Below are 53961 nucleotides of genomic sequence, written 5' to 3'. Positions count from 1 at the left end.
AACGTCGTCGCCATGTAGCGCCCGTCGAGGAAGCCCTCGGGCGACAGCGACGCGACCATCTTCAACTGCTCGTCGTCGATGAAATGCTGCAGTTCGCCCGCCTGCGCAAAATCGACCTGCGCGGTGAAGAACGTCGCGCTAGCCACCTTCGCGGCCTCGCCCCGCGCCGCGAGCAGCGCAAGCGTCGCCGCCAATGTCGTCCCCGCCACGCAGTACCCGATCGTGTGCACCGCCGGAACGTCGAGCGCGGCGCGAACCGTGTCGATCGCCTCGACCTGCGCACCGACATAATCGTCCCAGACCACGTCCTTCATGCTCGAATCGGCCGACTTCCACGACACCATGAACACGGTGATGCCCTGCTCGACTACCCAGCGCATGAAGCTCTTCTCGGGCGTCAGGTCGAGGATGTAGAACCGGTTGATCCACGGCGGAAAGATGACGAGCGGCGTCGCCAGCACACTCTCGGTGGTCGGACTATACTGGATCAGCTCGTAGAGCGGCGTGCGTTTCACTACCTTGCCCGGTGTCATCGCCAGGTTGCGCCCGAGTTCGAACGCACCGTCGGGCGTATGCGTCACCTGCCCGCGAGCAAGATCCGCCATCATGTTCTGCAGGCCTTTCAACAGATTCTCGCCGCGCGTCTCGATCGTCTTCTCGATCACCTGCGGGTTGGTCAGCGCGAAATTGGTCGGGCTCATCGCGTCGACGAACCCCTTGGTCGCGAACCGCAACTGCTCCTTCTGCTTGGGGTCGAGCCCGTCCACCGCCTCCACGCCGCGCAGCATGTGGTCGCCGATCAGCTCGTAACTCTGCCGGATCAGGTCGAACACCGGCTCGCGCCATTGCGGCGCCTTGAAGCGCTTGTCGGTGACGGGGGCGGGTTCGGGCGCCTTGGCGGGATCGAGAAACCGCTGCCACAACGTCAGGCTCTCGGTCCAGAAATCGCGCGCGCGCTCCAGCGTGGCGGGGTCGGTGAAGCCGGGGATCGCCGGGATTCCCTCGGGCTTGGCCTGCATCGCCGCGAGGCCCTGCTCCATCATCATCTGCTGCGCACGCCCCATCACCCACGTCCAATGCTGGAGATCGGGCAGGGTCGGCGTGGAGGCGTCGGGAGGAGTATCGGCCATGGCATCCTCTGCTTTTTCGGGAGCTTAACGCAGACACCGGCTCGGCGGAAGCATGAGGCACAAACGATCGACACGGTCGCTGCCGCCGCTCCCCGCCCCCCAATCCGTCACCCCAGCGAAAGCTGGGGTATCCCTGTTGTCGAAGCGGGCGACCCCAACGGAAATACCCCAGCTTTCGCTGGGGTGACGGAGTTTTGGCGGGGCGGATTTGGTAAGATGGCGAATTAGGCGGAAGCGCAGATAACGCAGCGAAGTCCCCACAGTCGAACCGTCCTGCCCTCCAAGCTTTAGTTGGATGACGCCCCCGCTCACCTGCGGTACAGCACCCGCTCCTCCATCTAGAGGCTGATCATGTCCGAAGACTTCTACCGCATCAAACGCTTACCCCCCTATGTCATCGCCGAAGTGAACGCGATGCGGGCGGCGGCGCGCGCGGGCGGGGAGGACATCATCGATCTCGGCATGGGCAATCCCGACCTGCCGCCCCCCGAGCACGTCATCGAGAAGCTCGTCGAAGTCGCGCGCAAACCCAGCGCGCACGGCTATTCGCAGTCGAAGGGTATCCCAGGACTCCGCAAAGCCCAGGCGAACTATTACGGCCGCCGCTTCGGGGTCGACGTCGATCCCGAGACCGAGGTCGTCGTGACGATGGGCTCGAAGGAAGGCCTCGCGAGTCTGGCCACCGCGATCACCGCGCCCGGCGACGTCGTGCTCGCGCCCAACCCGTCCTATCCGATCCACACCTTCGGCTTCATCATCGCCGGCGCGACGATCCGCGCGGTGCCCACCACGCCGGACGAGGCGTATTTCGAGAGCCTCGAGCGCGCGATGGCGTTCACCGTCCCCGCGCCGTCGGTGCTGGTGATGGGCTATCCGTCGAACCCGACCGCCGAAGTCGTCGACCTCGCCTTCTACGAGCGCGTCGTAGAATTCGCGAAGAAGCACAAGCTGTGGGTGATCTCCGACCTCGCTTATTCGGAGCTGTATTTCGACGGCAAGCCGACCCCCTCGATCCTCCAGGTGCCGGGCGCGAAGGACGTCGCGATCGAATTCACCTCGCTCAGCAAGACCTATTCGATGGCGGGCTGGCGGATGGGTTTCGGGGTCGGCAACAAGACGCTGATCGCGGCGATGACGCGCGTGAAGTCGTATCTCGATTACGGCGCGTTCACGCCGATCCAGGCCGCCGCCTGCGCCGCGCTCAACGGCCCGCAGGACATCGTCGAGCGCAACCGCCAGCTTTATCACAAGCGTCGCGACGTGCTGGTCGAGAGCTTCGGCCGCGCCGGCTGGGACATCCCGAGCCCCCGCGCGAGCATGTTCGCCTGGGCCCCACTCCCGCCCGCGCTCGCGCACTTAGGTAGCCTTGAGTTCACCAAACAATTGCTGACTCACGCGCACGTCGCGGTGGCCCCAGGGGTTGGCTACGGCGAAAACGGCGAGGGCTATGTGAGAATCGCGATGGTCGAGAACGAACAGCGGCTCCGCCAGGCGGCGCGCAACGTGAAGAAATATCTCCAGTCGATGGGCGTCAACACGCCCGCGCGTGGCGCTGGCTGACCTTAGCCAGCGTGGATATCAATCCGTTATATTCGGTGGCCGGCGTGCTCGTCGGCCTCATCGTCGGGCTGACGGGTGTCGGTGGCGGGTCGCTGATGACACCGCTTCTGGTGCTCGTCTTCGGCTTCCACCCCGCCACCGCGGTCGGCACCGACCTGCTCTACGCCTCGGCGACCAAGACGGTCGGGACGACGGTGCACGGCTGGCGCGGCACGGTCGACTGGCAGGTCGTGCGCAGGCTCGCGACCGGCAGCGTCCCCGCGGCGATCGCGACGCTGCTCGTGCTCAACCATCTCGGCGAAAAATCGTCCGATACCGGGCACGCGATCACCGCCGTGCTCGGCGTCACGCTGATCCTGTCGGCGGTCGCGACTTTCTTTCGCGGCAAGATCGTCGCGTGGCTGACCCCGCGGATCGGCACGGTCGGCGGCGAGCGGCAGGCGATGCTGACGATCCTGCTCGGCGCGGTGCTCGGCGTGCTGGTGTCGCTGACCTCGGTCGGCGCCGGCGCGCTGGGCATGACTGCGCTCTTGATCCTCTACCCGACGTTGCCGATCAACCGGCTGGTCGGGTCGGACATCGCGCACGCGGTGCCGCTGACCTTGCTCGGCGGGATCGGCCACTGGATTCTCGGCTCGGTCGACGTCGACCTGCTCGTGTCGCTGCTGATCGGGTCGATTCCCGGCATCATCGTCGGCAGCCTGATCGCGACGCGCGTCTCGGACCGCGTGCTGGTCCCGGTGCTGGCGACGGTGCTGGCGCTGGTCGGCGTGAAGCTGATCTTCTGACATGCGGCCAGGGTTCGCCTTCTCGACCAGGTTCCGCGTGCGCTACGCCGAGATCGACGGCCAGCGCATCGTCTTCAACTCGCGCTATCTCGAATATGCCGACGTCGCGGTGACCGAGTTCTGGGAATGGACCGGGATCGCCGAAGCGTTGCCGGAAATCTGGCCGACCACCGAGTTCAACGTGCGTCGGACTGAGATCGACTACCTCAAGCCGTTCCGTCTCGGGGACACGGTGGAGGCGTTCGTGCGGATCGAGAAGCTTGGGACGACCAGCCTGACGAAGCGGTTCGAGCTCGCGCATGCGGAGACGGGGGAATTGCACACCGTCATCACCATGGTCAGCGTGCACGTCGATCTTGAGACCGGCCGCCCGGTAGCTCTGCCGGACACGATCCGCACGGTGCTGGCGGAGTTGCCCAACTCCTGAACCACATGGCACCTCCCCGGCGTAGGCCGGGGCCCAGTTGGAAAGGTCGCGGTAACGACGCGCAACGCTTATCAGCGCCGTTCCCCAACTGGACCCCGGCCTCCGCCGGGGAGGTGCCTGTCGGCAAGTTAGCCGTCTCTTACTCCGCCGCCTCGGCCTCTACCCCGTTCCCGGCAACCTCGCCCGGAAGCGCCCAGATCAGGTCGCCCTTCCCCAGCACGCGCCCGTCATGCGACCGCACCGACACCGGCTGCAACGGCCGCCGATCGCGCGCGTCGACCAGGATCGGGAACGCCGGCACGCATGTCTCCCACCGCTCGCCCCATTGCCGCAGCGCAATCATCGTCGGCAGCAGCGCGAAACCCTTATCGGTCAGACCGTAGGCGATCTTGCGCCGATCCTCCGGAATGGGCTGCCGCTCCAGGATCCCGTGCTCGACCAGCCGCGCCAGCCGGTTCGCGAGGATATTGCGCGCAATCCCCAGTTCCGACTGGAACTCCTCGAAATGGTGCAGGCTATTGAACGACGCACGCAGGATCAGGAACGACCAGCGCTCGCCCATCGCCTCCAGCGCGGCGGGCAGGCTGCATTCGAGCAGGGGTTCGCGCAATTTTCCCACGGCGTCTTCCTTATTGGACAGCAACGGTACCGCATAAAAGGCCGGAGCGAAATGCCCCGATTTTCAGTTGCAACTCAAAACGTATCTAGATAAGTAGCAATTAGAAACCTTTTAGGAGTCGACCGATGTCTCGCATCACCCGCGCCCTTCTGACCGCCGTTCCCGCTCTGGCAACGGGGTTCGCCGCACTGGTCGCGACACCGGCATCGGCGCAGACCCCGATCAATTATTACGTTGCCGTCCCCGCCGCGGCGCCAACTTCCACGCGGCTGATCACCAACGGTACGCCGTGGCGCTGGGAGAATGCGGCATTCGTCTCCAGCAAGGCGCCCCAGCGCGACGTGATCCTCTGCGCCGCGGTCGCCAAGCGCGTCGGCCCGCTCGCCAGTTTCACGGTCGCGGGCAAGGCCTATGACGCCGAAGCGCTGGCCGCGTGCAACAACCACGCGAAATAACGAGGATTTTGTTGCAAAAGGGCGCGGCCCGGCCCCATCTACGGTCCGTGCTGCGCCAATATGAACTGGTCGATCGCGTCCTCGACTACGATCCCGACGCCGACGAGGCGATGCTGAACCGCGCCTATGTCTTCTCCATGCAGGCGCATGGGAGCCAGAAGCGCGCGTCCGGCGATCCGTATTTCAGCCACCCGATCGAGGTGGCCGGAATCCTCACCGACCTCCATCTCGATGCCGAGACGATCGCCACCGCGATCCTCCACGACACGATCGAGGATACGGTCGCGACGCCCGAGGAGATCGAGCGGCTGTTCGGCGCCTCGGTCGCGCGGCTGGTCGATGGCGTGACCAAGCTCAGCAAGATCGAGGCGCAGACCGAGAACGAGCGCGCCGCCGAAAATCTGCGCAAGTTCCTGCTTGCGATGTCCGACGACATCCGCGTGCTGCTGGTAAAGCTCGCCGACCGCCTCCACAACATGCGGACGCTGCATCACATCTCGAAGCCCGAGAAGCGCCGTCGCATCGCCAAGGAGACGATGGACATCTACGCGCCGCTCGCCGAGCGGATCGGCATGTACGAGTTCATGCGCGAGATGCAGTCGCTGGCGTTCGAACAGCTCGAGCCCGAAGCCTCCGAATCGATCAACCGTCGCCTCGAACAGCTCAAGCAGGGCGACGGCGACCGCATCGCCAAGATCGCGTCCGGCCTGAAGCTGGTGCTGTCGCGCGCCGGGGTCGAGGCGGAGATTTCGGGACGCGAGAAGCATCCCTATTCGATCTTCCGGAAGATGTCGGAGCGGCACATCAGCTTCGAGCAGCTGTCCGACGTCATGGCGTTCCGCGCGATCGTGCCGACCGAGGAGGATTGCTACCGGGTGCTCGGGATCATTCACCAGCGCTGGCCGATGGTCCCGGGCCGGTTCAAGGATTACATCTCGACGCCCAAGCGCAACGGATACCGCTCGCTGCACACGTCGGTGATCCACGCCGACAGCGCGCGGATCGAGATACAGATCCGCACCGCCGACATGCACGCGCAGGCCGAGTTCGGGCTGGCGGCGCACTGGGCCTACAAGCAGCAGATCAACGGCAGCGACCGCCAGGTCAGCTGGATCCGCGACCTCGTCGAGATCCTCGACACCGCCGAGAGCCCCGAAGAACTGCTCGAACACACGCGGATGGCGATGTACACCGATCGCATCTTCGCGTTCACGCCGAAGGGCGAGTTGATCCAGCTGCCCAAGGGCGCGACCTCGATCGACTTCGCGTACGCGGTGCACACCGATCTCGGCGACCAGGCGGTCGGCGCGAAGGTCAACGGCCGCGTCGTGCCGCTGTCGACGGTGATCGAGAACGGTGATCAAGTGCAGATCCTGCGCTCGAAGGGCCAGTCGCCGCAACCGCAATGGCTCAACGTCGCGACCACCGGCAAGGCGCTGGCCGCGATCCGCCGGCACCTGCGTCAGAAGGAGCGCGTCGAGCAGATCGCGCTCGGCCAGACCTTGTACGAGGATATCGTCACCCGCCTGCCCGCGCAGATCGGCACCGATGCGCTCAGCCACGCGCTGAAGCGGCTGAAGCTGCCCGACGATTCGTCGCTGATGGTGGCGATCGCGCGGCGGACGCTGTCCGATGCGGCGGTGATGGAGGCGTTGATGCCCGGCTCGGCGGGCGCGGACGTGACGCATGCGCTCGCGCCGCAATCGAGCGCGATCTCGATCAAGGGCCTGACCCCCGGTGTAGCCTACGACCTCGCTACGTGCTGTCACCCCGTGCCGGGCGACCGCATCGTCGGGTTGCGCCGACCCGATGCGGGAATCGAGGTCCACGCGATCGACTGCAAGGTCCTCGCCGAACTCGCCGAGCGATCGGAAAACGAGACCGACTGGGTCGACGTGGCATGGGGCGACGAGACCGAGGGCGCGGTCGCGCGGATATCGGTGATGGTGAAGAACGAGCCGGGCTCGCTCGGCATCGTCTCGACGATCATCGGCGGGCACAAGGCGAACATCATCAACCTGCGGCTCGATACGCGCGACAAGAGCTTCCACACCAACGAGATCGACGTCGAGGTGCATGACGTGCAGCAACTTATGCGGCTGATGGCCGGGCTGCGGGCGGCGGATGCGGTGCACACCGTGGAGCGAGTGTAGAAACATCCGACGATGACGGCGGCCGCGACGGACGCTAGACGGGACAGATGAACCGTCCGTCCCTTTCGATAGTCGTCCCCTGCTACAACGAGGCGGCGTGCCTCGACATCCTGCACGCGCGCATTTCCGGCGCGGCCAAGGTCGCGGTCGGCGACGATTACGAGATCGTCCTGATCAACGACGGCTCGCGTGACGACAGCTGGCCGGTGATGCAGCGCCTCGCCGCCGCCGATCCGCGGCTGGTCGCGATCAACCTCTCGCGCAACCACGGCCACCAGCTCGCGCTGACCGCCGGCCTGGACCTGTGCGCGGGCGAGCAGATCCTGATTATCGACGCCGATCTCCAGGACCCCCCCGAACTCCTGTCCGACATGCGCGCGGCGATGGCAGCGAGCCAAGCCGATGTCGTCTACGCGGTGCGCCGCCAGCGCGCGGGCGAAACGGTGTTCAAGAAAGCCACCGCCGCCGCCTTCTACCGCCTGCTGACGCGGATGACCGAAACCCCGATCCCGCTCGACACCGGCGACTTCCGCCTGATGAGCCGGCGCGCGCTGGATGCGTTCCTGTCGCTCCCCGAACAGGCGCGCTTCATCCGCGGGATGGTCGCCTGGATCGGCTTCAAGCAGGTGCCCTTCCCCTACGATCGCGCCGAGCGGCTCGCGGGCGAGACGAACTACCCGCTGGCGAAGATGATCCGCCTCGCGTTCGATGCCGTCACCGGCTTCTCGACCGCGCCGCTGCGGTTCGCCAGTCACGCCGGGCTCGCACTGACCGGCGTATCGCTGCTGCTGTTCGTCTATATCGCGATTGGTTGGCTATCGGGGAGCGCGGTGCAGGGCTGGACCTCGACGATGCTCGTCACCGTGTTCCTCGGCGCGGTGCAGATGTTCGTGCTGGGGATGATCGGCGAGTATCTCGGGCGGCTGTATGTCGAGTCCAAGCGCCGGCCGCTGTACATCGTCGCGGATGTCGCCGGCCCGATTCAGGGGAAGGCGACGCTCGGGTTTCGTGCGGAGCCGGTCGACGTGGTGCGGTTGCCTGAAGCGTCCCTTCCCATCCGCACCGACTGACGAACACCGCGTACCCCGATTCTGGCACCACCCCAATCCTCGAACCACCCCGGCGGAGGCCGGGGCCCAATTGGAAAGGTCGCAGTAACGAAGCGCGGGCTTCAGTGGCGACGTCTCCCAATTGGACCCCGGCCTCCGCCGGGGTGGTGGTTGGAGGGGCCCTGCCTCCTCCCTCCCGTTCGTGCTGAGCGAAGTCGAAGCACTTGCGCGCGGGGCATGTCCTTCGACTTCGCTCAGGAAGAACGGGTCACGGGCGGCGGTAACGATCCGGCGCAAGGATGTGCGGTAAGTTTACCGCGGCACCGCCAACGTCACGATCGAAACCCCCGGCGTCATCGGCACGCGCCCGACCAGATGCCGCTCCAGCCGGAAGATCTTCTCAAACAGCGCATTCACCAGCTTCGGCGGCGGTGAATCGTCGCTGTCGTCGCGTCCGGTCATCCGCCCGGCGATCCGTGCCGCCGCCGCCAGCGGGAACAGCAGCGAATTGAAATAGCCGAGCTTCTCCGGCTTCAACCCGGCGGTCTCGATCGCCGCCTGCAACGTCGCCTTCGAATAGCGCCGATGGTGATGGTTCACCACATCGTGTGCGCTCCACAGCCAGGCATGCGCCGGCACTGCGATCAAAATCTTGCCGCCCGGTGCCAGGCAATCGGCCATCGCCTTCAGCGCCGCGACGTCGTCCTCGATATGCTCGACCACGTCGAGAACGGCGATCAGGTCGTAATACTTCCGCGGCACGCCCGGCAGTTCGGGCAAAGGCGCGGCGCCGACCGGCTTCCCCAGCCGCTCGCTCGCGATCTCTCGCGCGGCGGGGTCGATCTCGATCGCGTCGATCTCGCCGAACTCGGCCAGCATCGGCAGGTTGTGCCCGGTGCCGCAGCCGATCTCGAGGATCTTCGCATCCTTCGGCAATGCGCCGTAGCGGGTCAGGTAATCGGCCAGGATGTCGCGGCGGGCGCGGTACCACCAGTGGGTGGAATCGTGGGCGGCCATCCGGTCGTAGACGATGCGGTCCATCAGTAAGTCGCCCAATTCATTGGAAGCATCAGTTGAAAACCCAGAAACGGTTGAGCACGAACGTCACGATCGCGGCAAGAAAGACGGCGGGGACCAGCGGGATCCACGGGTGCAGATGCAGCAACGCCGTGCCGATCCACGTGATGACGGCGTTGAGACTCAACCCCGCGGCCTGGACGATCACGAACTTGAAATGCCGCCCTGCCCCCGGTTCCTTCGCGTGCCCCTTGAAGCTCCAGCGGCTGTGCAGGAAGAACCCGACCACCACCGCGACCGCAAACGCGAACGGTACCGCGGCCACCGCCTGGCGTGGCGGGAAGACATACGCCGTCAGCGGCAGGTACACGAGCGAATATACTACGCTGGAAATACCGCCGGCGATGCCGAAGCGCACGAGCTGGCCGAGCACGCCGCTCGCCCGCATCTGCTCCACCTGTCGCCAAATCGCCTGCATGCCCGCCTTGTTCTTTACCCTCCGGCGATCGCGCCGGTGCCTTGTTCTTTACGGGCACCGCGATAGAGCGGCCGCGAAGACAAGCCCGCGCATCTAGAGCGCGTGCGGGCTGGAGGAAAGCGTTTTGGATCAGGCACCCCCCCCCGAGCAGTCGACGCCGCGGAACACGCTGCTCGACGAACTCGATCGGCATTGGATCAAGCTGACGCTGCTCGCCTGGGTGGCGGTGGCGGCGTGGTCGATGTTCGATCGCTGGGGCCAGATCCGCTGGCTGTCGCTCGGCGATACCGACGACAACATGCGGCTGATGCAGGTCCGCGCGCTGCTCGACGGGCAGGGCTGGTACGATCTGCGCAACTACCGGATGAACCCGCCGGTCGGTTTCGATATCCACTGGAGCCGGATCGTCGACCTGCCGATCGCCGGGCTGATCCTGTTCTTCCGCCTGTTCACCAGCAACAGCTGGGCGGAGCGGCTCGCCTGCGGGATCGCACCGTTGCTGCCGCTGTCGATCGCGATGCTCGGCATCGGCGCGACCGTGCGGCGGTTGATCAGCCCCTATGCGTGGCCGCTGGCAATCGTGTTCCTCGTCGGCGCGGTCGGCACGATGCTGATGTTCATGCCCGAGCGGATCGATCATCACGGCTGGCAGCTGGCGATGCTGAGCCTCACGGTCGCGGGGCTCTGCGATCCGAACGGCCGCCGTGGTGGCGCGATGGTCGGCATCGCGAGCGCGGTGTCGCTGTCGATCGGGCTCGAACTGCTGCCCTATGCGGCGATGGCGGGGGCGATCATCGCGCTGCGCTGGGTGTGGGACCGGTCGGAAGCCGAGCGCCTGTCGATCTATGCGTTGACGCTCGGCGGCGGCAGCACGCTCGGGTTCGCGCTGTTCGCGTCGAACGCCAACCAGGCGATGCGGTGCGATGCGCTGACGCCCGTGTGGCTGAGCGTGATGATCGCGGCGGGGATGCTGCTGTTCCTGCTCGCGCGGTTCGGGCCTTCGTCGCGCGGGATGCGGCTGGCGCTGGCGGTCGCGGCCGGGGCGGCGATCGTCGTCGGGTTCGCGCTCGTCTTCCCGCAATGCCTTGGCCGGCCCGAGGGGATTTCGCCCGAGCTGCAACGCAACTGGCTGGACAATGTCCGCGAGGCCAAGCCGATCTACAAGCACAGCTTCCGGGTCGGCTTCTCGCTGGCGACGCTACCGATCATCGGCCTGATCGGCGCGATCCTCGCGGCGTGGCGCGCGCGTCGCGACACCCGCGCGGTCGGTTGGGCGGCGGTCGCGCTGTTCACCGCGTTCGCCTGCGCGATGCTGTTGTGGCAGGTCCGTGCAGGCCCCGCCGCGCAGCTGCTGGCCGTTCCCGGCGCGACCGCGCTGGGCTGGCTGATCCTGCCACGACTGCTCGGCAACCGATCGATTGCCGTCCGCGTGCTGGGGACGGTGAGCGCGTTCCTGATCGTCTCCGGGTTGTTCGCCGGGATGGTGATCCGATACCTGCCGATCGACCGGCCGAAGCCCTATGAGAAGCGCGTCAATTCGGCGACCGGCAATTGCCTGCGCACGACCGTGCTGCTCGCTCTTAACAAATACCCCGCGCAGACCGTGTTCACCTTCGTCGACATGGGCCCCCGGCTGATCACGATCACGCATCACGACGCGATCGCGGGGCCGTACCACCGCAACGGCGATGCGATCCTCGACGTCCAGCACGCGTTCGGCGGCACCGCGGACCAGGCGCATGCGATCATCAAGCGCCACGGCGCGACGATGCTGCTGCTGTGCCCGAACGCGGCGGAATCGACCAACTACAAGGCGCGCAGCCCGAAGGGGTTCTATGCCGAGCTGGCGAAGAACGAGGTGCCGGCATGGCTGACGCCGCTACCGCTGCCCGCAAAGTCGCCGCTGCGACTGTTCAAGGTGGATTGAACCTCCGTCATCCCGGGTCGAGCCCGGGATGACGGACGGGCTTCAGCGCAGCACCACCGACAAGCCGTCGAGCACGAACTGCACCGCCAGCGCGGCCAGCAGCACGCCGAGCAGCCGCGTGATCACCGCCTCGATCTTCGCACCCAGGATCCGCATGATCGGCCCCGCCGCGAGCAGCGCGACCAGCGTCAGCAGCAGGATCGTGACCATCGCGGCCAGCACGACCGCCGAGCGCTCGATCCCGCTGTTGCGGCTCATCAACAGCATCACCGACGCGATCGAGCCCGGCCCCGCGATCATCGGCATCGCCATCGGGAAGATCGAGACGTCCTCGACTTCGGGATCGCTCGCGACCTTCGCCGCACGGTCCTCGCGGCGTTCGGTGCGCTTTTCGAACACCATTTCGAGCGCGATCAGGAACAGCATGATGCCGCCGGCGATGCGGAAGCTCGCCAGGCTGATCCCGAGGCCTTTCAGCAACGCCTCGCCGAACAGCGCGAACACGAACAGGATCGCCGCGGCGACTCCGACCGCACGCATCGCCATCGCGCGCTTCTGCAACGTCGATGCGCCCGCCGACAGCCCGGCATAGATCGGCGCGCAGCCCGGCGGATCGATCACCACGAAGAAGGTGATCAGCGACGAGATATAGAGTTCGATCACAGGCCCGTCCGATCCAGCGCAGCCTCATCGATCGCGACGCCTTCGCGGCGCCCCGCCGAGACCAGCGTGTTGCGCAGCAGGCAGGCGATCGTCATCGGCCCGACGCCCCCCGGCACCGGCGTGATCGCGCCCGCGACTTCGACCGCGCTCGCAAAATCGACGTCGCCGACGAGGCCGGCATCGGTCCGGTTGATACCGACGTCGATCACGGTCGCGCCGGGCTTCAGCCAGTCGCCCTCGATCATCTCGGGGATACCCACCGCCGCCACGACGATATCGGCGCGCCGGATATGCGCGGGGACATCCTTGGTACGGCTATGCACGACGGTCACGGTGCAGCTCTCGCGGAGCAGCAGTTGCGCCATCGGCTTGCCGACGATGTTCGAGCGCCCCACGACCACCGCCTCGAGCCCACTCAGGCTCGGCAGCACGCTCTTCAACAGCATCACGCAGCCAAGCGGCGTGCACGGCACGAACCCGGCCAAACCGGTCGCGAGTCGTCCCGCATTGATCGGATGGAAGCCATCGACGTCCTTGTCGGGATCGATCGCGGCAATGACCGCCTGCTCGTCGATATGCCTGGGCAACGGCAACTGGACGAGGATCCCGTCGATCGTCGGATCGGCGTTCAGCGTCGCGACCAGCGCGAGCAGGTCTTCGACCGGCACGTCGGCGGGCAGCCGGTGCTCGATGCTCTCCATCCCCGCCTCGCGCGTCGCCTTGCCCTTCGACCGGACATAGACGTTGGAGGCGGGATCCTCGCCGACCAGCACCACGGCAAGGCCGGGCGCACGGCCCGCCTCGGCGCGAAAGGCGGTGACGCCGTCTGCGATACGGGCCCGGAGGCCGGCGGCGAAGGCCTTGCCGTCGATGATGGTCGCGCTCATGCCCGCGGCCATAGAGCGCGGACGCGATTTCCGCCAGCACAGCGACGTCGCTCGCGACTCGACGATGATCGACCGCCTACACCCCCATCGACATCCCCGACAGGTACGCTGCCGGTCCTAGCGCTGGGCCGGCCCTAGCGCTGGGCAGTGACGATCGCCTTCTGCGTGGACGCGAGCGGCACGGGGTCACCGCCACGATCGTAGAACGCCATCATCAGAACCCCTGCTGCGAGGATCACGCCGGTGATCGCGTAGATCAGGGGCTTACGGTCCCTGGTATGATCCCTGGGCGCAACATCGATGCGGTTTGCCATTCATCACTCTCCGAAGTCCGGCAGGTCGTCCTGCTCTGATGTGGAGGCTAACAGCTTTCATCGCACTGCATAGGGGCTATCGCGATCCGACCGTCACCCACGGATCCGTCGACGATACGCCACCGTTGGACGGGTAGCGTCTGGCCGCCGCGCCTGCTTTTCCGTTAGCATCGCCGCATGATCTTGATCGCAATCGCGTTGGCGCAGGCTTCGGCACCGTTCGGTGGCGAATTTCCTGTGGAAGCTCTCGATATCTGCGCGGCCAACCGTGCGTTGAGCGGCAAGGAGCTGGACAAGGCGCTGCGCGACGCCGCCAGGCAACGCGGATGGACCGATGTCGAGACGGCCATGCTGATCCAGGGATGCGCCTCCTATGCTGAAGGCATGGAGGAGGGGCGCAAGAGCGTCGAGGCACGGATCAAGGCCGAACAACGCCAGAAGCAGATGGCCCGGCAGCAGCAGCTGAACCAGCAGCAATGACATAGCCGCGACCTGCGGCTCCCCGTTCTCCGATGATGCGTTCTCGCACCCCGCGTTCTCCCAACACGCGACGGCAAGACGTCAGCCCTTCCACTCCTCCAGCGCATCGTCGTAGCGCTGCTTCTCGTCTTCTACCGCCGCCCGCGCCTTTTCCACGGCCTTGTCCCGCGATCGCTCCAGCTCGCGGCGTTCGCGCGCCAACGCCGCCTCGCGCTCGGTGATCTTCCGCAACGTGCGGCGAAACTCGGATTCGCATGCCTCGAATGCTTCCTCAGCGGCCTCCAGCGCACGACGGCTCGGTTTGGGCTTGGGTTTGGGCTTGGGTTTGGGTTTGGGTTTAGGAGCCGCCACTGGAGTTGGCGTTGGAGCCACCTTCGCCCGCGAGCGCCGCGGTCCACCCTCATCCTCGTCAGGCGCATCGACCTTGCGCGACGTCGCCGGAGCACGCGCCGGCAGTGCCGCGATCTGTTCGGCGGTCGTGCCGCGCGATCGCTTGATCACCACGCCAGGCGACGCCAGCGGTTCGGCTGACAGATCCGGATCGGTCACCAGTTCGGCGATCCCGCGCGCGAACAGGTCGTGGTCGCTGCCCCACGCCGCCAGCGCCGCCTTCTGGCTCGGCGCCGCGACATAGGCGTCGTGGAAGCCCGCCGCCGTCCGATATACCTTCAGCTTGCCCGCGCGTGCCATGCATCATGGCTAGCGTGGCCATTTCCGTGGCGCCACCCCATTACGTCGCACGGCAAACCCCCCTATACGCGCCTCATGTGGCTTGCGATCCTAATGTCCGCGCTGGCGATGACCGCGATCGTCGGCGTCCGCTATCTCATCGTCTCGGGCGCGTTCGCCGCCGCGACGCGCGCGCGGCATCCCGGCCTGTACCGCGGGCTCGACAGCCAGATGCGGCGAGAGATCGGCTGGAGCATCGCCTCGGCCGCGATCTACGGCGTGCCCGCGGGCATCCTCGCCTGGGGCTGGCAGAATCGCGGCTGGACCAAGGTCTATGCCGACGTCCACGCCTACCCGCTCTGGTACCTGCCGGTCTCGGTGGTGCTCTATCTCTTCGCGCACGATACCTGGTTTTACTGGACGCATCGCTGGATGCATTGGCCGCGGCCGTTCAAGCTCGCGCACGCGGTCCATCACGCCAGCCGCCCGCCGACGGCTTGGGCGGCGATGGCGTTCCACCCGATCGAGGCGATCACCGGCGCTGTGATAATTCCGCTACTGGTGCTCCTGATTCCGATCCATGTCGGCGCACTCGGTTTGGTCCTGACCATCATGACGGTTATGGGAGTGACCAATCACATGGGATGGGAGATATTCCCCAGGTTCATGTGGCGGGGAGCATTGGGGGGATGGCTGATAACGGCCAGCCACCATCAGCGACATCATGAACAATACGGATGCAATTATGGGCTATATTTCCGAGTCTGGGACCGGCTCTGCGGCACCGACCGAGGCCTTGGCGATTTCGCCAAATCGCATGCCAAGGCGCGCGCGAAAGCCGCGGCTGGTGGCGGCGGCCGCGATCGCGTGGGCGATGCTGGCAGCGACGGCGCCGGTCACGCGGCTTGACGTAGAGGTCGACAATCTCCGCTCGGCTAAGGGCATGATCCGGATCTGCCTGACCGCCGATCCCGACAATTTCCCCGCCTGCGTCGACGATGCCAACGCGCTGACGCGTTCGATCCCGGCCAGCGTCCACACCACCAGCTTCCCCGGCCTGCCGCAGCGCGGCTATGCGCTCGCGATCATCCACGACGAGAACAGCAACGCGAAGCTCGATACGATCGCGGGCATCCCGCGCGAGGGCTATGGCTTCTCGCGCAATGCCGCGGTGCGGTTCGGTCCGCCGCGCTTTTCCGCCGCCCGGTTCATGCTGGCGGGTGATGCCGAATTGCAACAGGTGAAAATGCGTTACATCTTCTGACCGATCGTGACGGACCGAAAACGGTTTTACCGCGTTTGGCCGTGGAACCTTTTTGTCCGGAGCATTTCCTTGCGCGCATTCACTCTCTTCACGTCTGCCGCAACCGCGGCGCTTGCCATCGCCACGCCGGCTTTTGCCCAGACCGATCCCAACCCGTCGCCGACGATCACCGACCCTCGCGACAACAACCGTATCACCATTGCGCTCGGTGCGGTGTCGATGCCCGATTACGAGGGTGCGGACAGCAATTCCTTCACTCCCGCCGGCGCCATCGTCGGCTCGGTGCGCGGGCATGACTTCTTCCTCCGCGGCACGCAGCTCTACTTCAACCTGATCCCGAACACGGGCGAAGTCGGCATCAACTACGAAGTCGGTGTCATCGGTGGCGTCCGTCGCGATCGCACCGGCGACATCGACAACCGCCAGGTCCGCGCACTCGGCAAGATCGATACCGCGTACGAGCTCGGCGGCTATGTCGGCATCGGCAAGACCGGCGTCATCACCAGCGACTACGACACGATCACCGCGCGCGTCGCGTACGTCCACGACGTGTCGGGCACCTACGACAGCTACGTCATCACCCCGCAGGTAAACTACACCACGCCGCTGTCGGTCCGTACGCTCGTCTCGCTCGGCGTGTCGGCGGATTATGCCGGCAAGGGCTTCGGTCGCACCTATGCGGCCGTGACGCCGATCGGCTCGCTGAACAGCGGCCTGCGCACCTACGACGTCAACGACAGCGGCTTCCGTCGCGCGAACGCCTCGCTGTTCGTCGTGCAGAGCCTGTCGGGCGATCTTCGCCACGGCTTCGGCGTCGGTGCCGGCGTGCTCTACGGTCGCATGCTCGGCAAGTACAAGAATACCCCGATCGTCGCCGATGTCGGCGATGCGGACCAGTGGCTCTATGCCCTTGGATTGACCTACACTTTCTGATCTGAATTATTTTTTCTGCAGGTCTTGAAACCCTGCATCCAAAAGCCGTCTGCAGTCGTTACTCGACGCGGACGGCTTTTTTTATGTCCGTAACAGAGCGGGTTACGAATGAGTTCCGGTAAACGGGACCGGTCGGAGACTGGAATGTTGCGCCATCGCCGCAGACGATTTCGACGTCCGAAACAACAAGGGGAGGACCCTGAATATGACCGAGAGCGTGCACCTGATCGAAGCCCTCGATGCCCGCGTGGAGCGGCGCAACGACCGACGTGATTTCTTCAAGAACGCGCTGGGCGCAGCCGCCATCACCGCCGCCGGTGCGACCGCGCTGTCGATGTCCAGCGCCGCCGCCGCGCAGTCGGTCAGCGAAGCCGACATCCTGAACTTCGCGCTCAACCTCGAATATCTCGAGGCGCAGTTCTACTCCTACGCCGCCTACGGCACCGGCCTCGACAACGCGCTGCTCACCGGCACCGGCCAGCAGGGCGCGGTTCGTGGTGGCCGTCGCGTCAACTTCACCGATCCGATCGTCGCACAATATGCGCGTGAGATCGCCCAGGACGAGATCGCGCACGTTCGCTTCCTGCGCACCGCGCTCGGCACCTCCGCCGTCTCGCAGCCGGTGATCGACGTCAGCGTCTCGCCGACCAGCGCCTTCTCGGTCGCCGCACAGGCTGCAGGGCTTGTCCCCGCCGGCACCGCGTTCGATCCCTATGCCACCGACGAGGCATTCCTGCTCGGCGCGTTCATCTTCGAAGACGTCGGCGTGACCGCGTACAAGGGCGCAGCGCGCTTCCTCAGCACGCCTGCGACGCTCGAGGCCGCTGCCGGCCTGCTCGCGGTCGAGGCGTATCACGCCGCGATCGTCCGCACGACGCTGTACGGCAAGGGTATCGACACCCCGTCGCTGCGCACGTCCGCCGATGCCATTTCGCGTGCGCGCGACAGCCTCGACGGCGGTGGTGCCAACACGACGATCTTCGGTGCGAACGATATCGATCAGGGCATCTCGTCGTACCAGGCAACGCCGATCAACCTCTCGGCTACGCAGGCGGCCGTCACCGTGTCGAACATCGTCCCGCTCGACGCGGACGGTGTCGCCTACAGCCGCTCGGCCAGCCAGGTGCTCAACATCGTGTACCTCAACGGCGGCGCCGCATCGGCAGGCGGTTTCTACCCGTCGGGCATGAACGGCAACATCAGGACGAGCGTGGCGGCAGGCTGATCCGCCAGCCCTACCCACAGCCCGACCTTACGCCTTCATCGATATTCAGGGGATTCACCCAATGACCGATATCAATACCAAGCTGGAAGTATTCGACGCGATCGCCAGCCGTCGCAACGAACGTCGTAGCTTCCTCCGCTTCGCCGGCGGTTCCGCGCTCGCCATCGGTGGCGCCTCGCTGCTGTCGGCATGCGGCAGCGACGACGAGGATCTGGCCCCGACGCCGACCCCCGGCCCGACGCCGACCCCGGCGCTGAACGACGCCGACGTGCTCAACTTCGCGCTCAACCTCGAATATCTCGAAGCGCAGTTCTACGCGTTCGCGGCATTCGGCGTCGGCCTCAATGCCAGCCTGCTGACCGGTACCGGTACGCAGGGCGCGGTCACCGGCGGCGCGCAGGTGCCGTTCCAGGATGCCGTGGTGCGTGAATATGCCCGCGAGATCGCGATCGACGAAGTCGCACACGTCGCGTTCCTGCGTCGCGCGCTCGGCAACGCCGCCGTCGCGCAGCCCGCGATCAACATCTCGGGCGGTACCGCAGCAGCCCCAGGCGCCTTCACCGCGGCGGCGCGTGCGGCCGGCGTCATCCCGGCAACCGGCGTGTTCAATCCCTATGCGGACGACAACAGCTTCCTGCTCGGTGCGTTCATCTTCGAGGACGTCGGCGTCTCGGCCTACAAGGGCGCAGCACCGCTGATCTCGAACCCGACCTATCTCGAGGCGGCAGCGGGCATCCTCGCGGCAGAGGCCTACCATGCCGGTCTCGTCCGCACGGTCCTCTACCGCAAGGGTCTCGACGTCCGGAACCCGACCCCGGCGCTGATCACCGGTGCGAACCAGATCAGCAACGCCCGCGACAGCCTCGATGGCGCAAGCGACATCGATCAGGGCATCACCGGTACCGATGCGACGGTCTCGAACATCGTGCCGACCGATGCCAACGGCCTCGCCTACAGCCGCTCGACCGGCCAGGTGCTCAACATCGTCTATCTCAACAGCGCAGCCGTCGCGATGGGCGGGTTCTTCCCGGCCGGCGTCAACGGCAACATCCGGACCAGCGCCGCGCGCGCATGAGGCCCATCGCCGATTGAACATGAAACCTTGGCCGCGGCGAATACAGGGATCGCCGCGGCCCTTGTTTGGGGAATGACCATGACCAACTTCACGAAGCTCACCATGCTCGCCGGCCTCGCCGCTGCGGGCATTTTTGCCGTTCCCGCCGCCGCGCAGGACATGACCACCGACGAAGACCGTAATCCGTTCTCGGGCGTCTATATCGGTGCGGCCGGCGGCTACGACGTCCAGCCCAACGACATCGGCTCGTCGATCCTGTTCGACCGCAACGGCGACGGCAATTTCAACGACAGCGTCAACACGATCCGCGGCGCCAACGCATTCTCGCCGGGCTTCTGCAACGGTTCCGCTCGCACTGCGGTGCCCGCCTATGGCTGCCGCAACGATGACGACGGCTGGTCGTATTACGGCCGCGCAGGCTTCGACGTGCAGCGCGGTCCGTTCGTGGTCGGCATCGTCGGCGAATTCGGCAAGTCCGAGATCACCGACAGCGTCGCCGCCTTCTCGACCACGCCCGCCAGCTACACGATGGCGCGCAAGCTGAAGTGGGAAGGATCGGCCCGCCTCCGCGCCGGTCTCGCCGCCAACAAGACCTTGTTCTACGCCACCGGCGGCGCCGGCTATGCCAAGATCGACAATCTGTTCTTCACCACCAACACCGCCAACGCGTTCGCAGCCACCGGCTCGGACAAGCGCTGGGGCTATGTCGGCGGCGGCGGCATCGAGCAGAAGCTGACCAAGAACATCTCGATCGGGATGGAATACACCTATCACCAGTACAAGGACGACGACGCCCGCGTCCTGGTCACCGCCGGCACCGCGCTCGCCGGCAGCCCGGTCCTCCTGGCGAACAACCCGTTCGTCCTCGCCCCCAACACCGCGGGCACCACCTTCCGCCGCAGCGACGAGAACTTCCGCTGGCACAGCCTCCGCGGCACGGTGAACTTCCGGTTCTAAGGCGAAGGGCGGCCTGCACCACCCTGGTGCAGGACTCGCCCAAGCCCGGCCAGCGCAGCAAAGCACGCCACAAGGCGTAGCTTTGCTACGACTGACGGCGCGCGGAGTAAGGAAAAGGCCGCTGCCCCAAACCGGGCAGCGGCCTTTTCTCGGTTCAGCAAGCGTGCGCTCGCCGTCAAAAAACCAACATCCACATTGCCACCACCCCGGCGAAGGCCGGGGCCCAGTTGGAAGGGCGGATATAACGAAGCACCGCCGATCGTTACCGCCGTCCCCCAACTGGACCCCGGCCTCCGCCGGGGTGGTGAACCTTCGATCGGCAGGATGCCCAGCCGAAGCCCATGCACTTTCCCCGCACACCCCAAGCCCCCAAATTCCCCATTGCACCCCACCCCAAGCCCCCTATGCTTACCCCACCCCGGGGGAGCGCTTTATCCGCGCTTGAGAGGAAGGCAGGAGCCTTCGACCCGCTGAACCTGATCCGGTTGATACCGGCGGAGGGAGGGAGCGGTCGCCACAGAACCGCAATCCTTGCTCCGAGACCCGTAGGAGCAAGCGCATGGCCATCGATACGCAATCCAAGACCGCAGACATCGGCGTTACCACCGGCCCGATCCGAGGCTCCCGGAAAATCCACGTAGCGGTCCCGACCAGCCCAGACGTCCGCGTCGCCATGCGCGAGATCGTCCTGGACCCAAGCTGCAGCGAGCCCCCCCTGCGCGTCTACGACACCAGCGGCCCCTACACGGACCCCCGCGCGCAAATCGACATCAACGCCGGCCTCCCCCAACTCCGCCGCGCCTGGATCGAAGCCAGAGGCGACGTGGAATCCTACGAAGCCCGAGAACTCCGCCCCGAAGACAACGGCCAGCTAGGCCCCGACCGTTCGGGCGGAGTCCCCCAGTTCCCCGCCACCATCAAACGCCCCCTCCGCGCGCGCGCCGGCGCCAACGTAAGCCAGATGCACTACGCCCGCCGCGGCATCATCACCCCGGAAATGGAATACGTCGCCACCCGAGAAAACCTCGGCCGCGCCATGCTGAAAGACTACAAGCGAGACGGCGAAAGCTTCGGCGCAAGCATCCCCGACTTCGTAACCCCCGAATTCGTCCGCGACGAGATCGCCCGCGGCCGCGCGATCATCCCCAACAACATCAACCACCCCGAATCCGAACCGATGGCGATCGGCCGCAACTTCCTCGTCAAGATCAACGCCAACATCGGCAACTCCGCGGTCGCCAGCAACGTCGCCGCCGAAGTCGACAAGCTCGTCTGGTCGATCCGCTGGGGCGCCGACACGGTGATGGACCTCAGCACCGGCCGCAACATCCACGACACCCGCGAATGGATCCTGCGCAACTCGCCCGTCCCGATCGGCACCGTCCCCATCTACCAGGCGCTCGAAAAGGTCGGCGGCGTCGCCGAGGATCTCACCTGGGAGATCTTCCGCGACACGCTCATCGAGCAGGCCGAACAGGGCGTCGATTACTTCACGATCCACGCCGGCGTGCGCCTCGCCTACATCCCGATGACCGCGAAACGCGTCACCGGCATCGTCTCGCGCGGCGGCTCGATCATGGCGAAATGGTGCCTCAGCCACCACAAGGAAAGCTTCCTCTACGAGCGCTTCGACGAGATCACCGAGATCATGAAGGCGTACGACATCGCCTACAGCCTCGGCGACGGCCTGCGCCCCGGCAGCATCGCCGACGCCAACGACGAAGCGCAGTTCAGCGAACTCTACACGCTAGGCGAACTCACCCACCGCGCGTGGAAGAGCGACGTCCAGGTCATGATCGAAGGCCCCGGCCACGTGCCGATGCACAAGATCAAGGAGAACATGGACAAGCAACTCGAAGTCTGCGGCGAAGCACCCTTCTACACGCTAGGGCCACTCACCACCGACATAGCCCCCGGCTACGACCACATCACCAGCGGCATCGGCGCCGCGATGATCGGCTGGTACGGCACCGCGATGCTCTGCTACGTCACGCCGAAGGAGCATCTAGGCCTCCCCGACCGCGACGACGTGAAAGTCGGCGTCGTAACCTACAAACTAGCCGCCCACGCCGCCGACCTGGCGAAGGGCCACCCCGCCGCCCAGATGCGCGACGACGCGCTCAGCCGCGCAAGGTTCGAATTCCGCTGGAGAGACCAGTTCAACCTCTCCCTCGACCCCGACACCGCCGAACAATACCACGACCAGACGCTCCCAGCCGAAGGCGCCAAGACCGCCCATTTCTGCAGCATGTGCGGCCCAAAATTCTGCTCGATGAAGATAACGCAAGAGGTGCGGGATTTTGCGGCAAAGCAGAACGCGCCGGCGGATACGTTCCTAGCCGCAGACGTCGACCAGACCGACACGGACCGAGCGATTTTCGCAAAGGGCAGCCATGCCGATGCGGAAAGAGGCATGGCCGACATGAGCGAAAAATTCCGTGAAAAAGGAAGCGAGATCTACCTGCCAGCGGAGTAAGCAAATGGACCGGTAATCAAAAGTCGATTATCGGTCCATCTTGCCTCAGGGACATTCAGGTAAGCTTAGTAAGTTATTCGGTTGCTCACCGTCATTCTGCGTTTTGAGGTATTTGTTACCACTCGCCGAAACCGCTACGATGACCCATACGCTCGATCCACCTACGCTGACGTAAAATTGCCAACTTCCCCCTTCAATTGCCGCAATTGCCTCAGTTTGCGTCATTTTCCAGCGCGAAGGAGTAGCGCCCCCGACATTCGTGATTCGATCGTGTGCACTGCTGCGATCAGTTTTATTAATGCATTGAATTTGCGCGTTATTGGCCAAAATAATATCCCTCGCCTGATGATTTATCGATTGAAACCTAGTGCAATATCTTGTTTTCTTAGGTCGCTGACAATTGAGACTGGCGAGTATTATTCCGGCTGAGAAAATTTAGTACCGTTCGTTTTTACTATTGCTACGAGATAGAGAAATAATCTGCGCTATGCCGACTGTGTAAAGAAAAAAACTAGGAGTAATAAGAGCTTATGGTTGTTAAGAGAAATTCTCGTCAATATCGGAATCTTTTTCGAAATTAATACTGGCATTGTACCCACAAGATGTCGGCTATTGCCTAAATCTTCCTTCGATGCGTTGCGCGCACGATCGGCGTGGCAGCTCAAATCTCAAGCTACAGATTACTGCGCCAGCACATTCAGTGCCCGGGTACCATGCACGACCCGCACGATATCCACGCTGTCGCGCTCCACGCGATACAGCACGAGATAATTGCCGACCGTGATGCTTCGTGCGCCAGTCCCGATCTCCGGCCGCGCCGGACCACTTTCGGGATAGTCCGCTAACCGAGCCACACTCGACACGAGTCGCTCGACCAGTCGCGTTGCCGCATCGGGATCGTGCCGTGCGATATACAGCCATATGTCGTCGACATCGCGTATCGCCTGCGGGAGGCGACGGATCTTCATCCGTGCTTGCGAACCGCCTCACCAGACTGGCCACCGCGGCGTGCTATATCTGCGGCATTGAAATTGCCGTCGACGGGAGGGCCACTGCCGATGCCCTGAGCCCAGGACCGGACCAGCACATCGAGCGAACCACTGTCGCCATTGCGCAGATCGTCGAGGTAATCGAACGGATCGCGCTCGCTCACCCCCGATGCACGGCCTTCGTCGACCGCAGCCTGCAACGCCGCCAGTCTCTTGAGATGATCTAGGTCGCGCGCAACGAGATCGACGACATAAGCGCCGACGCTCTCATAGCGACCTTCAGCGACCTGCCTGTCGGCCCAAGCCGTCAGGTCGTCGGGAAGAGATACATCGATCTGCGCCATATCTCGATCCTATGCCGTCGCTGCGATCGCGACAAGCGGATCAATAATGATACCGGCACTGCGCGACCTGCAACGTCTGCGCATCGCCGCTTCCCGTCACGCGGTACACGAGTCGGTGCTCGTGGCTGATCCTGCGCGACCACCAGCCCGACAGATTGCCGCCGAGCGGTTCGGGCTTGCCCGTACCTTTGAAGGAATTGCCTCGGCATTCCTCGATCAGCGCGTGTAACTTGTCGACCAGTTTCGCGTCGTGATCCTGCCAGTGACGATAGTCCTCCCAAGCCGTCGGCCAGAAGGCTACGTTCACGGAAAAGGAACTGCTTCTGCATCGTCGGCCTCGAACCCGCGGACCGCTTCCAGCAACCGTTCGGCGTTCTCGGGCGAGCGCAACAGATAGAGCGTCTCTTCCATCCCGGCCCATTCGCTCGCCGAAATCAACACGACATTCTCGCCACGCTGGCGCGTGATCATCACGGGGGCCCGGTCCGCTACGACCTTGTCGAGTACGGACTTCAGGTTCTCGCGCGCTTCGGAATAGGTCACGGTCTGCATGCGTGGAAGATGGACAGTATTATGTCCAATGTCAATCATGCGCGGCTGTCGTGAAGGATGCCCTCGAGCCACACCTCCGCCCACAAAAAGTCCAACAGCCCACGCAAACGCTGTCCTACACGCCGCCCGCCTGATCCGCTCCCGGCATGACCAGACCCACGCGCACGCGCGCTCGCCGCGATGTCATGCCCGACATCGCCCCCGCTCTCGAACCGGCCGCCCCCAAGCCAACCGCACGGACCACCGCGATGACCATCATCGAGGCCGAGCATCTCCCGACGGTCGAGGACTTCGACCTCGCCGAGTACGACTGGGTGCCGGTCCGCCGGAAGGTACGGCATGATGGCTGGACGGTCGCGACGCAGCAGGCGTTCATCGGCGTGCTCGCGGATACCGGCTCGGTCACGCAGGCCGCGCGCGAGGTGAACATGTCGGCGACCTCGTGCTACCGCCTGCGCCGCGCGGCCGATGGCGCAGCGTTCGCGGCGGCGTGGGATGCGGCGGTGCAGACCGCGTCGCTGCGGCTGGTCGATCTCGCCTTCGACCGCGCGATCAACGGATCGCCCGAGCCGGTGTTCGACCGCGACGGCAACCGCGTCGGCCAGCGCATCCGCTACAACGATCGCCTGCTGATGTTCCTCCTGCGCGCGCACCAACCCGATCGCTATCGCACCCCCGGCCAGTCGCCGGCGCCGGCGCCCATCCCGGTACCGCCGGTCGAGACCACGCTCGCCGCGCTCGCGCCGCCGATGCCCGCCGAACCGCACCGCCTGATGGCCCCCGAGGCGCTGGCGACCGCGCTCGAAGTCGCCGATATCCGCGCCGAACCCGTGGCCAAGCCCCGTCCCGCGCCACCCGATCCCTCACCGCTCGGCCCGACTTTCGAGGCGCAGCTTGCGGCGGCCAAGGCGACGATCCCGCCGAAATATCCGGAAAGAATCCGCGCCGAAGACGAAGGTGAGGATGACCATGAAGGTCGCGGCCGGCGCCGTTTCCGAGCGTAACTTTATCGTGACCTTTGGCGCCGGCCATCTCCCAACCTACCGCTTCCGAACGAACTCCGCGCGCAGCACCAGCCCCTTGATCCCCTCGTACCGGCAGTCGATCTCCTGCGCGTCGCCGGTCAGCCGGATCGACTTGATCAGCGTGCCGCGCTTGAGCGTCTGCCCCGCGCCCTTCACGGTCAGGTCCTTGATCAACGTCACCTGGTCGCCGTCCGCGAGCACATTGCCGACCGAATCCCGCACCACGACCACGCCGTCATCCGCCGCCATCGCGGTCGCCGCACCGCCCGCAACCCACTCGCCGGTCGCTTCGTCGTAAGTGTATTCGTCGCTCATCGGTCGGTCTCCGGCAGCGCCCAGTCGATCGGAGGGCGCGCGTTGGTTTCGAGAAAGGCGTTGGCCCGGCTGAACGGCCGCGATCCGAAGAACCCGGTCCGCGCGGCCAGCGGCGACGGGTGCGCGGACTGGATCACCAGATGGCGTCCACCCTTGGTCACATCATCGACGAACGCCGCCTTCTTCTGCGCATACGCCCCCCACAGCAGGAAGACGACCGGTTTGTCCTGCGCGTTGACCGCCGCGATGACCGCATCGGTAAACCGCTCCCACCCGCGCTTCTGGTGCGACGCCGCCTCCCCCATCCGCACGCTCAGCACCGCGTTGAGCAACAGCACGCCTTGTGCGGCCCAATGATCCAGCATGCCGTGGCGTGCCCGCGGGATCCCCAGATCCGCCTCCAGCTCCTTGTAGATATTCACCAGGCTAGGCGGCGTCCGCACCCCCTTCCGCACCGAGAAGCTCAGCCCATGCGCCTGCCCCTCGCCGTGGTACGGATCCTGCCCCAGGATCACGCACCTGACCTGATCGAGCGGCGTCAGCTCCAACGCCCGAAACCGGTCCGCATCCTCCGGGAAGATCCGCGCCCCCGCCGCCCGCTCGGCCTCCAGAAACGCATCGAGCTCGCGCATGTACGGCGCCTCGAACTCGACTTGGAGCGACTGCCAGCTTGCGGGGAGGTTGGGTGTCATCATCTCCGGTCGCATGTCGGACAGGGCAGGGGAGTGTCAATCGTCCCACTCGTTCCCCCGCGAAGGCGGGGGCCCAGGATCACAAACGATGCCGCCCGAGACCCTGGACCCCCGCCTCCGCGGGGGAACAGCTTTGTGGCTGGGCCTGATGACCAAACGCTCGCACTCCGCGCCGTGCCCCCTTATATGCGCCGCCATGACCGAGATCACCGTCGCCGCGCTGCAGCTGGGCTTCACGCCCAACATCGACCGCAACATCGCCAACGTGTCGCGCCTCGTCCACGAGGCCGCCGCGAAAGGTGCGCAGGTCATCCTCCCCCCCGAACTGTTCGAAGGCGAGTATTTCTGCCGCGTCGAGGACGAGGGCCTCTTCGCCAATGCCGCCCCGGTCGGCGAGCACAAGGCGGTGCTCGCGATGCAGGCGCTCGCCGAGGCGCTCAAGGTCACCATCCCGACCAGCTTCTTCGAGGCGGACGGCCCGCACCATTACAACAGCCTCGCGATGATCGGCCCCGACGGCAACGTGCAGGGCGTCTACCGCAAGAGCCACATCCCCGACGGCCCCGGCTACGAGGAGAAGTTCTACTTCCGCCCCGGCAACACCGGCTTCAAGGTCTGGCCGCATGCGTCGGAGGCCGGGCGGACGACGCTCGGCGTCGGCGTCTGCTGGGACCAGTGGTACCCGGAGACGGCGCGCGCGATGATGCTGATGGGCGCGGAAATCCTGTTCTACCCGACCGCGATCGGCAGCGAGCCGCACGACACGTCGCTCGACACCGCGCGACTGTGGCGCCGCGCCATGGTCGGCCACGCGGTCAGCAACGTCGTCCCGATCGTGGCCGCCAACCGCGTCGGCGTCGAGCACGGCCAGACCTTCTACGGCACCAGCTTCATCGCCGACGAGCGCGGCGACATCCTGGCGGAGCTAGGCCGCGACGACGAGGGCGTGATCACCGCGACGATCGACCTCGACATCGTCAAGCGCCACCGCGCCGCGTTCGGCTTCTTCCGCGACCGCCGCCCGGACCTGTATGGCCGCCTGGTCCAAGACATCTGACGACTTAATCCTCCCCCGCAAGGGGCAGGATCAAGGGATCAGAACCACGCCAGCCCAGCCAGCAACGCCCCCACCAGCGCAGCCGCCCCCGCAACCCACAGCAACCACCGCCGCCCGGTCAGCGCTGTAATCGACGCCAGCGCGATCGCCACCTGGATCGCGGTCACCGCCAGCGCCAGCTTCGTATGCGGCCGCAGCGCTTCGTCCGACTCTCCATCCGCCGCCACCGAGCGCCGATCGAGCGTCTCCGCCTCCCGCTTCAACGCCGTCCCCCGCGCCTTGTACCGCGCGATATCCGCCCGGTGCGTCGCCATCTGCGTGGCGCCGAACCCAGGCGGCGCAAGATCGACCTCCATCTGCGCGATATGCCGCTTCAGGTCCTCCGCCTGGTAATAGCCCCACGCATCCGACGCCTGCGCCTTGATCAGCACCGCCTCGTTCTTGTGAAGCAACGCCTCGTTCTGCGTATGCCCGCCGAGGAAGCTGGTCACCGCCGCCAGCGTTGCCAGCACCGCAGTGAACAGCGCGATCCGCTGGTCGAACGCCTCACCCTTGGTCGCGCGCTCTTCCGACAGTTGCTCATGCAGCCCGCGCACTTCGAAATCATCGTCCATGCTCGTCGCTCTGGCCCTGCGCGCGTGACTGGACGCTGATGATCGCGTGACATAGTCGTCAGCGCGCCATGATCCGTCCTCGCTCGATACTGCTCGCTCTCGCGCTCCTCGCCGGCTGCGCGACGCCGTCCGTGAAGACTATGCCGCCGAGCGATCACTTCAACGGAACGCGCTTCTTCAACCCCGACGGCGTGCAGGGCAGCACCGGGGAGCAGAAGCAGGGCCCGGTCGCGCTGCTCCGCAATCTCGTAAAGCCCCCCTACCGAAGCTGGCCAGAAGTCCCCGTAACCCCGACGCGGCCCCCGGCGCGGGTCGAGGGCCAGACGATGCGCGTCACCTGGATCGGCCATTCGACCGTGCTGGTGCAGACCCAGGGGCTCAACATCCTGACCGATCCGATGTGGCTCGAACGATCGTCCCCTGTCCAGTTCGTCGGCGTGAAGCGCGTCCGCGAACCCGGCGTGCGTCTCGCGGACCTGCCGAAGATCGACCTGATCCTGCTCAGCCACGACCACCGCGACCACCTCGACATGCGTGCGATGCGACGGCTCTGGCACCGCGATAAACCACTGATCGTGACCGGCCTCGGCAACGACCAGATATTCGCGCGCAGCGGCGTCCACGCGGTCGCGCGCGACTGGGGCGGGCGCGTGACGCTACGTCCCGGCATCGACGTGATCGTCGACCGCGCGCATCACTGGAGCGAATACGACCCCGGCGACCGCGACAAGACGCTCTGGGCTGGCTTCACCGTGACGCTACCCGGTGGGAACCTGTATTTCGCGGGCGACACCGGGCCGGGCGATATGCGCTGGGCACCCGAAGCGCGCGCCGCCGGCCCGGTCCGCCTCGCGATCCTGCCGATCGGCGCGTATCATTTCGCAGGACACGAGACCGACAACCACATCGGCCCGGACCAGGCGGTGACCGCGTTCGATCAGCTCGGCGCGGCGTACGCGATCGGCGTCCACTGGGGCACGTTCGAGCTGACGTCGGAGGGTATCAACGAACCACCCGAGCATCTCCGCGCGGCGCTGATCCGCGAACACATCCCCGCGAACCGCTTCCGCACACCCGAAGCCGGCGAGCCCTGGGTGATCGAGTAACGCCCAATCCCCCGAGTTCCCCAGGAGCCCACCGTTGCGCACCTCCCCGGCGGAGGCCGGGGCCCAGGTGGGAAGCGCCGCTAATTAGCCGCTGCGCTCCATTACTACGGCCTCACCAACTGGACCCCGGCCTCCGCCGGGGAGGTGCGTCTTTTCTAGTGCGAAAGGCACTGAACGTGTCGGGGTAACGCGTACTCAGACAGTCCCGCGCAACTCCAGCGCCCGCTTGAACACCGCGTCGAACATCTCCGCGGTCAGCACGCCCGTATTCACGTTGTACCGCGAGCAATGGAAGCTATCGATCAGGATGCGACCATCGGGCATCACATGCTCCGCGCCGTGTGCGAACCGCGCCTTGGGCAACCGCCCACCCAGCATCTTCACCGCCGACTGATGCGCGATATGCCCCAGCGCCACGAAAACGCGCGCGCTTGGCACCGCATCCGCCTGCGTCTCGAGGAACGGCCGGCAGGTGCGGATTTCCTCCGGCGTCGGCTTGTTCTCGGGCGGCAGGCACTTCACCGCGTTGAGGATGATCGCGCCGTCCAGCGCCAGCCCGTCCTCGGCCTTCGCACCATACGTTCCGGTCGCAAGCCCGAACCGCCCAAGCGTCTCGTACAGGAACTGCCCCGCATAATCCCCAGTGAACGCGCGGCCGGTCCTGTTCGCGCCATGCTTCCCCGGTGCCAGGCCAATGATGCCGAGCCACGCCGCCGGATCGCCGAACGCAGGGACGGGCGCGTTCCACCAGGTTGGGAACTCGGTCCGCAACTGCTCGCGCACGCCGACGAGGCGAGGGCAGAGCGGGCAGTCATGCGGCGGCTCGGTCTCGGGCAGCGCGGAGACGGGCGCGAAGACCGTCGTGACGTCGACTTCGCCGGTCTCTTCGACGGTTTCGGGAAGCTCGGTGGTGTAAGGTGTGGAATCCATGGGATTGCGCTAGGCGGACCAAATGTCGCCTGCAACCCCGCTCCCGCCGATCGCACAGGCCGCAACCACCTATGCGATCGCGCTCGGCTCCAACCGACGTGGCCGTCACGGGAGCCCCGAGCGCGAGATCGCCGCCGCGCTCGACACGCTCGGCACTGTCGTCGCACGGTCGCCGACCGTTGCCAGCGCACCATTAGGCCCCTCGAACCGCCGCTACGCCAACGCCGCCGCGCTGATCGAGACGCGGGAGGACCCCGCCGCGCTGCTCGTCCGCCTCAAACGGATCGAGCGCGCGTTCGGCCGCCGCCCTGGCCGCCGCTGGGGCAGCCGCGTGCTCGACCTCGACATCATTCTCTGGTCGGGGGGCGCGTGGTCGTCACGCGGGCTCATCGTTCCCCACGCCGCGTTCCGCACGCGCAGCTTCGTCCTCGGCCCGCTCGCCAGCCTGATCCCGCAATGGCGTGATCCGCTGAGCGGCAGAACGATACGGCAATTGGCGCAATCGGTTGACCGAAAGCGGCCACGCGATTAGGTGCGCGGTCCACGATGGCGGGGGTCCGTAGCTCAGTTGGTAGAGCAAGCGACTTTTAATCGAGAGGTCCCGGGTTCGAGCCCCGGCGGACCCACCATCGATGCCTCGGGCGTTGCGCCGAGCAGGCGGCGGCACGTCCCGGCGATTCTCGCGGGCGCATCGGTCGCGGCCGTCGGCATCATCTTCATCCTGCTGGTCGGTCTCGCGGTCGATCATTGGCCGTTCGCCTTCGATCGCGCGATTATCCTCGGCCTGCGCGCCTGGCACGGGCCGTCCTGGCTGCCGAACGTCGCGATCGACGTCACCGCGCTCGGCGGCGGCATCGTGCTGACGATCGTGGTGGTCGTCGTCACGGGTCTGCTGATCGTTCAGCGGCTATGGCTGACCGCACTGGCGACGCTGGCCGCGAGCATTACCGGCGGGCTGATCGTCGATTTCGTCAAGGCGCAGGTCAACCGCCCGCGCCCCGACATCGTCGAGCACCTCGTCACCGTCTCGAACATGAGCTTCCCGAGCGGGCATTCGGCGAACAGCGCGATCGTGTATCTCACGCTCGCCGGGCTCGCGTCGCAGGTGACCGAACACCGCGCGACGCGGCGCTATCTGCTGATCGTCGCGATCCTGCTGGTCGGCGCGATCGGCTGCAGCCGCGTGTATCTCGGCGTCCACTGGCCGAGCGACGTGCTGGCCGGATGGAGCTTCGGCACGCTCTGGGCGCTCGCTTGGTGGCTGGCCACCGCCCGCGCCCGTCGCGCGATCGGCGGGGAACGCCACGCGTTCGGCACCCCGCCCGCCGATCCGCCCCCCGATCCGTCCGCGTCCTAGCGACCCTTCTCGGCCAGCGCGCGCTCCCATGCCAGCGCGTCGCGGACGATGCCGTCGAGATCGGCGTGGCGCGGCGTCCAGTCGAGCGTCTCGAGGATCGCGCGATTGTCGGAGATCAGCATTGCCGGATCGCCTGCGCGACGTCCTTCCAGGCGACGCTCGATCGTTCGGTTGGTAACCTTGTCGACCGCGTCGAGCACTTCGAGCACCGAGAAGCCCTTGCCATAGCCCGCGTTGAGCGTGTGGCTCTTGGCAGGGTCCGCGACCAGGACTTCCAGCGCGGCGACATGCGCGGCGGCGAGGTCGGTGACGTGGATGTAATCGCGCACACCGGTGCCGTCTGGCGTGGCGAAGTCGGTCCCGTAGACGCCGACATGACCGCGCTTGCCGGTCGCGGCCTCGACCGCGATCTTGATCAGGTGCGTCGCGCCGACCGTCGACTGGCCGCTGCGCCCCTGCGGATCGGCGCCGGCGACGTTGAAGTACCGGAGTGCCGCGTAGTTCATCGGGTGTGCCGCCGCGACGTCGCGCAGCATCGCCTCGGTCATCAGCTTCGACATGCCGTAGGGGTTGATCGGCACGGTCGGATCGCCCTCGGCCACAGGCACCTTCTCGGGCGTGCCATAGGTCGCTGCGGTCGACGAGAAGATGAAGTGGGGCACGCCTTCGACGACCGCGCTCTCGATCAACGCGCGGCTCGCGGCGGTGTTGTTACGGTAATATTTGAGCGGATCGCTGACCGATTCGGGGACGACGACCGAGCCCGCGAAATGCATGATCGCCTTGACGTCATGCTCGCGGATCGCCGCGCGGACCTTTGCATCGTCGGCGACGTTCGCCTCGACCAACGCGGCACGCGGATCGACCGCCCAGTCGAACCCGGTGACGAGATTGTCGAGCACGACGACCTCATATCCGGCATCGAGCAGCGCCAGAACGGCATGGCTGCCGATATACCCGGCGCCTCCGGTGACCATCACCTTGCCGTCGAGTTTCAGACCATCGATCATATGTGTCTCCTCTTTGTTGCGGGGTAGCGACTTCCTACATTGGGAGAAAGGAGATCGTTATGACGGATTATGTGACGCTGGCCGGCGGCTGCTTCTGGTGCACCGAGGCTGTGTTCAAGGACGTGATCGGCGTCGAGTCGGTCGAGAGCGGGTATATCGGCGGGCATGTCCCTGATCCGACGTACAAACAGGTGTGCGGCGGCGACACCGGCCATGCCGAGGCAATCCGCATCGGGTTCGATCCGGAGCAGCTTAAGCTCGGTGATCTGCTCGATATCTTTTTTGCGACGCACGATGCGACGACGCTGAACCGGCAGGGCAACGACGTCGGGACCCAGTACCGCTCGGCGATGTTCCCGGCGGACGATGCGCAGAAGGCCGAGATGGAGGCGGCGTTGGAGCGGGCTCAGGCGGACTCGCCGAAGCCTATCGTCACGACGATCGAGCCGATGGACACGTGGTACGAGGCCGAGGGCTATCACCAGGATTACTGGGAAACGTCGGGCCGCTCGAACCCGTATTGCATGGCGGTGATCCCGCCGAAGCTGCAGAAGCTGCGCAAGAGCTTTGCGGCGCGGTCGAAGGCGGCAGTGAACGCTTAAGACAGAATGGGTTCACGCGAAGGCGCGATGGCGCAAAGATGATGAAATCCGATATGCCGTTCCGGCCTATGGAAAGATTGAAAATCTCTTCGCGCCTTTGCGCCTTCGCGTGAATTACTCTTATTTAGCGGTGTGCAGCACGGCGAAGGCGGTCGTTGATCGCTTCGCCGATGCCGTCGAATGGGATCGACGCGATCGCGATCTTTGAGCGATCGTTTGCGTCCGCTGCATGGAGCAGGTCGAACAGTTTCGCGGCTGCTTCGAGCAAGTTGCCAGATGCTGAAAGCGACACGTCGCCAGCCATATCACCAAACCCGATTAGCCACTCGTCTGAACCTGCCTCGGTCGCATTCACCGGAGCGGCTTGCTCGGCGCATAATGGCTCTCTAGCTGCCCCGGCGCCGTCACCCCACTCCCAATCCCCCCCGGCGAAGGCCGGGGCCCAATTGGGAGACGGTCATGACGCAGGTCGTGCCCGGTTACATCCGACGTTCCAATTGGGCCCCGGCCTCCGCCGGGGGGGGGCTCGAAGTACTGCCGGATAGCCTCCGCAGTCACCGGCCCCGGCCGCAGCACCGTCCGCCCCGCCACGATCGTCGACTCCAACCCCGCCTCGGTAGCCCCATCGTCGAGGATCAACGGCACGTTCCCCCCCAGACTCCCCGCGACATGCGCGGCGCTAGTCGGACTGATCCCCCCGCTCGCATTGGCCGAAGGCGCTGCCAACGGCTTCCCCGATGCGGCGATCAACCCCTGCATAGCCCGATGTCGCGGCACCCGGATCGCGATCGTATCCAACCCCGCCGTCACCAGCGAAGCGATCCCCGAATCCCCCCTTACCGGCAACACCAGAGTCAAAGGCCCCGGCCAAAACGCCTCGGCCAGCGCCCGAGCCTCCGCATCGAACACCGCGATCCGCTCCGCCGCCGCCAGGTCCGCCACATGCACGATCAGCGGATTGAAACTCGGGCGGCCCTTGGCGACATAAATTCGCGCCACCGCCTCCGCATTGGTCGCGTCCGCCGCGAGCCCGTACACCGTCTCGGTCGGCACGGCGACGATGCACCCTGCGCGAATCAGTGCGGCGGCTTCGGCGATCGCGGCCGTGCCGTAGGGTAAAATCCGAGGGTGTGGACGGGTCATTCCACAGGCGTATAGCGGGTCCAAACCGTAGCGATAAGAGGATGCGATGGCCTTCACTCCAGCAACCACCGAACAGCGTTTCGTGCTCGATCATGTCGTGCGGATCGGCGAGATCGCCGCGACCGAACGCTATGCCGCCGCCAGCGACGACGTCGTCGACGCGGTCCTCGAAGGCGTGGGGCAATTGGCCTCGGGCGAATGGGCCCCGCTCAACCGCACCGGCGACACCGTCGGCGCAAAGTGGACCCCCGACGGCGTGGTCATGCCCGACGGCTTCGCGCAGGCGTACAGGGATTATGTCGAGGGCGGCTGGGGCGGAATCGGCGTCGAGGAAGAATGGGGCGGGCAGGGCCTGCCGTTCGCGATCCAGACCGCGGTGCTCGACACATTGGGCTCGGCCAACATGGGCTTCGCGCTCTGCCCGACGCTGACCGTCGGCGCGATCGAGGCGCTCCAGCATCACGGCAGCCCCGAGCAGCAGGCGCTGTATTTGCCGCATCTCGCGACCGGAGAATGGACCGGTACGATGAACCTGACCGAGCCGCAGGCCGGCTCCGACGTCGGCGCATTGCGCGCGACCGCCACGCCGCTGGGCGACGGCAAATGGAGCATCAAGGGCACCAAGATCTACATCTCGTTCGGCGATCACGACATGGCGCCGAACATCGTCCACCTCGTCCTCGCTCGGACCCCCGGCGCCCCCGCTGGTACGAAGGGCATCTCGCTGTTCCTCGTCCCCAAATTCCGCCTTCAGGAAGATGGCACGCCGGGCGACTTCAACGACGTCCGCGTCGTTTCGATCGAGCACAAGATGGGCCTCCACGCCTCGCCCACCTGCGTGCTGAGCTTCGGCGACAACGACGACTGCATCGGCGAACTGATCGGCGCGGAGCTCGGCGGCATCCGCGCGATGTTCACGATGATGAACAACGCGCGGTTGAACGTCGGCCTCCAGGGCGTCCAGGTCGCCGAGGGCGCGACGCAGGGCGCCGTCGCCTACGCGCTCGACCGCGTCCAGTCGGCGCGCGCCGGCTCGCCGAACAAGGAGTCGGTCAAGATCGTCGAGCATCCCGACGTCCGCCGCATGCTGATGCGGATGAAGGCGCAGACGCAGGCGGCGCGCGCGCTCGTCTATTACGCGGCAGGGCAGGTCGATCGTGCCAATCTCGGCGACCACGCCGCGCGCAACCGCCTCGAACTCGTCACACCGCTCGCCAAGGCGCACGGCACCGATCTCGGCAACGAGGTCGCGTCGCTCGGCATCCAGGTCCACGGCGGCATGGGCTATGTCGAGGAGACCGGCGCCGCGCAGTATTTCCGCGATGCCCGCATCACGCCGATCTACGAGGGCACCAACGGCATCCAGGCGGCGGATCTGGTCGGGCGGAAACTCGGCCTCGACAATGGCGGCGCGTTCGCCACGCTGATCGCCGACATCCGTGCGGAAGCGAAGAACGAGCGACTTTTGGCGTTGGTCGACGCCTGCGAAGCGATCGGGCGCAAACTCGCCACCGCGGACGCCGACGACAAGCTGGCGGCAAGCTACCCGTTCCTCACCATGCTGTCGGTCGCGACCTGCGGCTGGCTGATGGAGCGGCAGGGCGGGGTGGCCGGCAGCGACGATTTCGGCCGGATGAAGACGGCAGCCGTGCGCTTCTACCTCGATCAGATCGTCCCGGAGGCGATGGGCCTCAACGCGGCCGCCAATGCGAGCGCAGCCGTCTTGTACTCGATCGAGCCGGAACTCTTCGCGGCATAAGCGAGGCCGTGAAGAGCGTCCGTCGTCCGAGCAAAGGCTGACGGACGGTCCTGCCGTCCGCACACGCGCGCACACCCCGGCGACGGCATCCACCCCGGCGGAGGCCGGGGCCCAATTGGGGGACGGTCGTGATCTGCGCGGTGCCCAGTTACATCCGACGTTCCAATTGGGCCCCGGCCTCCGCCGGGGTGGTAACGTGTGGGAAAGCGATATCTGTTATCACGGAGTGGGGCGGGCGGGCGGGCGGTATCTGTAACGCTATCCTCGATCCTCCCCCGCCTGGGGGGCGTGAGGGCCGCCTCCGGTCGCGATAGCCCCAAACCACGCCGTCATGCCGGGCTCGTTCCGGCATCCACCGTTCCGCAGATCAGAGCGCATTGAGAATGCGGAACGGTGGTCCCCGGAACAAGCCCGGGGTGACGGAGCAAGCAGGGATGGTGCCCCTTTTCCCGTTCGCCCTGAGCGTAGTCGAAGGGCATGCCCAACGCGCAGGTGCTTCGACTGCGCTCAGCACGAACGGGGGAGGGGGCGCCCACTCTAGCGGCCCACCACTCGACGCCCCCGCCCAACGGACGGTATGGGGAAACACAAAATCTCTGAAAGCCCGACCGATGTTCGACCTCGACGCCTATCTCCTCCGTGTCGCGATGCCCGCGCGGCCCACGCTCGACTCGATCGGCCTCGGTCGCCTGCAACACGCGCACCGGCTCTCCATCCCGTTCGAGGATCTCGACGTCGTCCTCGGCCGCGGCATCGCGATCGACAGCACATCGGTGTTCGCCAAGCTCGTCACCGCACGCCGCGGCGGTTATTGCTTCGAGCACAACCGCCTGTTCCTCGACGCGCTGGCCGAGCTCGGCTTCACCGCCCGCCCGCTGCTCGCGCGCGTCTGGTACGCCGCGACCGACCTGCCGCCACCGCAGACGCACACCTTCGCGCTGGTGACGATCGACGGCCAGGACTGGATCGCCGACACCGGTTTCGGCGGCAGCTACACGCCCGTCCTCCCACTCGCCGATGGCGCCGAAGCGACCGCCCCTGACGGCGCGCGCTTCCGGCTGGAAGCGACCGAGCAAGGCTGGATGCTCCTCCGTAACGGCGACCCGATGACAACGGACGGCCGCGGATCGGGCGAGGGATTCCAGCCGCAATACAGCTTCACGCTCGCGCAAGTGTTCGACGCGGACCTCGCGCTGTCGAACCACTGGACCTCGACGGCCCCCGCCAGCCGCTTCACCCACACCCCGATCGCCAGTATCGTCCTGCCGAACGGCTTCGCGTCGCTGATCGGCCGCAACTACCGCCGGCGTTCTGGCACCGATACGACGGTCGGCGAGATCACCGACCCGCGCGTGTACCGTATCCGCATGAGCCTGTTGTTCGGGATAGACCTGAGCGTCGAGGATGTCGCCGCGCTCGGCTTGTTCTGAAGTTCAACCCCACTTCCGTTCGTGCTGAGTAGCGTCCGAGTAGCTGCGTAAGCAGCGTATCGAGGGCGCGTATCGAAGCATGGGTTCCGCGCGCCAACCTGTCCTTCGATACGTCCTCTCGATACGCGGCTTCGCCACTACTCGATGACTACTCAGGACGAACGGGAGGGGGGCAGGACGTAGGAGGAGTTGGGAAAGCAGGACGAACGGCCGCTTAAGCCCGCTCACGCTCCAGCAGATCATGCGCATCCAACCCCAGCAGATCGATATGCCCCAAGATCCGCGGCCACTGCGTCGTCACGAAATTCTCGCGCTCAGCCACCCGGAGTGCCTCCGCCGCACCCGGCATCACGAACATCCCGACGCCACGCCGGACCTCGACATAGCCATCGTCCTGGAAGCTCTGATACGCCTTGGCGACCGTCAGCGGGTTCGCACCCTGCTCGGCGGCAAACGCGCGCACCGACGGCAACTGGTCGCCCGCACGATAGTCACCTCGCAAAATCCCCGCGGCGATCGTGCTGCGGAGGCGGATATATACGGGGCTGTCGTCGCTGCTGAGCGCTGTCATGCTGTTCTAATACAGCAATTAGCTCCAAAGTCGAGCCTTACGAGCCCCAATGGCTTACGAGCCGTGCCATATCGGGGCGAGGCCGTTCGTCGAGCGCGCGCGACGGCGTGCCGATGAACATGAACCCGGCGATCCGCTCCGCCGCCGAGCCAAATGCATCGCGCACCACGTTCGAATAGGCCGGCCACCCGGTCAGCCAGCCGCCCGCAAACCCCTCCGCATGCACTGCGTGAAGCAGGTTCATGCACGCAGCCCCCGCCGAAAGCTCCTGCTCCCACACCGGAATCTTGCTCTCCTTCGGCGACGACAGCACGACCACCAGGGTCGGCGCCTGGTGCGCGAACTGGTCGAGCGACTCGAGTTCGGTCCGCGACGCCGAAGGCCGCTCCGCCAGATACGCATCCGTGATCAACGTCGACAGAGCGGCGCGGTGCTCGTCGCCGACCACCACGAACCGCCACGGCGCAAGCTTGCCGTGATCGGGCGTCCGCGCCGCGATCTCGAGGATCGTCGCCAGCTGGTAGGAATCGGGGCCGGGCGCGATCAGATCGCGCGGCTTGCCCGAGCGGCGGGTGGCGAGCAGCGAGAGCGGCGTGGAGCGATCGTTGAGCATAGCCTCGCAGATAGGCCCTGATGTGTGATATTTACAGTCCGGGCTTTGTCGTTAAGTTGCGCGCGATCGAGCGCCCGTCAGCGGCGCACACACGGAGCATCACCACCACATGGCCAGCGCAATCCGAACCGGCGGCGTTCCTGCCGATGCGAAGACGTTTTTCGGGCACCCGCGCGGACTGTTCATGCTGTTCTTCGTCGAGATGTGGGAGCGGTTCTCGTTCTACGGCATGCGCGCGATCCTGGTGCTGTATCTCACCAAGCATTTCCTGTTCGGCGATGAGCCGTCCTACGCGATCTACGGCGCGTATACCTCGATGGTGTATATCACGCCGATCATCGGCGGCTATCTGTCCGACCGCTTCCTGGGGCCGCGCAAAGCGGTGCTCGCGGGCGGCATCTTCATCACGCTCGGCCATCTGCTGCTGGCGATCGTCGAGGCGCCGCAGGGCGTGCACGGCGCGGCACTCAACGGCTTCTATCTCGGTCTCGCCTTCATCATCGTCGGCACCGGCTTCCTGAAGGCGAACATCTCGGTGCTCGTCGGCAAGCTCTACGCACGCGAGGACATGCGGCGCGATGGGGCGTTCTCGATCTTCTACATGGGGATCAACACCGGCGCGTTCGTCGGCCCGATCGCGGTCGGCATCCTCGGCGAGACGGTCGGCTGGTCGTACGGTTTCGGCGCCGCAGGCATCGGCATGGCGCTCGGGCTGATCATGTTCATCCTGTTCCAGCGCGAGCTGCACGGTGTCGGCGAAGCGCCCGACGCCGCCGTGCTCGCGTCGAAGCCGGTCGCCGGGCTGTCGATCGAATGGCTGATCTATCTCGGCGGGATCGTCGGCGTCGCCGTCTCGTGGTGGCTGGTGCGCAGCCAGGGCGTGGTCGGTACCGCGCTGATCGTCGCGTCGCTCGTCACCGTCGGCTACATCCTGTGGACCGCGGTCGCGAAGCTGCCGCGCGTCGACCGCGACCGGATCTTCGCCGCGCTGTTCCTGATCGCGCTGGCGCCGCTGTTCTGGGCGCTGTTCGAGCAGACCGGGTCGTCGCTCAACGTCTACACCGACCAGTCGGTCGACCGCGTCGTGTTCGGCTGGGCTATCCCCGCGTCGGTGTTCCAGTCGGTCAATCCGTTCTTCATCATCACGCTGGCGCCGGTGTTCGCGGCACTCTGGACCAGGCTCGGCAAGGCCGGGCGCGAGCCGAGCGCACTGTTCAAGTTCGGCATCGGCCTGATCCTGGTTGGCGCAGGCTTCTTCGCGCTGACGCTCGGCGCGCCGGCACAGGGCCTGACCCCGGCGATTTTCGTCGTGCTGCTCTACATGCTGCACTCGATGGCCGAGCTCTGCTTCTCGCCGATCGGCCTGTCGTCGATGACGCGGCTGTCGGTGCCGAGCATGACCGGGCTGATGATGGGCACGTGGTTCCTCGCGACCGCGGGCGGCAATTTCCTCGCCGGGCTGATCGCGCAGGCGACCGGCGGCGAGGGGGCTGGCGTCGGGCGGGTGCTCGAAGTGTACGGTCGGATCGGCTGGTTCGCGATCGGCGTCGGCGTGGTCGTGCTGGTGCTCGCGCCGTTCGTGACCAAGCTGATGCATCTCGACCAGATGGGTGCGGTGGATCACGCGATGGCGGGGCAGAACACGCTGGCCGAGCCGGACGCGGCTGGGCTCGACACGCGCGGCGAACAGATACCACGAGGCTGACGCAGAAATCCCCCTCCCGCTTGCGGGAGGGGTTAGGGGAGGGCGCGACGTACGTACTGGCGTCCGGTGTATGAGGCACGCCCCTCCCCCGACCCCTCCCGCAGGCGGGAAGGGAGACGTTAGATCCGCGTCATCGACAACGCCTTTTCGCCATAGCGCGGTCCAGCCGTTCCACCCCGCGGCGCGGCCGCATCGAGCTTCGCCAGATCGTCCGCCGACAACGCAACGTCCGCCGCCTTCATGCTGTCCTCCAGCGTAACCCGGCGCTTCGATCCCGGGATCGGCACGATGTCGTCGCCCTGCGCCAGCAACCACGCAAGCGCCACCTGCGCCGGCGAAGCGCCATGCGCATCGGCAATCGACTTCACCACCGCGACCATCTCCATGTTCTTGGCGAAATTCTCTTCCGAATAGCGCGGGTCATTCCGCCGGTAATCGCCCTCGGGCAGATCCGACCGCGCGGTGATCTGCCCCGTCAGGAAGCCCCGCCCCAACGGCGAATACGGCACGAACCCGATCCCCAGCTCGCGGCACAACGGCAGGATCGCGTCCTCGACATCGCGCTCCCACAGCGAATACTCACTCTGCAAAGCCGCGATCGGATGCGTCGCCGCCGCCCGCCGGATTGTGTCGAGCCCAGCCTCCGACAGCCCGAGATGCCGCACCTTGCCCTCGCGAACGAGGTCCGCCATCGCGCCGACGGTATCTTCGATCGGCACGCCCGGATCGACACGATGCTGGTACAGCAGGTCGATCGTCTCGACCCCCATCCGCTTCAGCGATCCCTCGCACGCCCGCCGTACATTGGCCGGTGTGGAATCGACCCCCGTCATCCCGTTCTCGTCATAGCGGAAGCCGAACTTGGTCGCGATCACGACGCCGTCGCGCTTGCCCCGGATCGCCTTGCCGACCAGCTCCTCGTTGACCAGCGGGCCATAGATCTCGGCGGTGTCGAACAGCGTCACGCCGAGCTCGATCGCACGGTGGATCGTGGCGATGCTCTCGTCGGCGTTCGCCTCGCCGTACATGCCCTTGCCGATGCCGGCCATCGGCATGCAACCGAGACCCAGCGCGGAAACCTCGAAATCAGGGCCGAGCGTGCGATACTTCATGCGGAATCTCCTGAGCGCCGTTCCCGTGATCGGACCGCGCTGCGACGGAGATGGTAACGGCGGTGTCCATCGTCACGTTCCCGACGGTCCGAAACAGGTCGGGTATGGTCTCCACCGCGATGAGCAGACCCAGCACCTCGAGCGGGATGCCCATCGCCAGCGCAACGGGCGCGACCGACGCGACGAAGCTGATCGTGCCGGGCAACGAGATCGACCCCATCGTCGTGATCGCCGCGGTCGCCACGCCCGCCGCCATCTGCCCCGGCCCGATCGGCAGCCCCAGCCAGTGCGCGACGTACAGCGCGACCGCGAGGTTCATCGCCGGGCTGGTCGCGCGGAACACCGCGACCGACAGCGGCAGGACGATCCCGGCGGTGGCGGGCGACGCACCGAGATCGGTCGAGGCCTTCAACATCGCCGGCAGCGAGGCGAGCGACGATTGCGTGCTGATCGCCACCGCCTGCGCCGGCGCGACCGCACGCGCGAACCGGCCGAAGCCGACCCGCCCGCCGATCATCCCGATCGGATAGGCGGACAGCAGGACGATGAACCCGATCGCCGAGACGCAGACGATATAGTGCAGAAGCGCGCCGAACGCCGCCGTCCCGGTCCGTGCGCCGACCCCATAGGCGAGCGCGAAGATGCCGATCGGCGCCAGCTTCAGCACCCACTTGATGATGATCAACAGCGCGTCGACCACCGCCTGGAAGAACCCGGTCAGCACGCGGCGGCGATCGTCGGGCAGTTTCGTCACGGCAAACGCGAAGGTCAGCGCGAAGACGGTGAGCGGCAGGAACGAATCGCTGGAGGCGGCCGCGACGATGTTGGTCGGTACGATCGTGTCGAAGAACGCGCCGATCCCCGGCACCGGCCCGACCGGCGCGGCGCCGGTCAATGCGGCACGCAGTGCAGTGGCGAGCCCGGCAGGCAGCGGGAACGCGTCGAGAATCAGCGGCGTGACCAGCGCGGACATGATCGTCGTGCTCCACAGGATGACGACGATCATCACCATTGCGCGCACCGTGATCCGCCCGGCGCGCGCCGCCTCGGTGGTCGCGCCGATCCCGGTCACGAGCAGCCCGACGACCAGCGGCACGATCACCATCTGCAACCCGTGCAGCCATGCCGAGCCGATCGGCTGGGCCACCGCCGTCGCTGCGATCGCATTCGCCGGCGACCAGGCCGCCGCGGCGATGCCGATCGCGATGCCGCCGATCAGGGCGGCAAGTATCCGTGTAGTCTGCGACATGCTCGCCCTTCGTGATGTACCGCGCTATCAAACGGATCGGACACCGATACGGGACGGAAAGCGGACGCGATGGCAAGAAAATACTTCGGCACCGATGGCATTCGTGGCGCCACCAACGTCTCGCCGATGACCGCGCAGATGGCGATGAAGGTCGGCATGGCGGCCGGCGCGTATTTCCAGCGCGGCGATCACCGCCACCGCGTCGTCATCGGCAAGGACACGCGGCTGTCGGGCTACATGCTCGAATCGGCGTTGGTCGCGGGCTTCACCAGCGTCGGCATGGACGTCGTCATGGTCGGGCCGATGCCAACGCCCGCCGTCGCGATGCTGACCCAGTCGATGCGCGCGGACATCGGCGTGATGATCTCCGCCAGCCACAACCCGTACGCGGATAACGGCATCAAGCTGTTCGGCCCCGATGGCTACAAGCTGTCGGACGAGGCCGAGGCGGCGATCGAGGCACTGATCGACGGCGACATCCCGCTCGTCCCCTCCGACCAGATCGGCCGCGCGCGCCGGATCGAGGATGCGCAGGGCCGCTACATCCATTTCGCCAAGTCGACCTTCCCCGAAAATCTCCGCCTCGACGGCATGCGTGTGGTGCTCGATTGCGCGAACGGCGCCGCCTACAGGGTCGCACCGTCGGCCTTGTGGGAACTCGGCGCGGACGTGGTCGCGATCGGAGTCTCGCCCAACGGCACCAATATCAACGACGGCGTCGGCTCGACTGCCCCGCAGGCGCTCGCCGAGACGGTGGTCGCCAGCGGCGCGGACATCGGCATCGCGCTCGACGGCGACGCGGACCGCCTGATCGTCGTCGACGAGACCGGCACGATCGTCGACGGTGACCAGCTGATGGCGACGATCGCCGCCAGCTGGGCGCGCCAGGGGCGGCTCGCGGGCGGGGGGCTGGTCGCGACGGTGATGTCCAACCTCGGCCTCGAACGCCATCTCGCCGCGCAAGGGCTGGGCCTCGTCCGCACCGCGGTCGGCGACCGCCACGTGCTCGAGAAGATGCGCTCAAGCGGCTATAATGTCGGCGGCGAACAGTCGGGCCACATCATCCTGTCCGATTACGCGACGACCGGCGACGGCCTCGTCGCGGCGTTGCAGATCCTCGCCGAGGTCAAGCGCTCGGGCGCCCCCGCCAGCGAAGTGCTCCACCGCTTCGAGCCCCTGCCGCAGCTGCTCAAGAACGTCCGCTTCGCCGGCGGCAAGCCGCTCGACCACGACGCGGTGAAGGCAGTAATTGCCGAGGCGGAGGCCGAACTCGCCGGGAAGGGACGGCTCGTCATCCGCCCGTCCGGCACCGAACCGGTGATCCGCGTGATGGCGGAGGGCGACGATCTCGCCCAGGTCGAACAGGTCGTCGACCGGATCTGCGACGCCGTCCGGAAGGCCGCCGCCTGATGCTGGAGATGCGTCCCGCCTGCGAACGCTGCACCGCCGACTTGCCCGCCGATGCACCCGGCGCGTTCATCTGCTCGTTCGAATGCACCTTCTGCGCGGAGTGCGCCGACGCACTCGACGAGCGGTGTCCCAACTGCGGTGGCGAATTGTTGGATCGCCCGACAAGGCTGGGCGAGGCACCGCCGCAAAAGCCGGCAGCGGGCAGGCGGCACTAGGCGCGGTTCGAGTAAACGCCACCTCGCTCCTTACCGCCACCCCGGCGAAGGCCGGGGCCCAGTTGGAAAGGTCGGAGTAACGGAACGCAGTCCGCGGTTAGCAACGTCCCCCAACTGGGCCCCGGCCTACGCCGGGGTGGTGAGAGGAGAGCATACCCGCTGTCCTACATCCTACCGGTTATGACATAGCCAACCATATGACCGCCAACCTCGCCAAACCCCGCTCCGTAGCCCCAAACAGCCCCGCAACGAAACCGTGCGAGCGTCTACACTTCCTATACTTCACTTTTTCCGACGACCTCCGATGATCGCCAGAATCCTAATAATAGCCGGCTCGGATTCCGGCGGCGGCGCCGGAATCCAGGCCGATATCAAGACCGTCACCATGCTGGGCGGTCACGCGATGACCGCCGTCACCGCGATCACCGCACAGAACACGGTAGGCGTTCAGGCAGTCCATCAGATCCCGACCGACATAGTCCTCGCGCAGATCGAATCCGTCGTCTCGGACATCGGCGTAGACGCAATCAAGATCGGCATGATCGGTTCGGCAGAAACTGCCAACGCGGTCGCGGATCTTCTCACTAGCTTGTTCTCCCGCGAAGGCGGGAGCCCAGACTGGACTCCCGCCTTCGCGGGAGAACAAGGGGGGGCGGGCTGTCCGCAAAGTTCAAGCATCCCCATCGTTTTCGACCCCGTGATGATCGCAACCGCCGGCTCCGTCCTCGCAGACAGCAACACCATCGCCGCCTTCACCCGCCTCATGCGGATCGCCACGCTCGTAACCCCCAACCTCCCCGAACTCGCAGCCCTCGGCGGCGAGACCGCAATCCGCGCACTCGGCCCCGCCGTCCTCGTAAAAGGCGGTCACGCCGAAGGCCCAGACATCACCGACCGCCTCGTCACCGACACCGGCGAAACCCGCTGGACCAACCCCCGCATCGAAACCCGCCACGCCCACGGCACCGGCTGCACGCTCGCCAGCGGCATCGCCACCAGCCTCGCCCAAGGCCTGCCGCTCGCCGCCGCCATCGAGCGCGCCATCGCGTTCGTCCGCGCCGCACTTGCCAGCGCACCAGGGCTAGGCGCAGGGCACGGCCCGATTGGGCACGCCCTCGGCACCAGCCCGTTCGACCAGTGGAAAGACCGCCAATGCCCGGCATGAAACACGAAAAGCTCTGCATCGGCCCCGTCGCGGGTGTCGACGAAGCCGGCCGCGGCCCGCTCGCGGGGCCAGTCGTAGCCGCCGCCGTGATTCTTCCGCCAAAAGGTGTCCCCCGCGGCATCGACGATTCAAAGAAGCTCTCCGCCTCGGAGCGCGAACGGCTCTGCGCACGTCTCAAAGGCTGTGCGATCGTCGGCATCGGCATCGTTCAGCCGGACGAGATCGACACGCTCAACATCTACTGGGCGACGATGAAGGCGATGACCCTCGCCGTCGACGCGCTGGCGGTTCAACTCGGCCAGGCCCCCGGCCACGTCCTCGTCGACGGCAACCGCTTGCCCCGCTGGACCTACCCCGCCACGCCGCTCGTCGGCGGCGACGCGAAGTCGCTGTCGATCGCCGCCGCCTCGATCGTCGCCAAGCACACGCGCGATCTCATCATGATCGCCGCCGCCGACGTGCATCCCGAATATAACTGGCATTCGAACAAGGGTTACGGCTGCGCGCACCACATGAAGGCGCTCCGCGAACACGGCCCCACGCCGATTCACCGCCGCAGTTTCGCCCCCGTCGCCGCCGCCTATCTGGCGCGCGAGGGACTTTTCGCACAGGAAACGACGAGCTGAGTCTTTCGCGCCACACCCCAAGGGCTTGAGCCGCGAGTCTCCCACGACTCAACATCTGGGCAACCGCGACTCGATTGGTCGCAGCCGCGGATTCTCGCGAAAACGCCGTTAACGAATGTTTGCTTGACGGAGTCGGACAATTCCGCCGCTATGGGCGTCGATAAGGGGCGGTAAACATGGGTTTGATCGACACGATCGCACGTCCGCGTGCGAAAAAGGCAGTGGAGCCAGCGGTTCAAGCCGTGCTTCCGCTCGACCAGATCCTGCGTGGCGATTGCATCGAGCACATGAAGGCGCTCCCGTCGAATTCCATCGACATGATTTTCGCGGACCCGCCCTACAACCTCCAGCTCGGTGGCGAACTCTATCGTCCCGACGGATCGCATGTGGATGCGGTCACCGACGACTGGGACAAGTTCGACACCTTCGCCGCCTATGACCGCTTTACCCGCGCCTGGCTCAAGGAAGCACGCCGCATCCTCAAGGACGACGGCGCGCTCTGGGTCATCGGCAGCTATCACAACATCTTCCGCGTCGGCGCGGCGGTGCAGGATCTCGGCTACTGGATCCTCAACGACATCGTCTGGCGCAAGACCAACCCGATGCCCAACTTCCGCGGCACCCGCTTCACCAATGCGCACGAGACGCTGATCTGGGCGTCGAAGGGCGAGAAGGCGAAATACCACTTCAACTACCGCGCGATGAAGACGCTCAACGACGAGCTCCAGATGCGCAGCGACTGGGAATTCCCGACCTGCGGCGGCGCCGAGCGGCTGAAGAAGAACGGCACCAAGGTGCATCCGACGCAGAAGCCCGAGGCGCTGCTCTACCGCATCCTGCTGGCGTGCACGAAGCCCGGCGACGTCGTGCTCGACCCGTTCTTCGGTACCGGCACCACCGGCGCGGTGGCAAAGCGTCTCGGCCGCAGCTGGATCGGCATCGACCGCGAAGGCGACTACATCGAAGCCGCGCAGGAGCGGATCGAGGCCGCGCTGCCGCTCGACGAATCGGCACTCGCCACGATGATGAGCCCGCGCACGCAGCCCAAGGTCGCGTTCGGCGTGTTGGTCGAGAACGCGTATCTCGCTCCCGGCGCAGTGCTGACCGACTCGAAGCGCCGCTGGCGCGCGACGATCCGCGCGGATGGCTCGCTGCTCAGCGACTGCGGCACGATCGGCTCGATCCACAAGCTCGGCTCGACCCTCCAGAACGCCCCCGCCTGCAACGGCTGGAGCTTCTGGCATTATGAAAGCGACAAGGGGCTCAAGCCGATCGACGACCTCCGCCAGACGTATTTGCTGGCGACGACTGTCTGAGCAAAGTTCCGTTCGTGCCGAGTAGAGACCGAGCGTAGTCGAGGGCTCGTATCGAGGTACAGGTCCCTCGATACGCCATCTCGACAAGCTCGATGCCTACTCGGGACGAACGGGGTGGGTTTGAACGTACGGTGGATTTGAGGAAAAGGGGATCATGACCAGTCTCCACCTCCGCCCCGTCCAGTTCGTCGACACCCCGATCGGCCACGCAGACGGCAGCGTCACGCGCCTGGCGGGCGGCCTGCAGTGGTTCGCCGCGTACGAAGTGATCGAAGGCCGCGCCCGCCGCACGATCCCCGTCGCCGAAATCGCGACGATCGGCGAGCACGCCGCGCACCTCCACGCCGCCATCACCGCCCCCCGCGCGCCCCTCCAGCTCGGCGAACGCACGCTCCGTTTCGACCAGCCGATCGTCGCCGGCATCCTCAACGTCACCCCTGACAGCTTCTCCGACGGTGGCCAGCATGTCGACGACCCCGCCGCAGCGGCCGCCGCCGGAATTGACATGGCGGCAGCCGGCGCGACGCTGATCGACGTCGGCGGCGAATCGACTCGCCCCGGCGCCCCCGCGGTGTGGGAAGGCGACGAGATCGCGCGGCTCGTCCCCGTCGTCGAACGCCTCGCGCGCGCCGGTGCGATCGTCTCGGTCGACACGCGCAAGGCCGCCGTCATGGAAGCCACGCTCGCCGCCGGCGCGCACATCGTCAACGACGTCGCCGCGCTCCTCTGGGACGATCGCGCGCTGGACGTCGTCGCAAAAAGCGGCTGCCCCGTCGTCCTGATGCACTCGCCCGACCCCAAGAAAGGCGGTCACGGCGATGGAGCGTACGGCAACGTGCTGACCGACGTGTTCGACTGGCTCGAAACCCGCATCGCCGCGGTCGTCGCGGGCGGTGTCGAGCGGTCGCGGATCATGGTCGATCCCGGCATCGGCTTCGGCAAGACGCTCGCCGAGAACCTCGCGTTGCTCAACGGCCTCGCGATCTTCCACGGTCTCGGCTGCCCGATCATGCTCGGCGCGAGCCGCAAGCGGCTGATCGGTGCGCTCTCGAACGAAGCGCCGGTCGACCAGCGCCTCGCCGGTTCGCTCGCGCTGGCGCTGAAAGGTGCGGAGGCAGGCGTCCAGATCCTGCGCGTCCACGACGTCGCCGAGACGGTGCAGGCGGTGAAGATCTGGCGTGGCCTGCGCGATCAGTCGCTCGTTGACGGCTAAGCGGGGCGGCTGATCGTCGCTGCATTGCAGCGAAACGCCACTTCGCGCATTAAAAGCCCTGTAAACAAGGGAGCTTTCGTTTGATCGTCACTGCAACACCGCGCTTCAGTCAAATTCTGAGCGAGGTCTGGCGCCCGTTGCTCGGCCTTTTCGTCTGGGATGTGATCGTCACGATCACTTATTACGTTCTGCCGTTCCACGCGCCCGCGCTCCCTCTGACGCTGTTCGGCACCGCGCTCGCGCTGTTCCTCGGCTTTCGCGACAATTCCGCGTATCAGCGGTGGTGGGAAAGCCGCGGGCTTTGGGGCCTGATGATCAACGCGTCGCGCAACCTGGCGCGGATGGCGCGCAACATGCTGCCCGAGCCCGAGGGGCACGACATGAAGCGGACCATCGTCCTCCGCCAGATCGCGTATGTGAACGCGCTGCGCTGCCAGTTGCGCAAGCAACCGGCGCCACCCGAGGTGCTGCGCTTCCTCTCGAAGGAGGAGGCATCGTTCGCGCTCGAGCGCACCAACATCGCCAACGGCCTGCTCGACGGCACCGGTCGGCGGATCGACATCTGTCGGCGCAACGGCTGGATCGACACCATCCAGCAGACCCAGTTCGAGGCGATCCTGGTCGACATCGCCAACGCGCAGGGCGGCATGGAGCGGATCAAGAACACGCCTTTGCCCAACCAGTACCGCTTCTTCCCGAGCCTGTTCACGCGACTGTTCTGCGTGCTGCTGCCGATCGGCCTGGTCGAGACGCTCGGCTATGCGACGCCGGTCGGTTCGACCATCGCCGGGCTGATGTTCCTCGCCGTGCTGCAGATCGGCGACGATCTGGTCGATCCGTTCGCGGACACGATCCACGACGTGCCGCTGAACGCGATGTGCCGGACGATCGAGATCGACCTTCTCCAGGCGATCGGCGACGAAGCACCAGAGCCGCTGCAGCCGGTCCACGGCATTCTCTGGTAGCACACCAGGCGAGTCGACAGGATCCGATCGCGGCGCACCGACCGTTGCAAAACGGCGGTTTCGTCGCGAGGCGGCGAATGAAGATCAGGCCGGGTTACGCCAACGTGCACTGGGTCGCACGCGGTCGATCGGCGACGGCATTGACGATGGCAATGGCAAATAGAGGCGTCGGCGGAGGCAATCGACTAAACGAACTTCCGCCCATAAGCGGTCGTTGACCACTTGCAGCACCGCAATGAGTCTGTATTATAGTAGCAACACGGTAACGGGGCGAGCGTACATCCGAACGTTCAACGCCGAACTTCGTTGGCTCACAGGGGCGGTTTGAGATGCAACACGTAAACGCCTTTAGCGACGGCGAACTTCTGTTGGTCATAGGCCTTACGGGCTTAGTGGTCTGGTATATTACGAGGTACTGGACCATGCGCCAGATCAGCAAAGCGGCGCCGGGGAGCCAAAGCACCTCCGGCGGTCTGCTGGAACCGATGAAAGCCGAAAATGAGAAATTGCGTGCCCTTGTGGAGAGCCAGGAGGGCCGGATCCGCTCGCTCGAAACAATCGCGACCGACCCCGCTGAGCGCACCGCTCGTGAGATTGAGGCTTTACGGAACGCCTGACCTGAACCGTTACGCCAATGTCCGCAATCCTTCCCAAACCAGACGTTGCTTCACGCCGCGTTGTCGATGCCGAGTTCGCCGAGTTTGCGGTACAGCGTCGAGCGGCCGATGCCGAGGCGGCGTGCGACTTCGGTCATGCGGCCGCGGTAGTGGCCGATGGCGAGGCGGATGACGTCGGCCTCGATCTCTTCCAGTGCGCGGAGATTACCGTCGGGGCGGAACAGCGTGACGCCGCCTCCACCGATCGCCGCGGCAGCGGGCGTGCGCTGGCGGTTGCCCAGCGCTGCGATCTGCGGGAAATCCTCCTCGGTGAGCGCGGCATCCTCGCAGAGCACGGCAGCGCGGAAGAGCGCGTTCTGGAGCTGGCGAACGTTGCCGGGCCAGTCATATTGCACCAGCAGCGCCAGGGCGGAATCGGTGATCCCCAGCGGCCGCAATCCCGGTTGCTCGGCGATCCGCGCCAGCAGATGGCGGGCGAGTGCGGGGATGTCGCCGGTGCGTTCGCGCAAGGGCGGGATCGTTACCTGGACGACGTTGAGACGGTAATACAGGTCTTCGCGGAACCGGCCGGCCTCGACCTCGTCGAGCAGTCGCACGTTGCTCGCGGCGATCACGCGGACGTCGACTTCGCGGGGATGGCGCGCACCGATCGCGTGGACTTCGCCGGTCTGGAGCACGCGGAGCAGCTTGGCCTGCGCCTCCAACGGCATCTCGCTGACCTCGTCGAGGAACAGCGTGCCGCCATCCGCGTCCTGGAAACGGCCGATCTTGCGCTCGAACGCCCCGGTGAAGGCGCCCTTTTCGTGACCGAACAGTTCGGATTCGACGAGGTTCGCAGGGATCGCGCCGCAGTTGACGCTCGTCATCTGCTTCTTTGCGCGCGGGGAGGCCGCGTGAATCGCCTCGGCGACGACGTCCTTGCCGACGCCGATTTCGCCTTCGAGCAGAACCGCGACGCGGGCGCGGGCGGCCTTTGCGGCGATCGCCAGTGCAGCACGGAAATCAGGCGACGATCCGACGATCTCGTCGAACCCGAGCAATGCCGGGATCTTCTCGGTGAGGGGGCGGAGTTCGCCTGCCGACGTGCCGCCGACGGCTGCGTCGAGGGCAGCGAGAAACCGCTCGGGGGCGAGCGGCTTGACCAGGAAGTCGGTGGCGCCCGCCCGCATCGCTGCAACCGCGTGCGCGACCGATCCGTTGGCCGTGACCAGCAGGATCGGCAGCGCGGGGCGACGTTCGCGCAATGCAGCAATCAGGTCGGTCGCATCCGCATCGGGCGCCCAGTGATCGAGAATGATCGCATCGAGCTGCATGCCGTCCTGCGTGCCGAGCGTCGCGATCGCCATTTCGCCATCGGTCGCGAAGATCGCACGCCATCCGCCACGCGCGGCGAGGGCCGCCACCAGCCGCCGCTGCGCAGGCTCCTCGTCGATCAGCAATAGAAGGCGCTGCCCGTTGCGCGTCATGGCGAATCCTGTCCCGTTCCGGCACGTGCAATAGCCGCGCCGGGTAAAGGGCGACTTAAGTACCGGGCTTGGACATTTTGTATGTGCGCGATAAGGTCGGCTGCATAGAGCATAACACTCAGAGGATTGGGCACGAACCATGGCCGGCAACGGGGACATGAAGGCGCACGTCGCGACCTATTCGAGCGTGACGGGGATGATGAAATGGGGTGCCGTCGGGTGCGCACTCGTCGTCGCTCTCGTCATCTGGCTGATTTCCTGACGCGATGAAGATCGCCGTCCTCAAAGAGCAAGCGGACGGCGAGCGCCGGGTTTCCGCGACGCCCGAGACCGTGAAGAAATTCATCGCGCTGGGGGCGACGCTGGCGGTGGAGGCGGGAGCGGGCGATACCGCATCGATTGTCGACGCGGCGTATTCGGATGCGGGGGCTTCGGTGGGCGATCGCGCGGCAACCCTGGCCGGCGCGGATATCGTGCTTGGCGTGCAGGGGCCTGATCCAGCTGGGCTTGGCGGCATTGCACCGGGGGCGTGGATCGTCGCAAGCCTCAATCCCTTTGGTGCAGGTCCCGATGGCGGGCGTGCGCGGATCGATGCGTATGCCGCGGCGGGCTACGAGGCGCTGGCGATGGAGTTCATGCCGCGCATCACGCGCGCGCAGTCGATGGATATCCTGTCGTCGCAGTCGAACCTGTCGGGGTACAAGGCGGTGCTTGATGCCGCCGCCGAATATGGTCGCGCGTTCCCGATGATGATGACCGCGGCGGGGACGATTTCCGCCGCCAAGGCGTTCGTGATGGGCGTCGGCGTCGCCGGACTCCAGGCAATCGCGACCGCACGGCGGCTCGGCGCTCAGGTGTCGGCGACCGACGTGCGCGCAGCGACCCGCGAGCAGATCCAGTCGCTCGGTGCGAAACCGATCTTCGTCGAGAATGTCGCCGGGATCGAGGGCGAGGGAACGGGCGGGTATGCCGGCGAAATGTCGCCCGAATACCAGGCTGCGCAGGCCGAGCTCGTCTCGGGGCACATCGCCAAGCAGGACATCGTCATCACCACCGCGTTGATCCCGGGGCGTCCGGCGCCACGGCTTATCTCGGCGGCGCAGGTGGCGAGCATGAAGCCGGGCTCGGTGATCGTCGATCTCGCGGTCGAGCAGGGCGGCAACGTCGAGGGTTCGGTCGCGGGCGAAGTGGTCGTGGTGAACGGCGTGAAGATCGTCGGGCATCGCAACGTGCCGTCTCGATTGGCGGCGGACGCCAGCGCCTTGTTCTCGCGCAACCTGTTCAACTTCCTCAATGCCTTCTGGGACAAGGAGGCGGGCAAACCCGTACTCGACGCCGAGATCGGCGATGCGATCCGCCTGACGCAGGGCGGCAAGATCGTGAATCCAAGGCTGCTGGCATGATGATCCTCCCCGGCACGGGGAGGGGGACCGGCGCAGCCGGTGGAGGGGGCGTCCCACACACGCTACGCCCGGAAGTATCGCTAGCACGCAAATTGCGGCGCGAAATGAGTCTTCCGGAAGTGCTGCTGTGGGAGCAGCTCCGGGGGAAGAAAACCGGCGTGAAGTTCCGCCACCAGCATCCCATCGGTCCTTACGTCTGCGACTTCTACTCCGCCGCCGCTAAGCTCGCGGTCGAAGTAGATGGCGAATTCCATGGACGCGGTGACCGTCCCCAACGCGACGCCGATCGCGACCAGTTTTTCGAACAGAATGGCCACCGGGTGCTGCGAGTGGCAGCGGGCGAAGTGCTGAGGGACGTCGAGGCCGTTGTGACGATGATCGTATCGTCCGCGGCCAGCCCCCTCCACCAGCCTGCGGCCGGTCCCCCTCCCCGTGCCGGGGAGGAATGAGATGGACTTTATCGCGATCCTGTCGATCTTCGTGCTGGCATGTTTCGTCGGGTATTTCGTCGTCTGGGCGGTGACGCCTGCGTTGCACACGCCGTTGATGGCGGTGACCAATGCGATCTCCTCGGTCATCATCGTCGGCGCGCTGATCGCCGCCGCTGCGGCAGGCATCGGCGCCGGATCGGGCGTCGCCAAGGCGCTCGGGCTGCTCGCGGTGGTGCTCGCAAGCATCAATATCTTCGGCGGTTTCGCGGTCACCGCGCGGATGCTGGCGATGTACAAGAAAAAGGAACGGCCGGTCGCGGCTGCCACGAGCAAGTGAGCGATACGGACGTGAGGGGAACGCGCGATGCATGAACTGACGGTCAGCCCCTGGGCATCGCTCGCCTATCTGGTGG

Annotated in this window: 61 protein-coding genes, 1 tRNA gene, 1 pseudogene and 1 riboswitch (2 of these 64 cut by a window edge); of the genes and pseudogenes, 38 read left to right on the top strand and 25 right to left on the bottom strand. The window is 66.0% G+C overall.

Annotation, left to right across the window (positions count from 1 at the left end):
• Window positions 1-1130, bottom strand: the 5' portion of a protein-coding gene (locus IFR23_RS16350) for a PHA/PHB synthase family protein (RefSeq protein WP_192976800.1). The gene continues 589 nt to the left of window position 1, outside the view; the window shows 1130 of its 1719 coding nt (coding positions 1-1130); the start codon lies at window positions 1128-1130; the stop codon falls past the left edge of the window.
• Between the two features lie 351 nt (window positions 1131-1481).
• Here IFR23_RS16350 and IFR23_RS16345 point away from each other — a divergent pair, with 351 nt between their 5' ends.
• Genes IFR23_RS16345 through IFR23_RS16335 form a run of 3 tightly spaced genes read left to right on the top strand, consistent with a single transcriptional unit; the run spans window position 1482 to window position 3905 of the window.
• On the top strand, window positions 1482-2690 hold the full coding sequence (locus IFR23_RS16345; protein ID WP_060525995.1) for an LL-diaminopimelate aminotransferase: 1209 nt from the start codon (window positions 1482-1484) through the stop codon (window positions 2688-2690).
• Window positions 2691-2701: 11 nt separating this feature from the next.
• A complete protein-coding gene (locus IFR23_RS16340) occupies window positions 2702-3478 on the top strand; it encodes a TSUP family transporter (RefSeq protein ID WP_192976799.1) in 777 nt (258 codons plus the stop codon).
• A gap of 1 nt (window position 3479) precedes the next feature.
• Window positions 3480-3905: an acyl-CoA thioesterase gene (locus tag IFR23_RS16335; protein WP_192976798.1), complete on the top strand. Its 426-nt coding sequence runs from the start codon at window positions 3480-3482 to the stop codon at window positions 3903-3905.
• Between the two features lie 139 nt (window positions 3906-4044).
• Here IFR23_RS16335 and IFR23_RS16330 read toward each other — a convergent pair whose 3' ends face one another.
• Window positions 4045-4467, bottom strand: coding sequence for a winged helix-turn-helix transcriptional regulator (locus IFR23_RS16330; RefSeq protein ID WP_192976819.1), 423 nt, complete (start codon window positions 4465-4467; stop codon window positions 4045-4047).
• Window positions 4468-4649: 182 nt separating this feature from the next.
• Here IFR23_RS16330 and IFR23_RS16325 point away from each other — a divergent pair, with 182 nt between their 5' ends.
• From IFR23_RS16325 to IFR23_RS16315, 3 genes are read left to right on the top strand one after another with little or no spacing between them, the layout of a single operon-like run.
• The gene (locus IFR23_RS16325) at window positions 4650-4979 is read left to right on the top strand and encodes a CC_3452 family protein (RefSeq protein ID WP_107964184.1); all 330 of its coding nucleotides are present in this window, start codon (window positions 4650-4652) and stop codon (window positions 4977-4979) included.
• Window positions 4980-5026: 47 nt separating this feature from the next.
• On the top strand, window positions 5027-7132 hold the full coding sequence (locus IFR23_RS16320) for a RelA/SpoT family protein (protein ID WP_107964183.1): 2106 nt from the start codon (window positions 5027-5029) through the stop codon (window positions 7130-7132).
• Between the two features lie 47 nt (window positions 7133-7179).
• Entirely contained in the window at window positions 7180-8202 is a 1023-nt protein-coding gene (locus tag IFR23_RS16315) for a glycosyltransferase family 2 protein (protein ID WP_192976797.1), read from the top strand.
• Window positions 8203-8493: 291 nt separating this feature from the next.
• Here the strand turns inward: IFR23_RS16315 and IFR23_RS16310 are convergent, their stop codons facing one another.
• Together IFR23_RS16310 and IFR23_RS16305 are read right to left on the bottom strand one after the other, a co-directional pair.
• Window positions 8494-9222 (bottom strand): class I SAM-dependent methyltransferase, encoded by a 729-nt coding sequence (locus tag IFR23_RS16310; RefSeq protein WP_192976796.1) that lies wholly within the window; start codon window positions 9220-9222, stop codon window positions 8494-8496.
• Window positions 9223-9250: 28 nt separating this feature from the next.
• Window positions 9251-9676, bottom strand: a complete 426-nt coding sequence (locus IFR23_RS16305) for a GtrA family protein (protein WP_192976795.1) — start codon at window positions 9674-9676, stop codon at window positions 9251-9253.
• Between the two features lie 124 nt (window positions 9677-9800).
• Between IFR23_RS16305 and IFR23_RS16300 the strand changes: the two genes are divergently transcribed.
• Window positions 9801-11603 carry an AcrB/AcrD/AcrF family protein gene (locus IFR23_RS16300; protein ID WP_192976794.1) on the top strand — a complete coding sequence of 601 codons (1803 nt, stop codon included), beginning with the start codon at window positions 9801-9803 and terminating at the stop codon, window positions 11601-11603.
• Window positions 11604-11645: 42 nt separating this feature from the next.
• On the opposite strand, the gene IFR23_RS16295 is transcribed toward IFR23_RS16300, so the two are convergent.
• The 3 genes from IFR23_RS16295 to IFR23_RS16285 form a co-directional block, all read right to left on the bottom strand.
• Complete coding sequence (locus IFR23_RS16295; RefSeq protein WP_107964179.1) at window positions 11646-12266, bottom strand: MarC family protein; 621 nt, start codon at window positions 12264-12266, stop codon at window positions 11646-11648.
• The gene (folD, locus tag IFR23_RS16290; RefSeq protein ID WP_192976793.1) at window positions 12263-13153 is read right to left on the bottom strand and encodes a bifunctional methylenetetrahydrofolate dehydrogenase/methenyltetrahydrofolate cyclohydrolase FolD; all 891 of its coding nucleotides are present in this window, start codon (window positions 13151-13153) and stop codon (window positions 12263-12265) included. Before folD ends, IFR23_RS16295 begins: the two co-directional genes overlap by 4 nt.
• A gap of 134 nt (window positions 13154-13287) precedes the next feature.
• A complete protein-coding gene (locus tag IFR23_RS16285; protein ID WP_192976792.1) occupies window positions 13288-13467 on the bottom strand; it encodes a hypothetical protein in 180 nt (59 codons plus the stop codon).
• A gap of 177 nt (window positions 13468-13644) precedes the next feature.
• On the opposite strand from IFR23_RS16285, the gene IFR23_RS16280 reads away from it, so the two are divergent.
• Window positions 13645-13947, top strand: coding sequence for a hypothetical protein (locus IFR23_RS16280; protein ID WP_107964177.1), 303 nt, complete (start codon window positions 13645-13647; stop codon window positions 13945-13947).
• Window positions 13948-14028: 81 nt separating this feature from the next.
• Here IFR23_RS16280 and IFR23_RS16275 read toward each other — a convergent pair whose 3' ends face one another.
• Window positions 14029-14637: a hypothetical protein gene (locus IFR23_RS16275; RefSeq protein ID WP_192976791.1), complete on the bottom strand. Its 609-nt coding sequence runs from the start codon at window positions 14635-14637 to the stop codon at window positions 14029-14031.
• A gap of 75 nt (window positions 14638-14712) precedes the next feature.
• Here IFR23_RS16275 and IFR23_RS16270 point away from each other — a divergent pair, with 75 nt between their 5' ends.
• The 7 genes from IFR23_RS16270 to thiC all read left to right on the top strand — a co-directional run bounded on the left by IFR23_RS16270 (window position 14713) and on the right by thiC (window position 22546).
• Window positions 14713-15525, top strand: coding sequence for a sterol desaturase family protein (locus tag IFR23_RS16270; protein ID WP_192976790.1), 813 nt, complete (start codon window positions 14713-14715; stop codon window positions 15523-15525).
• Entirely contained in the window at window positions 15491-15880 is a 390-nt protein-coding gene (locus IFR23_RS16265) for a DUF2141 domain-containing protein (protein ID WP_107964218.1), read from the top strand. The genes IFR23_RS16270 and IFR23_RS16265 overlap by 35 nt, the downstream gene beginning before the upstream one ends.
• Window positions 15881-15949: 69 nt before the next feature.
• Window positions 15950-16813: a MipA/OmpV family protein gene (locus tag IFR23_RS16260; RefSeq protein WP_192976789.1), complete on the top strand. Its 864-nt coding sequence runs from the start codon at window positions 15950-15952 to the stop codon at window positions 16811-16813.
• Window positions 16814-17018: 205 nt separating this feature from the next.
• Entirely contained in the window at window positions 17019-18038 is a 1020-nt protein-coding gene (locus tag IFR23_RS16255; protein ID WP_192976788.1) for a ferritin-like domain-containing protein, read from the top strand.
• Window positions 18039-18099: 61 nt separating this feature from the next.
• Window positions 18100-19113 carry a ferritin-like domain-containing protein gene (locus tag IFR23_RS16250; protein ID WP_192976787.1) on the top strand — a complete coding sequence of 338 codons (1014 nt, stop codon included), beginning with the start codon at window positions 18100-18102 and terminating at the stop codon, window positions 19111-19113.
• Window positions 19114-19191: 78 nt separating this feature from the next.
• Complete coding sequence (locus IFR23_RS16245; protein WP_244655733.1) at window positions 19192-20070, top strand: outer membrane protein; 879 nt, start codon at window positions 19192-19194, stop codon at window positions 20068-20070.
• Window positions 20071-20479: 409 nt separating this feature from the next.
• A riboswitch (TPP riboswitch) is annotated at window positions 20480-20590 on the top strand.
• A 39-nt stretch (window positions 20591-20629) separates the two neighbouring features.
• Complete coding sequence (thiC, locus tag IFR23_RS16240) at window positions 20630-22546, top strand: phosphomethylpyrimidine synthase ThiC (protein WP_192976786.1); 1917 nt, start codon at window positions 20630-20632, stop codon at window positions 22544-22546.
• 45 nt (window positions 22547-22591) lie between these two features.
• Here thiC and IFR23_RS16235 read toward each other — a convergent pair whose 3' ends face one another.
• From IFR23_RS16235 to IFR23_RS16215, 5 genes are all read right to left on the bottom strand, one after another.
• Window positions 22592-22873: a DUF3892 domain-containing protein gene (locus IFR23_RS16235; protein WP_192976785.1), complete on the bottom strand. Its 282-nt coding sequence runs from the start codon at window positions 22871-22873 to the stop codon at window positions 22592-22594.
• A 353-nt stretch (window positions 22874-23226) separates the two neighbouring features.
• The gene (locus IFR23_RS16230; RefSeq protein WP_192976784.1) at window positions 23227-23514 is read right to left on the bottom strand and encodes a type II toxin-antitoxin system RelE/ParE family toxin; all 288 of its coding nucleotides are present in this window, start codon (window positions 23512-23514) and stop codon (window positions 23227-23229) included.
• Window positions 23511-23879 carry a ribbon-helix-helix domain-containing protein gene (locus IFR23_RS16225; protein WP_192976783.1) on the bottom strand — a complete coding sequence of 123 codons (369 nt, stop codon included), beginning with the start codon at window positions 23877-23879 and terminating at the stop codon, window positions 23511-23513. Before IFR23_RS16225 ends, IFR23_RS16230 begins: the two co-directional genes overlap by 4 nt.
• A 40-nt stretch (window positions 23880-23919) precedes the next feature.
• Complete coding sequence (locus IFR23_RS20325; protein ID WP_342344983.1) at window positions 23920-24186, bottom strand: Txe/YoeB family addiction module toxin; 267 nt, start codon at window positions 24184-24186, stop codon at window positions 23920-23922.
• Complete coding sequence (locus tag IFR23_RS16215) at window positions 24183-24431, bottom strand: type II toxin-antitoxin system Phd/YefM family antitoxin (RefSeq protein WP_192976781.1); 249 nt, start codon at window positions 24429-24431, stop codon at window positions 24183-24185. Before IFR23_RS16215 ends, IFR23_RS20325 begins: the two co-directional genes overlap by 4 nt.
• Window positions 24432-24577: 146 nt before the next feature.
• On the opposite strand from IFR23_RS16215, the gene IFR23_RS16210 reads away from it, so the two are divergent.
• Window positions 24578-25435, top strand: a complete 858-nt coding sequence (locus IFR23_RS16210; RefSeq protein ID WP_192976780.1) for a hypothetical protein — start codon at window positions 24578-24580, stop codon at window positions 25433-25435.
• A 36-nt stretch (window positions 25436-25471) separates the two neighbouring features.
• Here the strand turns inward: IFR23_RS16210 and IFR23_RS16205 are convergent, their stop codons facing one another.
• Window positions 25472-25771, bottom strand: a complete 300-nt coding sequence (locus IFR23_RS16205) for an alkylphosphonate utilization protein (protein ID WP_192976779.1) — start codon at window positions 25769-25771, stop codon at window positions 25472-25474.
• Window positions 25768-26463, bottom strand: coding sequence for a uracil-DNA glycosylase (gene ung, locus IFR23_RS16200; RefSeq protein WP_446740923.1), 696 nt, complete (start codon window positions 26461-26463; stop codon window positions 25768-25770). The genes IFR23_RS16205 and ung overlap by 4 nt, the downstream gene beginning before the upstream one ends.
• 196 nt (window positions 26464-26659) lie before the next feature.
• On the opposite strand from ung, the gene aguB reads away from it, so the two are divergent.
• Complete coding sequence (aguB, locus tag IFR23_RS16195) at window positions 26660-27520, top strand: N-carbamoylputrescine amidase (RefSeq protein WP_192976777.1); 861 nt, start codon at window positions 26660-26662, stop codon at window positions 27518-27520.
• A gap of 38 nt (window positions 27521-27558) precedes the next feature.
• On the opposite strand, the gene IFR23_RS16190 is transcribed toward aguB, so the two are convergent.
• Complete coding sequence (locus tag IFR23_RS16190) at window positions 27559-28134, bottom strand: DUF4337 domain-containing protein (RefSeq protein WP_192976776.1); 576 nt, start codon at window positions 28132-28134, stop codon at window positions 27559-27561.
• Window positions 28135-28202: 68 nt separating this feature from the next.
• Between IFR23_RS16190 and IFR23_RS16185 the strand changes: the two genes are divergently transcribed.
• Complete coding sequence (locus IFR23_RS16185) at window positions 28203-29240, top strand: MBL fold metallo-hydrolase (RefSeq protein ID WP_192976775.1); 1038 nt, start codon at window positions 28203-28205, stop codon at window positions 29238-29240.
• 195 nt (window positions 29241-29435) lie between these two features.
• Here IFR23_RS16185 and IFR23_RS16180 read toward each other — a convergent pair whose 3' ends face one another.
• Window positions 29436-30170, bottom strand: a complete 735-nt coding sequence (locus IFR23_RS16180) for a uracil-DNA glycosylase (protein ID WP_192976774.1) — start codon at window positions 30168-30170, stop codon at window positions 29436-29438.
• 22 nt (window positions 30171-30192) lie between these two features.
• On the opposite strand from IFR23_RS16180, the gene folK reads away from it, so the two are divergent.
• Both folK and IFR23_RS16170 read left to right on the top strand, forming a co-directional pair.
• Entirely contained in the window at window positions 30193-30702 is a 510-nt protein-coding gene (gene folK / locus IFR23_RS16175; RefSeq protein WP_192976773.1) for a 2-amino-4-hydroxy-6-hydroxymethyldihydropteridine diphosphokinase, read from the top strand.
• Window positions 30703-30723: 21 nt separating this feature from the next.
• Window positions 30724-30799: transfer RNA gene (locus IFR23_RS16170), tRNA-Lys, on the top strand.
• Window positions 30800-30914: 115 nt separating this feature from the next.
• Here IFR23_RS16170 and IFR23_RS16165 read toward each other — a convergent pair.
• A complete protein-coding gene (locus IFR23_RS16165) occupies window positions 30915-31055 on the bottom strand; it encodes a hypothetical protein (RefSeq protein WP_192976772.1) in 141 nt (46 codons plus the stop codon).
• On the opposite strand from IFR23_RS16165, the gene IFR23_RS16160 reads away from it, so the two are divergent.
• Window positions 31027-31527, top strand: coding sequence for a phosphatase PAP2 family protein (locus IFR23_RS16160; RefSeq protein ID WP_192976771.1), 501 nt, complete (start codon window positions 31027-31029; stop codon window positions 31525-31527). The two genes, IFR23_RS16165 and IFR23_RS16160, sit on opposite strands and share 29 nt — an antisense overlap.
• Here IFR23_RS16160 and galE read toward each other — a convergent pair.
• Window positions 31524-32537 carry a UDP-glucose 4-epimerase GalE gene (galE, locus tag IFR23_RS16155; RefSeq protein WP_244655732.1) on the bottom strand — a complete coding sequence of 338 codons (1014 nt, stop codon included), beginning with the start codon at window positions 32535-32537 and terminating at the stop codon, window positions 31524-31526. The genes IFR23_RS16160 and galE overlap by 4 nt on opposite strands.
• A gap of 59 nt (window positions 32538-32596) precedes the next feature.
• Here galE and msrA point away from each other — a divergent pair, with 59 nt between their 5' ends.
• Window positions 32597-33139: a peptide-methionine (S)-S-oxide reductase MsrA gene (gene msrA / locus IFR23_RS16150; protein WP_192976770.1), complete on the top strand. Its 543-nt coding sequence runs from the start codon at window positions 32597-32599 to the stop codon at window positions 33137-33139.
• Between the two features lie 124 nt (window positions 33140-33263).
• Here msrA and IFR23_RS16145 read toward each other — a convergent pair.
• Window positions 33264-34282: pseudogene (locus tag IFR23_RS16145) on the bottom strand (L-threonylcarbamoyladenylate synthase).
• Window positions 34283-34328: 46 nt separating this feature from the next.
• On the opposite strand from IFR23_RS16145, the gene IFR23_RS16140 reads away from it, so the two are divergent.
• Both IFR23_RS16140 and IFR23_RS16135 read left to right on the top strand, forming a co-directional pair.
• On the top strand, window positions 34329-36041 hold the full coding sequence (locus IFR23_RS16140) for an acyl-CoA dehydrogenase (protein ID WP_192976769.1): 1713 nt from the start codon (window positions 34329-34331) through the stop codon (window positions 36039-36041).
• A 611-nt stretch (window positions 36042-36652) separates the two neighbouring features.
• On the top strand, window positions 36653-37471 hold the full coding sequence (locus IFR23_RS16135; protein WP_192976768.1) for an arylamine N-acetyltransferase family protein: 819 nt from the start codon (window positions 36653-36655) through the stop codon (window positions 37469-37471).
• 214 nt (window positions 37472-37685) lie between these two features.
• Here the strand turns inward: IFR23_RS16135 and IFR23_RS16130 are convergent, their stop codons facing one another.
• The gene (locus IFR23_RS16130) at window positions 37686-38042 is read right to left on the bottom strand and encodes a GntR family transcriptional regulator (RefSeq protein ID WP_056053547.1); all 357 of its coding nucleotides are present in this window, start codon (window positions 38040-38042) and stop codon (window positions 37686-37688) included.
• Window positions 38043-38079: 37 nt separating this feature from the next.
• The gene (locus IFR23_RS16125; RefSeq protein WP_192976767.1) at window positions 38080-38655 is read right to left on the bottom strand and encodes a nitroreductase family protein; all 576 of its coding nucleotides are present in this window, start codon (window positions 38653-38655) and stop codon (window positions 38080-38082) included.
• A 109-nt stretch (window positions 38656-38764) separates the two neighbouring features.
• On the opposite strand from IFR23_RS16125, the gene IFR23_RS16120 reads away from it, so the two are divergent.
• Window positions 38765-40360 carry a peptide MFS transporter gene (locus tag IFR23_RS16120; RefSeq protein WP_192976766.1) on the top strand — a complete coding sequence of 532 codons (1596 nt, stop codon included), beginning with the start codon at window positions 38765-38767 and terminating at the stop codon, window positions 40358-40360.
• A gap of 119 nt (window positions 40361-40479) precedes the next feature.
• Here the strand turns inward: IFR23_RS16120 and IFR23_RS16115 are convergent, their stop codons facing one another.
• Window positions 40480-41472 (bottom strand): aldo/keto reductase, encoded by a 993-nt coding sequence (locus tag IFR23_RS16115; protein WP_192976765.1) that lies wholly within the window; start codon window positions 41470-41472, stop codon window positions 40480-40482.
• Window positions 41447-42721, bottom strand: coding sequence for a dicarboxylate/amino acid:cation symporter (locus IFR23_RS16110; protein ID WP_192976764.1), 1275 nt, complete (start codon window positions 42719-42721; stop codon window positions 41447-41449). Before IFR23_RS16110 ends, IFR23_RS16115 begins: the two co-directional genes overlap by 26 nt.
• Window positions 42722-42790: 69 nt before the next feature.
• On the opposite strand from IFR23_RS16110, the gene glmM reads away from it, so the two are divergent.
• The 8 genes from glmM to IFR23_RS16070 all read left to right on the top strand — a co-directional run bounded on the left by glmM (window position 42791) and on the right by IFR23_RS16070 (window position 50248).
• Window positions 42791-44131 (top strand): phosphoglucosamine mutase, encoded by a 1341-nt coding sequence (glmM, locus tag IFR23_RS16105; protein WP_192976763.1) that lies wholly within the window; start codon window positions 42791-42793, stop codon window positions 44129-44131.
• A complete protein-coding gene (locus tag IFR23_RS16100) occupies window positions 44131-44346 on the top strand; it encodes a DUF1272 domain-containing protein (protein WP_192976762.1) in 216 nt (71 codons plus the stop codon). Before glmM ends, IFR23_RS16100 begins: the two co-directional genes overlap by 1 nt.
• A 304-nt stretch (window positions 44347-44650) precedes the next feature.
• Window positions 44651-45511, top strand: coding sequence for a bifunctional hydroxymethylpyrimidine kinase/phosphomethylpyrimidine kinase (thiD, locus tag IFR23_RS16095; RefSeq protein WP_192976761.1), 861 nt, complete (start codon window positions 44651-44653; stop codon window positions 45509-45511).
• Window positions 45499-46137: a ribonuclease HII gene (locus IFR23_RS16090; protein WP_192976760.1), complete on the top strand. Its 639-nt coding sequence runs from the start codon at window positions 45499-45501 to the stop codon at window positions 46135-46137. The genes thiD and IFR23_RS16090 overlap by 13 nt, the downstream gene beginning before the upstream one ends.
• A gap of 176 nt (window positions 46138-46313) precedes the next feature.
• Window positions 46314-47453, top strand: a complete 1140-nt coding sequence (locus IFR23_RS16085) for a site-specific DNA-methyltransferase (RefSeq protein ID WP_056487740.1) — start codon at window positions 46314-46316, stop codon at window positions 47451-47453.
• A gap of 154 nt (window positions 47454-47607) precedes the next feature.
• A complete protein-coding gene (gene folP, locus IFR23_RS16080) occupies window positions 47608-48666 on the top strand; it encodes a dihydropteroate synthase (RefSeq protein WP_192976759.1) in 1059 nt (352 codons plus the stop codon).
• Window positions 48667-48746: 80 nt separating this feature from the next.
• Window positions 48747-49631, top strand: coding sequence for a bestrophin family protein (locus tag IFR23_RS16075; protein ID WP_192976758.1), 885 nt, complete (start codon window positions 48747-48749; stop codon window positions 49629-49631).
• Window positions 49632-50053: 422 nt separating this feature from the next.
• Window positions 50054-50248, top strand: coding sequence for a hypothetical protein (locus tag IFR23_RS16070; RefSeq protein ID WP_192238473.1), 195 nt, complete (start codon window positions 50054-50056; stop codon window positions 50246-50248).
• Window positions 50249-50298: 50 nt separating this feature from the next.
• Here IFR23_RS16070 and IFR23_RS16065 read toward each other — a convergent pair whose 3' ends face one another.
• On the bottom strand, window positions 50299-51714 hold the full coding sequence (locus tag IFR23_RS16065; protein WP_192976757.1) for a sigma-54-dependent transcriptional regulator: 1416 nt from the start codon (window positions 51712-51714) through the stop codon (window positions 50299-50301).
• Window positions 51715-51853: 139 nt separating this feature from the next.
• Here IFR23_RS16065 and IFR23_RS16060 point away from each other — a divergent pair, with 139 nt between their 5' ends.
• The 5 genes in view from IFR23_RS16060 to IFR23_RS16040 are tightly spaced (at most 27 nt apart) and all read left to right on the top strand, a layout consistent with a single transcriptional unit that may run on beyond the window.
• On the top strand, window positions 51854-51976 hold the full coding sequence (locus tag IFR23_RS16060; protein ID WP_082441508.1) for an aa3-type cytochrome c oxidase subunit IV: 123 nt from the start codon (window positions 51854-51856) through the stop codon (window positions 51974-51976).
• A 4-nt stretch (window positions 51977-51980) separates the two neighbouring features.
• Window positions 51981-53117, top strand: a complete 1137-nt coding sequence (locus tag IFR23_RS16055) for an NAD(P) transhydrogenase subunit alpha (protein ID WP_192976756.1) — start codon at window positions 51981-51983, stop codon at window positions 53115-53117.
• A complete protein-coding gene (locus IFR23_RS16050) occupies window positions 53114-53566 on the top strand; it encodes an endonuclease domain-containing protein (protein ID WP_342344982.1) in 453 nt (150 codons plus the stop codon). Before IFR23_RS16055 ends, IFR23_RS16050 begins: the two co-directional genes overlap by 4 nt.
• Before the next feature lies 1 nt (window position 53567).
• Window positions 53568-53885 (top strand): NAD(P) transhydrogenase subunit alpha, encoded by a 318-nt coding sequence (locus IFR23_RS16045; protein WP_107964329.1) that lies wholly within the window; start codon window positions 53568-53570, stop codon window positions 53883-53885.
• Window positions 53886-53912: 27 nt separating this feature from the next.
• Window positions 53913-53961 carry the 5' portion of an NAD(P)(+) transhydrogenase (Re/Si-specific) subunit beta gene (locus IFR23_RS16040; RefSeq protein ID WP_107964328.1) on the top strand. Its footprint extends 1439 nt past the window's final position, so 49 of the gene's 1488 nt are visible here — the first part of the coding sequence; it begins with the start codon at window positions 53913-53915; its stop codon lies beyond the right edge, outside the window.

The sequence above is a fragment of the Sphingomonas sp. CFBP 13603 genome, from assembly GCF_014892665.1.
Classification (GTDB): domain Bacteria; phylum Pseudomonadota; class Alphaproteobacteria; order Sphingomonadales; family Sphingomonadaceae; genus Sphingomonas.
This window is presented reverse-complemented; position numbering and strand designations above follow the sequence as displayed.

What these genes read in the sequence shown, in the direction of transcription:
- IFR23_RS16345 (WP_060525995.1), top strand. Translation starts at nt 1,482, where the DNA reads ATGTCCGAAGACTTCTACCGCATCAAACGCTTACCCCCCTATGTCATC.
- IFR23_RS16335 (WP_192976798.1), top strand. Translation starts at nt 3,480, where the DNA reads ATGCGGCCAGGGTTCGCCTTCTCGACCAGGTTCCGCGTGCGCTACGCC.
- IFR23_RS16330 (WP_192976819.1), bottom strand. Translation starts at nt 4,467, where the DNA reads ATGGGCGAGCGCTGGTCGTTCCTGATCCTGCGTGCGTCGTTCAATAGC.
- IFR23_RS16325 (WP_107964184.1), top strand. Translation starts at nt 4,650, where the DNA reads ATGTCTCGCATCACCCGCGCCCTTCTGACCGCCGTTCCCGCTCTGGCA.
- IFR23_RS16315 (WP_192976797.1), top strand. Translation starts at nt 7,180, where the DNA reads ATGAACCGTCCGTCCCTTTCGATAGTCGTCCCCTGCTACAACGAGGCG.
- IFR23_RS16310 (WP_192976796.1), bottom strand. Translation starts at nt 9,222, where the DNA reads ATGGACCGCATCGTCTACGACCGGATGGCCGCCCACGATTCCACCCAC.
- IFR23_RS16305 (WP_192976795.1), bottom strand. Translation starts at nt 9,676, where the DNA reads ATGCAGGCGATTTGGCGACAGGTGGAGCAGATGCGGGCGAGCGGCGTG.
- folD (WP_192976793.1), bottom strand. Translation starts at nt 13,153, where the DNA reads ATGAGCGCGACCATCATCGACGGCAAGGCCTTCGCCGCCGGCCTCCGG.
- IFR23_RS16285 (WP_192976792.1), bottom strand. Translation starts at nt 13,467, where the DNA reads ATGGCAAACCGCATCGATGTTGCGCCCAGGGATCATACCAGGGACCGT.
- IFR23_RS16280 (WP_107964177.1), top strand. Translation starts at nt 13,645, where the DNA reads ATGATCTTGATCGCAATCGCGTTGGCGCAGGCTTCGGCACCGTTCGGT.
- IFR23_RS16275 (WP_192976791.1), bottom strand. Translation starts at nt 14,637, where the DNA reads ATGGCACGCGCGGGCAAGCTGAAGGTATATCGGACGGCGGCGGGCTTC.
- IFR23_RS16270 (WP_192976790.1), top strand. Translation starts at nt 14,713, where the DNA reads ATGTGGCTTGCGATCCTAATGTCCGCGCTGGCGATGACCGCGATCGTC.
- IFR23_RS16265 (WP_107964218.1), top strand. Translation starts at nt 15,491, where the DNA reads ATGCTGGCAGCGACGGCGCCGGTCACGCGGCTTGACGTAGAGGTCGAC.
- IFR23_RS16255 (WP_192976788.1), top strand. Translation starts at nt 17,019, where the DNA reads ATGACCGAGAGCGTGCACCTGATCGAAGCCCTCGATGCCCGCGTGGAG.
- IFR23_RS16250 (WP_192976787.1), top strand. Translation starts at nt 18,100, where the DNA reads ATGACCGATATCAATACCAAGCTGGAAGTATTCGACGCGATCGCCAGC.
- IFR23_RS16245 (WP_244655733.1), top strand. Translation starts at nt 19,192, where the DNA reads ATGACCAACTTCACGAAGCTCACCATGCTCGCCGGCCTCGCCGCTGCG.
- thiC (WP_192976786.1), top strand. Translation starts at nt 20,630, where the DNA reads ATGGCCATCGATACGCAATCCAAGACCGCAGACATCGGCGTTACCACC.
- IFR23_RS16230 (WP_192976784.1), bottom strand. Translation starts at nt 23,514, where the DNA reads ATGAAGATCCGTCGCCTCCCGCAGGCGATACGCGATGTCGACGACATA.
- IFR23_RS16225 (WP_192976783.1), bottom strand. Translation starts at nt 23,879, where the DNA reads ATGGCGCAGATCGATGTATCTCTTCCCGACGACCTGACGGCTTGGGCC.
- IFR23_RS16215 (WP_192976781.1), bottom strand. Translation starts at nt 24,431, where the DNA reads ATGCAGACCGTGACCTATTCCGAAGCGCGCGAGAACCTGAAGTCCGTA.
- IFR23_RS16210 (WP_192976780.1), top strand. Translation starts at nt 24,578, where the DNA reads ATGACCAGACCCACGCGCACGCGCGCTCGCCGCGATGTCATGCCCGAC.
- IFR23_RS16205 (WP_192976779.1), bottom strand. Translation starts at nt 25,771, where the DNA reads ATGAGCGACGAATACACTTACGACGAAGCGACCGGCGAGTGGGTTGCG.
- ung (WP_446740923.1), bottom strand. Translation starts at nt 26,463, where the DNA reads ATGACACCCAACCTCCCCGCAAGCTGGCAGTCGCTCCAAGTCGAGTTC.
- aguB (WP_192976777.1), top strand. Translation starts at nt 26,660, where the DNA reads ATGACCGAGATCACCGTCGCCGCGCTGCAGCTGGGCTTCACGCCCAAC.
- IFR23_RS16190 (WP_192976776.1), bottom strand. Translation starts at nt 28,134, where the DNA reads ATGGACGATGATTTCGAAGTGCGCGGGCTGCATGAGCAACTGTCGGAA.
- IFR23_RS16185 (WP_192976775.1), top strand. Translation starts at nt 28,203, where the DNA reads ATGATCCGTCCTCGCTCGATACTGCTCGCTCTCGCGCTCCTCGCCGGC.
- IFR23_RS16180 (WP_192976774.1), bottom strand. Translation starts at nt 30,170, where the DNA reads ATGGATTCCACACCTTACACCACCGAGCTTCCCGAAACCGTCGAAGAG.
- folK (WP_192976773.1), top strand. Translation starts at nt 30,193, where the DNA reads ATGTCGCCTGCAACCCCGCTCCCGCCGATCGCACAGGCCGCAACCACC.
- galE (WP_244655732.1), bottom strand. Translation starts at nt 32,537, where the DNA reads ATGATCGATGGTCTGAAACTCGACGGCAAGGTGATGGTCACCGGAGGC.
- msrA (WP_192976770.1), top strand. Translation starts at nt 32,597, where the DNA reads ATGACGGATTATGTGACGCTGGCCGGCGGCTGCTTCTGGTGCACCGAG.
- IFR23_RS16140 (WP_192976769.1), top strand. Translation starts at nt 34,329, where the DNA reads ATGGCCTTCACTCCAGCAACCACCGAACAGCGTTTCGTGCTCGATCAT.
- IFR23_RS16135 (WP_192976768.1), top strand. Translation starts at nt 36,653, where the DNA reads ATGTTCGACCTCGACGCCTATCTCCTCCGTGTCGCGATGCCCGCGCGG.
- IFR23_RS16130 (WP_056053547.1), bottom strand. Translation starts at nt 38,042, where the DNA reads ATGACAGCGCTCAGCAGCGACGACAGCCCCGTATATATCCGCCTCCGC.
- IFR23_RS16125 (WP_192976767.1), bottom strand. Translation starts at nt 38,655, where the DNA reads ATGCTCAACGATCGCTCCACGCCGCTCTCGCTGCTCGCCACCCGCCGC.
- IFR23_RS16120 (WP_192976766.1), top strand. Translation starts at nt 38,765, where the DNA reads ATGGCCAGCGCAATCCGAACCGGCGGCGTTCCTGCCGATGCGAAGACG.
- IFR23_RS16115 (WP_192976765.1), bottom strand. Translation starts at nt 41,472, where the DNA reads ATGAAGTATCGCACGCTCGGCCCTGATTTCGAGGTTTCCGCGCTGGGT.
- IFR23_RS16110 (WP_192976764.1), bottom strand. Translation starts at nt 42,721, where the DNA reads ATGTCGCAGACTACACGGATACTTGCCGCCCTGATCGGCGGCATCGCG.
- glmM (WP_192976763.1), top strand. Translation starts at nt 42,791, where the DNA reads ATGGCAAGAAAATACTTCGGCACCGATGGCATTCGTGGCGCCACCAAC.
- IFR23_RS16100 (WP_192976762.1), top strand. Translation starts at nt 44,131, where the DNA reads ATGCTGGAGATGCGTCCCGCCTGCGAACGCTGCACCGCCGACTTGCCC.
- thiD (WP_192976761.1), top strand. Translation starts at nt 44,651, where the DNA reads ATGATCGCCAGAATCCTAATAATAGCCGGCTCGGATTCCGGCGGCGGC.
- IFR23_RS16090 (WP_192976760.1), top strand. Translation starts at nt 45,499, where the DNA reads ATGCCCGGCATGAAACACGAAAAGCTCTGCATCGGCCCCGTCGCGGGT.
- IFR23_RS16085 (WP_056487740.1), top strand. Translation starts at nt 46,314, where the DNA reads ATGGGTTTGATCGACACGATCGCACGTCCGCGTGCGAAAAAGGCAGTG.
- folP (WP_192976759.1), top strand. Translation starts at nt 47,608, where the DNA reads ATGACCAGTCTCCACCTCCGCCCCGTCCAGTTCGTCGACACCCCGATC.
- IFR23_RS16070 (WP_192238473.1), top strand. Translation starts at nt 50,054, where the DNA reads ATGCGCCAGATCAGCAAAGCGGCGCCGGGGAGCCAAAGCACCTCCGGC.
- IFR23_RS16065 (WP_192976757.1), bottom strand. Translation starts at nt 51,714, where the DNA reads ATGACGCGCAACGGGCAGCGCCTTCTATTGCTGATCGACGAGGAGCCT.
- IFR23_RS16060 (WP_082441508.1), top strand. Translation starts at nt 51,854, where the DNA reads ATGGCCGGCAACGGGGACATGAAGGCGCACGTCGCGACCTATTCGAGC.
- IFR23_RS16055 (WP_192976756.1), top strand. Translation starts at nt 51,981, where the DNA reads ATGAAGATCGCCGTCCTCAAAGAGCAAGCGGACGGCGAGCGCCGGGTT.
- IFR23_RS16050 (WP_342344982.1), top strand. Translation starts at nt 53,114, where the DNA reads ATGATGATCCTCCCCGGCACGGGGAGGGGGACCGGCGCAGCCGGTGGA.
- IFR23_RS16045 (WP_107964329.1), top strand. Translation starts at nt 53,568, where the DNA reads ATGGACTTTATCGCGATCCTGTCGATCTTCGTGCTGGCATGTTTCGTC.